38 protein-coding genes are annotated in these 57,599 nt (G+C 46.4%); 10 read left to right on the plus strand and 28 right to left on the minus strand.

Annotated elements, in window-relative coordinates; translation table 11 throughout:
- Positions 1-146 precede the first annotated feature (146 nt).
- The 14 genes from QUA47_RS18405 to QUA47_RS18470 all read right to left on the minus strand — a co-directional run bounded on the left by QUA47_RS18405 (position 147) and on the right by QUA47_RS18470 (position 21,571).
- On the minus strand, positions 147-2,567 hold the full coding sequence (locus tag QUA47_RS18405; RefSeq protein WP_333431772.1) for a sucrose synthase: 2,421 nt from the start codon (positions 2,565-2,567) through the stop codon (positions 147-149).
- Positions 2,568-2,696: 129 nt separating this feature from the next.
- On the minus strand, positions 2,697-4,220 hold the full coding sequence (locus QUA47_RS18410; RefSeq protein WP_333287054.1) for a carboxypeptidase M32: 1,524 nt from the start codon (positions 4,218-4,220) through the stop codon (positions 2,697-2,699).
- A gap of 79 nt (positions 4,221-4,299) precedes the next feature.
- Positions 4,300-5,502, minus strand: a complete 1,203-nt coding sequence (locus QUA47_RS18415; protein WP_333431773.1) for a tetratricopeptide repeat protein — start codon at positions 5,500-5,502, stop codon at positions 4,300-4,302.
- Positions 5,503-5,857: 355 nt separating this feature from the next.
- Positions 5,858-6,253: a type II toxin-antitoxin system Phd/YefM family antitoxin gene (locus tag QUA47_RS18420; RefSeq protein WP_333431774.1), complete on the minus strand. Its 396-nt coding sequence runs from the start codon at positions 6,251-6,253 to the stop codon at positions 5,858-5,860.
- Positions 6,254-6,398: 145 nt separating this feature from the next.
- Complete coding sequence (locus QUA47_RS18425; protein WP_333431775.1) at positions 6,399-8,183, minus strand: tetratricopeptide repeat protein; 1,785 nt, start codon at positions 8,181-8,183, stop codon at positions 6,399-6,401.
- The gene (locus tag QUA47_RS18430; RefSeq protein WP_333431776.1) at positions 8,183-9,517 is read right to left on the minus strand and encodes an ATP-binding protein; all 1,335 of its coding nucleotides are present in this window, start codon (positions 9,515-9,517) and stop codon (positions 8,183-8,185) included. The genes QUA47_RS18425 and QUA47_RS18430 overlap by 1 nt, the downstream gene beginning before the upstream one ends.
- 146 nt (positions 9,518-9,663) lie before the next feature.
- Entirely contained in the window at positions 9,664-10,182 is a 519-nt protein-coding gene (locus QUA47_RS18435; RefSeq protein ID WP_333431777.1) for a Ycf51 family protein, read from the minus strand.
- Positions 10,183-10,268: 86 nt separating this feature from the next.
- The gene (locus QUA47_RS18440) at positions 10,269-11,327 is read right to left on the minus strand and encodes an adenylate/guanylate cyclase domain-containing protein (RefSeq protein WP_333220776.1); all 1,059 of its coding nucleotides are present in this window, start codon (positions 11,325-11,327) and stop codon (positions 10,269-10,271) included.
- Positions 11,324-11,698: a response regulator gene (locus QUA47_RS18445; RefSeq protein WP_006631823.1), complete on the minus strand. Its 375-nt coding sequence runs from the start codon at positions 11,696-11,698 to the stop codon at positions 11,324-11,326. The genes QUA47_RS18440 and QUA47_RS18445 overlap by 4 nt, the downstream gene beginning before the upstream one ends.
- Positions 11,691-15,401, minus strand: coding sequence for a response regulator (locus tag QUA47_RS18450; protein WP_333431778.1), 3,711 nt, complete (start codon positions 15,399-15,401; stop codon positions 11,691-11,693). Before QUA47_RS18450 ends, QUA47_RS18445 begins: the two co-directional genes overlap by 8 nt.
- A 746-nt stretch (positions 15,402-16,147) precedes the next feature.
- Positions 16,148-18,661 (minus strand): MASE1 domain-containing protein, encoded by a 2,514-nt coding sequence (locus QUA47_RS18455; RefSeq protein ID WP_333431779.1) that lies wholly within the window; start codon positions 18,659-18,661, stop codon positions 16,148-16,150.
- A gap of 563 nt (positions 18,662-19,224) precedes the next feature.
- Positions 19,225-20,565, minus strand: coding sequence for an ABC transporter substrate-binding protein (locus QUA47_RS18460; protein ID WP_333431780.1), 1,341 nt, complete (start codon positions 20,563-20,565; stop codon positions 19,225-19,227).
- Positions 20,566-20,758: 193 nt separating this feature from the next.
- Positions 20,759-21,397, minus strand: a complete 639-nt coding sequence (locus tag QUA47_RS18465) for an RsmB/NOP family class I SAM-dependent RNA methyltransferase (protein WP_333431781.1) — start codon at positions 21,395-21,397, stop codon at positions 20,759-20,761.
- 30 nt (positions 21,398-21,427) lie between these two features.
- Complete coding sequence (locus QUA47_RS18470) at positions 21,428-21,571, minus strand: hypothetical protein (protein ID WP_333431782.1); 144 nt, start codon at positions 21,569-21,571, stop codon at positions 21,428-21,430.
- A gap of 95 nt (positions 21,572-21,666) precedes the next feature.
- On the opposite strand from QUA47_RS18470, the gene QUA47_RS18475 reads away from it, so the two are divergent.
- The gene (locus QUA47_RS18475; protein ID WP_333431783.1) at positions 21,667-21,843 is read left to right on the plus strand and encodes a hypothetical protein; all 177 of its coding nucleotides are present in this window, start codon (positions 21,667-21,669) and stop codon (positions 21,841-21,843) included.
- A gap of 149 nt (positions 21,844-21,992) precedes the next feature.
- Positions 21,993-22,991 carry a methionyl-tRNA formyltransferase gene (gene fmt / locus QUA47_RS18480; RefSeq protein WP_333431784.1) on the plus strand — a complete coding sequence of 333 codons (999 nt, stop codon included), beginning with the start codon at positions 21,993-21,995 and terminating at the stop codon, positions 22,989-22,991.
- 84 nt (positions 22,992-23,075) lie between these two features.
- Here the strand turns inward: fmt and QUA47_RS18485 are convergent, their stop codons facing one another.
- The 4 genes from QUA47_RS18485 to QUA47_RS18500 all read right to left on the minus strand — a co-directional run bounded on the left by QUA47_RS18485 (position 23,076) and on the right by QUA47_RS18500 (position 27,718).
- Positions 23,076-24,317, minus strand: a complete 1,242-nt coding sequence (locus tag QUA47_RS18485) for an exonuclease SbcCD subunit D (protein ID WP_333431785.1) — start codon at positions 24,315-24,317, stop codon at positions 23,076-23,078.
- Between the two features lie 109 nt (positions 24,318-24,426).
- Entirely contained in the window at positions 24,427-25,002 is a 576-nt protein-coding gene (locus QUA47_RS18490) for a Uma2 family endonuclease (protein WP_333431786.1), read from the minus strand.
- Between the two features lie 88 nt (positions 25,003-25,090).
- A complete protein-coding gene (locus tag QUA47_RS18495; protein WP_333431787.1) occupies positions 25,091-26,368 on the minus strand; it encodes an ATP-dependent DNA ligase in 1,278 nt (425 codons plus the stop codon).
- A 294-nt stretch (positions 26,369-26,662) separates the two neighbouring features.
- Positions 26,663-27,718: an acyltransferase gene (locus QUA47_RS18500; protein WP_333431788.1), complete on the minus strand. Its 1,056-nt coding sequence runs from the start codon at positions 27,716-27,718 to the stop codon at positions 26,663-26,665.
- Between the two features lie 206 nt (positions 27,719-27,924).
- On the opposite strand from QUA47_RS18500, the gene QUA47_RS18505 reads away from it, so the two are divergent.
- The 3 genes from QUA47_RS18505 to QUA47_RS18515 all read left to right on the plus strand — a co-directional run bounded on the left by QUA47_RS18505 (position 27,925) and on the right by QUA47_RS18515 (position 35,542).
- Positions 27,925-28,230 (plus strand): glutaredoxin family protein, encoded by a 306-nt coding sequence (locus tag QUA47_RS18505; RefSeq protein ID WP_333407772.1) that lies wholly within the window; start codon positions 27,925-27,927, stop codon positions 28,228-28,230.
- Between the two features lie 200 nt (positions 28,231-28,430).
- Complete coding sequence (locus QUA47_RS18510; RefSeq protein ID WP_333431789.1) at positions 28,431-29,990, plus strand: UDP-N-acetylmuramoyl-L-alanyl-D-glutamate--2,6-diaminopimelate ligase; 1,560 nt, start codon at positions 28,431-28,433, stop codon at positions 29,988-29,990.
- 167 nt (positions 29,991-30,157) lie between these two features.
- Positions 30,158-35,542 carry an AAA family ATPase gene (locus QUA47_RS18515; RefSeq protein ID WP_333431790.1) on the plus strand — a complete coding sequence of 1,795 codons (5,385 nt, stop codon included), beginning with the start codon at positions 30,158-30,160 and terminating at the stop codon, positions 35,540-35,542.
- Positions 35,543-35,565: 23 nt separating this feature from the next.
- On the opposite strand, the gene QUA47_RS18520 is transcribed toward QUA47_RS18515, so the two are convergent.
- On the minus strand, positions 35,566-37,182 hold the full coding sequence (locus QUA47_RS18520; RefSeq protein ID WP_333431791.1) for a HAMP domain-containing sensor histidine kinase: 1,617 nt from the start codon (positions 37,180-37,182) through the stop codon (positions 35,566-35,568).
- Between the two features lie 268 nt (positions 37,183-37,450).
- Between QUA47_RS18520 and QUA47_RS18525 the strand changes: the two genes are divergently transcribed.
- Positions 37,451-38,857, plus strand: coding sequence for a TldD/PmbA family protein (locus QUA47_RS18525; RefSeq protein WP_333431793.1), 1,407 nt, complete (start codon positions 37,451-37,453; stop codon positions 38,855-38,857).
- 307 nt (positions 38,858-39,164) lie between these two features.
- On the opposite strand, the gene patX is transcribed toward QUA47_RS18525, so the two are convergent.
- Together patX and coaE are read right to left on the minus strand one after the other, a co-directional pair.
- On the minus strand, positions 39,165-39,374 hold the full coding sequence (gene patX / locus QUA47_RS18530; RefSeq protein WP_333407759.1) for a heterocyst-inhibiting protein PatX: 210 nt from the start codon (positions 39,372-39,374) through the stop codon (positions 39,165-39,167).
- Positions 39,375-40,193: 819 nt separating this feature from the next.
- On the minus strand, positions 40,194-40,931 hold the full coding sequence (gene coaE / locus QUA47_RS18535; RefSeq protein ID WP_333431794.1) for a dephospho-CoA kinase: 738 nt from the start codon (positions 40,929-40,931) through the stop codon (positions 40,194-40,196).
- A gap of 205 nt (positions 40,932-41,136) precedes the next feature.
- Here coaE and QUA47_RS18540 point away from each other — a divergent pair, with 205 nt between their 5' ends.
- From QUA47_RS18540 to QUA47_RS18550, 3 genes are all read left to right on the plus strand, one after another.
- The gene (locus QUA47_RS18540; protein WP_333431795.1) at positions 41,137-46,287 is read left to right on the plus strand and encodes a CHAT domain-containing protein; all 5,151 of its coding nucleotides are present in this window, start codon (positions 41,137-41,139) and stop codon (positions 46,285-46,287) included.
- Between the two features lie 432 nt (positions 46,288-46,719).
- Positions 46,720-47,100, plus strand: coding sequence for a hypothetical protein (locus QUA47_RS18545; RefSeq protein ID WP_333431796.1), 381 nt, complete (start codon positions 46,720-46,722; stop codon positions 47,098-47,100).
- Between the two features lie 316 nt (positions 47,101-47,416).
- Entirely contained in the window at positions 47,417-47,683 is a 267-nt protein-coding gene (locus QUA47_RS18550; RefSeq protein WP_333431797.1) for a hypothetical protein, read from the plus strand.
- On the opposite strand, the gene QUA47_RS18555 is transcribed toward QUA47_RS18550, so the two are convergent.
- From QUA47_RS18555 to cobA, 7 genes are all read right to left on the minus strand, one after another.
- On the minus strand, positions 47,673-47,909 hold the full coding sequence (locus QUA47_RS18555; protein WP_333431798.1) for a hypothetical protein: 237 nt from the start codon (positions 47,907-47,909) through the stop codon (positions 47,673-47,675). The two genes, QUA47_RS18550 and QUA47_RS18555, sit on opposite strands and share 11 nt — an antisense overlap.
- A 63-nt stretch (positions 47,910-47,972) precedes the next feature.
- On the minus strand, positions 47,973-48,167 hold the full coding sequence (locus QUA47_RS18560) for a hypothetical protein (protein WP_333431799.1): 195 nt from the start codon (positions 48,165-48,167) through the stop codon (positions 47,973-47,975).
- Between the two features lie 315 nt (positions 48,168-48,482).
- The gene (locus QUA47_RS18565) at positions 48,483-49,061 is read right to left on the minus strand and encodes a Uma2 family endonuclease (RefSeq protein ID WP_333431800.1); all 579 of its coding nucleotides are present in this window, start codon (positions 49,059-49,061) and stop codon (positions 48,483-48,485) included.
- An 87-nt stretch (positions 49,062-49,148) separates the two neighbouring features.
- Complete coding sequence (locus tag QUA47_RS18570; RefSeq protein WP_333431801.1) at positions 49,149-50,339, minus strand: tetratricopeptide repeat-containing serine protease family protein; 1,191 nt, start codon at positions 50,337-50,339, stop codon at positions 49,149-49,151.
- Positions 50,340-50,420: 81 nt separating this feature from the next.
- Positions 50,421-51,620: a tetratricopeptide repeat-containing serine protease family protein gene (locus QUA47_RS18575; RefSeq protein WP_333431802.1), complete on the minus strand. Its 1,200-nt coding sequence runs from the start codon at positions 51,618-51,620 to the stop codon at positions 50,421-50,423.
- A 317-nt stretch (positions 51,621-51,937) separates the two neighbouring features.
- Positions 51,938-52,267, minus strand: a complete 330-nt coding sequence (locus tag QUA47_RS18580) for a type II toxin-antitoxin system death-on-curing family toxin (protein WP_333431803.1) — start codon at positions 52,265-52,267, stop codon at positions 51,938-51,940.
- Between the two features lie 315 nt (positions 52,268-52,582).
- Complete coding sequence (gene cobA / locus QUA47_RS18585; protein WP_333431804.1) at positions 52,583-54,163, minus strand: uroporphyrinogen-III C-methyltransferase; 1,581 nt, start codon at positions 54,161-54,163, stop codon at positions 52,583-52,585.
- Positions 54,164-54,304: 141 nt separating this feature from the next.
- Between cobA and QUA47_RS18590 the strand changes: the two genes are divergently transcribed.
- A complete protein-coding gene (locus QUA47_RS18590; protein ID WP_333431805.1) occupies positions 54,305-57,520 on the plus strand; it encodes a glycosyltransferase in 3,216 nt (1,071 codons plus the stop codon).
- Positions 57,521-57,599: the final 79 nt, after the last annotated feature.

Raw genomic sequence — 57,599 nt, forward strand, 5'->3', positions numbered from 1 at the left:
TCCGGTTACACCGGAATGATGTTGACGGTTGACTGTTGACTGTTGACTGTTGACGCCGTGAACAGTCAACAGTGAACCGTCAACAGTCAACTCGAATTTACTATTCCGATGCTAACGGATTTGATATAAAAAGCAAAAAGTGTCACTTATCGGTTCGCGTGTTCTGCCAATAAAGCCTTCGCTTTCGGCTTGTAAATCAGATAAAACAGCGATTCTATGTAGCGGAGCATATCTTCGCGTTCTTCCTTGGACGAGTAGTTCCAGAAACCGTAAGTCCGCGCCAGAGTCAGCAGCTTGGTAGTGTGAATTTTCCAGGTATACGTGCTGTAAACTCGGTCAATTCCTCGCGTTGAAATTTCATACCAATAGTTGGGATTGTGTTCGCACTTCGATAAAAAATCTAGAATTTTTTGGGCAGTATCCTCGTGGTTGGTCGGGTTGATATAAAACCCATTTACGCCATCTTGAATAATTTCCAGGGGCCCACCAAACTGCGTCCCGAAAGTGGGAATACCGGTAATCATTGCTTCGAGAATTGTCAAGCCGAAAGCTTCAAATAATGCTGGCTGAACAAATATACCTTGGGCGTCGGCGATTACCCGGTAGATTTCGCCGGACAGGCTTTTGGAAAGCCTCACTCCCAACCAGCGAATTTTACCGTGAAGGTTGTATTGGTCGATAATTGCGTAGAGCTTTTTAATTTCTTCTGCTTCTTCGTAGTCTTCGGTTTCTTCGACCCGCAGCTTCCCAGCTACTAGAATTAAGTTGCATTTTTCTTGCAATTCCGGGCTTTTGCCAAACAATTCTGCTAAGCCTGTCAGGTTTTTAATGCGATCGAGCCTGGCCATGGAAAATAAAGGGCGCTTGTGCGGGTCGTCGAGTTTTCCAAAGACTTGTTCCGGATCTTCTAGAGTAAACAGCAGTTCGTTGAGCCGATCGCGATCGCCTTGCACCCGGTCTTCGCTCCGCGTGTAGGGAAAGTACACACTTTCATTAACTCCCGGCGGCACGACATTGAATTTAGGGCTGAACAGTTCAATCCCCTTCACAACGTGGTACAAATCCGGCATGGTAAAACAATGGTAAGATTCGTACTGACCGACACTATCGGGTTGGCCCACAATCTCTTGATAGGTGCTGCTGACAATACAATTAGCTGCATTCATGGCAATTATATCAGCAGTAAATTGCAACGAAAAATGGTATTTGTCCTCTGATTCTTGCCAGTAGAGATTGCTGAACAAATATTTAGATTTTTCCAGCGCATGGGCAATATTGCACTGAGTAACTTTGAGTTTGCGAGACAGCAAAAACGCTACCAAGTTCCCGTCGGAATAGTTGCCTACAATTAAATCTGGCTTGCCCTGAAACTCAGCCAGAAGTTCTTTTTCTGAATCGATCGCATAAGTTTCTAAATAAGGCCAAATCTCGAATCTAGAAATCCAATTTTGAGTCAGTTTGGGATTGAACTCCCGGAATGGAACGCGCAAAATCCAAGCATTTTCTGTGCCGTGAACTTTTTCCAAACGTTCGTTGCAGCGCGTACCGTCGCTGTTAGGAATTAACCTGGTGAGAATAATTACTTTAGGTTTGACTCCTAAGCTATCGAGACCTGCAAGATGAATATCTTCTTGCAGTTGTTTCTCTAAACTCTTGGCTTGATCGAGGACATAAACTACCTGCCCTCCCGTATCCGGCCGCCCCAAAACTCCTTCTTGGCCGAACCAGCCGTGAGGAGAAACTAGGACGATTTTGAAAATCATCGGGATGCGAGAAATAAATGCTTCTAGGGTTTGGGGATCGGGCGAATCAATTAATTCGTCAAGAATTCCTAGGGTTTCATGTACGCGGGCTGCGGTATTTCCCCAACCTGCCTCGAAACCCATCAATTGCAGCACGAGTCGAAATCTTTCATAGGCTTCTTCTTCAGAAAGATCGCTGACAAAGGTGAGGGCTTTTTTGACTTGTTCTGAAAGTTGTTGTTGGGATTTTATGCGATCGTTAATTAGCAATTGTACGCCGTTGTAGCGGTGAAGGCGCAAGAAATTAAATAGAGTTTCCTGCCACTGTCTGGCATCTTGAAACAGTTTGCTGGAGAGATATCGGTTGAGGAATTGTACTCCTTTGCCGATGTTTTTGGGGTCGCGAATTGTGGGGGAGTAGTCGTAAAACGGGCCGAAATCTAGTTCGAGAATGTCGCCTTCTTGGGGGTGAAAATGGTTGACGAAGCGATCGCGCACGTCGAGCAATTCTTGCACTGTCATCTGCTCAACAGTCAAGTCGTCTGCAACTCGCACTATTTCCATACTAGCAATTTTTGGCCGCAGCAGGACGCAAAGGCTGCCATCTTCAAGAATAATTTCCTGAACGTAGTAAATCAGTTTGCTTAAAAGAGAAGATTGATGGAACTTTTCGGGCTTTTCGTATTTAGTGCAGTAGGCGGCAAAAGCGTTAACTATGTCGTTTCGCAGTAAATATTTCTTTCCCAAAGCGCGTAAATCGCTGACAAACTGACGCAACTCGGTTTTTTCGTCGCTGGCGATCACAGCCTGAAAGAGTTCAGACATACATACTCCCTTATTTAAGACTTTTGATTTCCGCTGTAAAATTAGGCGATACTCAAACCGTATCGCCTTTTTTTTTAAGCGGCTACTTTTTTTGTAATTTTAAAGTCTGCAATCTGAACTTGCTATCCCTCAAATGACATAAAACTCCCCGTATTTGTGGCGAATATAGCGGATAAATGGATCGATAGTTAAAGGTGAACCTGTAACGCGATCGATCAATTCGACAGCGGTGTATTTACGGCCGTGCTGGTAGATGTTTTGTTTGAGCCAGTCGTGGAGTACGGTAAAATTGCCTCGTTCTATTTCTACAGGAATTTCAGGATTGATTTTTACTGCTGTTTCGTAGAATTGAGCGCTCATCAAGTTGCCGAGGGTGTAACCTTGGAACATTCCGCCGATCGTACCAACATACCAGTGAACATCTTGCATCGCGCCTTCGCTGTCGGTGGAGGGGACAACGCCGAGGTCGGTTTTATAGCGTTCGTTCCAGGCTTCGGGGAGGTCTCGCACTGCTAGTTTTCCCTCTACCATTGCCAATTCTAGGTCAAAGCGGATGGCGACGTGGAGGTTGTAGGTTACTTCGTCGGCGTCGGTGCGGATGAGCGATCGCGAGACTTTGTTAATTGCCCGGTAAAATGCGTCAGTGGATACGTGTCCCAACTGTCGCAAAAATACGCCTTGGAGTTGGGGGTAGAAACATTCCCAAAAACCGCGGCTGCGCCCGACCATATTTTCCCAAAGTCGCGACTGACTTTCGTGCAGGCCGGAGGAAATGCCGCCTGCAAGCAGCGTGCCCTCAAATTCCGGGGAATTTCCGAGTTCGTAGAGGGCGTGTCCGGCTTCGTGGATGCTGCTGAACAGTGCTTGATCCAAGTGGTCTTCATAGACGCGGGTGGTAATTCGCACGTCGTCTATGGAGAAGTTGGTCATGAACGGGTGCAGGGTGGTGTCTTGCCGTCCCCGTTGGAAGTCGAACCCCATGCGTTCTACAACTTTGCGAGTGAATTCTAGTTGCTGGGATTCGGGGAAGTCTTGGTGCAAGCAGGAGTCGTCGGCGGGAGGTTGGGAGGTGATGGCTTCGACTATCGGCACTAATTCTTCACGCAGTTTGGCGAAAAGCGGGCGCAGCAGGGATACTTTCATGCCGTAGTCGCTACGATCGATCAAAGGATCGGCGATGTGTTCGTATCCGGGGAAAAACTCGGCGTACTGCCTGCTTAATTCTAGGGTTTTTTCGAGATACGGCTCAACGGCTGCGAAGTTGTTGGCTGCTCTAGCCGCGGCCCAAACTTCGTAGCAGTCGGCTTGGTGGCGGCAGAGTGCGGACATGAAGGTTGCGGGGACTCTGGCGGCGCGATCGTAGTCTCTGCGGGCGATGCGGATCAGGCTGGCTGCGGTGGAGTCGTAGGGGAGGGTTTGTTCGTAGAAACGCAAGTCTTCTAGGAGTTCACCTATTTTTGGATCTGTAAATTTTTCGTGGGATATTTGTTTGAGAGTAGCCAACTGGCGGCCTCTGGCATTTGCACCTTTGGCGGGCATATAAGTTGATTGATCCCAATGCAGCAGCGACGAGGCTGATTCGATGTCGTTAACTTCTCTGAGGTGGGCTGCCAGTTGAGCGAATTTTGCTTGAGTTTTGTCTAGGGTTTGCATGATTGGGGTTTATGGTGCTGTTTTGCCTACAAAGGTTGCAGTGCGGCATCCGTCTCCATCAATCATAGCTACCCTGAAATCAAGCTAAAAACCGCACTTCTTCCCGTATTGTACGCAATTTAGAGTCATTTTTGCACAATTTCCGGTATTTCTGCGGATTAAGTTCGATCGCCTTGGATAAGTTTTCGATCGCCAGTCGGATGCTGGTGGCTACTATTTCCTGGCTGTTTGTGAGCTCGCCTGCTTGTTTTTCTAGGGCGTAAATGCAAGCTTTTTGATAGTACAGGTTGGGATCGTCGGGGTTGAGTGCGATGATTTTATCGTAGGAGGCGATGGCTTCGGTAAATCGTTGAATTTTTTTGAGGGCTATGCCGCGGTTGTACCAGGCTTCGATGTTATCTGGCTGCAACTCTAGGGTTTTGTCCCAAGAGGCAATTGCTTCTTCAAAGCGTTGTAAGTTGGCGAAGGCTAAGCCGCGGTTGTAAAAGGTTTCGCTGTCGTTTGGGTTGAGTGCGAGGGCTTTGTCCCAGGATGCGATCGCTTCTTCAAATTGTCCCATTTGTGCGATCGCGGTGCCGCGTTTGTTCCAGGCTTCGGCGGAATTCGGCCGCAGTTGCAGGGTTTTGTCGTAGGAAGCGACGGCTTCCGGGTATAGTTTTTCATCGGCTAGGGCTAAGCCGCGGTTGTACCAGGCTTGATGCAAGTCTGGCTTGAGTTCGATCGCTTTGTCGTAAGAGGCGATCGCCGCTGTATTTTGGTCTGATTTTCTCAGGGCAAATGCTTTGTTGTACCAAGCTTCGCAGTAGTCTGGTTTGATGGCTATGGCTTTGTCGTAGGAGTTGATCGCTTCTGAAAATTTTTCTAAGTTGACGAGGGTATTGCCTCGGTTCGTCCAAGCTTCGGGGTAGCTGGGGTTGAGTGCGATCGCTTTTTCGTAGGATGCGATCGCTTCTGAGAGTCTGTTGAGCTTCCGCAAAACGTTGGCGCGATTATACCACGCTTCGGGATTGTTGGGTTTGATTTTTAGGGAGTTGTTGTAGGCTGCGATCGCTTCTTCTAGCTGGCCCAATTTTTTGAGGGCTACGCCTTGGTTGTACCAGGCTTCATAAAATGTTGGTTCAAGTTCGATCGCTTCTTCCCAAGATTCGATCGCAGCTTGGAATCGTCCCATTGCTTCTAGGGCGTTGCCGCGATCGTACAATGTTTGAGCCTTTTGGGTGTTGACTGCTATGGATTTTTCCCCTGAGTCGATCGGCTTTTCTATGCTGGCTAATTTTTGCAAGGGGTTTCACCTCATTATTTTCTGTCTAATTGATTCTTTTCTTTTTTATATGCGATCTTTTTCGCGTTTGAGTGCTTTTGATCGATCCTATTGGGTTATTTAGGGCAATTTTACAGGAAGTTGGGAGCTTTTTCAATTTTTTTCATTATAATTCTAGAGCTTGGATTTCTAGGTATAGATTAATACTATTTTTTTTATGTGACTGCGTAGAAAAGAGTAAAGGGCGATCGTACTGAGGTGTGACAAACCTCACCCAAGATATAATTTTCACGTAACCCTTTTGAGCGATCGGGGGTTGAAACCACGTCTTGTCAAGCGAAGCCCGCCTTTGCAGAGTAAGAAATAAGAGGGATATTTAAGGTAGATATGGTTTACCGTCAGCTATGGTATAAATGTCTTCTTCAGGGTCGAGAATCGAACCAAAATTAGGCTCGATTGCTACTGTTTTAATCCATTCAGGGTCGTGGAATGGCACGCCATCAGCTAAAGTGTAGATATCTTCTGCTGAGTCTCTCAGAGAATCAAAAGCTGGATTGCGGATTGCAGCTTTTAGCCATTCATATTCTTCTACTTTTGCTTTGTTAATTAGGGCAGCTTCTAGGGCTTCCAGTCGCTTCAAGTCGGCATAAGTAATGATAGCAGCGATCGCTCTTCCTTCCTGTTCTATGACAATTCGTTCTCCAGTATCCTCGACATGGGCGATGAGTTCGGGAAATTTGTCATTGGTTAGATTGACATTTAGTTGAGTCATCTTTTACCTCGCTATTAATTCTCCTATTATATCGTGTCCATTAGCTTCGTTGAAAAGTGTTTTTGATGCTGTAGGGGCGGGTTTTACCAACAATAATTGCCTCAAACCGACAATCTCATAAACCCGCCCCGCCCAAGGGCAATCCCTATTCTTGAATCAAGGCTTGAAACCGATTATGCGATCGAATGCTGTCAAAATCCGAGTCAGTTTTTGCCATTTCTCGGTACTTGTCAGGATTCAGATTGATGGCTTGCTGCAAATTCTGAATCGCTTGGTCAATTTGACTGTGTAACGCATAGCACCAAGCTTTATTATAATATGTTGCGTCATTATCTGGTTTGAATTCTAAGGCTTTATCGTAGGAGGCGAGCGCTTCTTCCCATCTTCCTAAATTAGCCAGTGCCAGGCCCCTATTATACCAGGATTCGTGATAATCTGGTTGGATTTCTAATGCTTTGTCGTAGGAGGCGAGCGCTTCTTCAAACAACCCTAAATTACCCAGCGCATTGCCCCGATTGTTCCAGGCTGCGTGTAAATCTGGTTTGATTTCTAAAGCTTTTTCGGAGGAGGCGAGCGCTTCTTCCCATCTTCCTAAATTATCCAGTGCCAGGCCGCGATTATACCAGGCTGCGTGTAAATCTGGTTTGATTTCTAAGGCTTTTTCGTAGGAGGCGAGCGCTTCTTCCCATCTTCCTAAATTACCCAGTGTAATGCCCCGATTGTACCAGGCTTCGTGATAATCTGGTTTGAATTCTAAGGCTTTGTCGAAGTAGGCTATCGCTTCTTCCAATCTTCTTAAGTTACCCAGTGCAATGCCCCGATTGTTCCAGGCTTCGTGAGCATCGGGTTTCAATTCTAAGGCTTTGTCGTAGGAGGCTATCGCTTCTTCCAATCTTCCTAAATTACCCAGTGCAATGCCCCGATTGTACCAGGCGTCGTGATAATCATGTTGGAATTCTAAGGCTTTGTCGTAGGAGGCTATCGCTTCTTCCAATCTTCCTAAATTACCCAGTGTAATGCCCCGATTGTACCAGGCTTCGTGAGCGTCGGGTTTGGTTTCTAAGGCTTTGTCGTAGGAGGCTATCGCTTCTTCAAGCCTTCCTAAACGATACAGTGCATTGCCCCGATTGTTCCAGGCTGCCTGAGAATCTGGTTTGATTTCTAAGGCTTTGTCGTAGGAGGCTATCGCCTTTGCATATTCTTCAGCAGAGTTATGCAATAAACCTTGTTCAAAAAACAATTCAGCTTTTTGTTTGGATGTTTGCCCATCCTCATCAATTAAAGCTTGAATCCTCACCAATTCCCATTTTTTTTCTTGGGAATTTAAAGCTAGATAATCTTCTCGATTCATTCTTTCGGAACAAGCTTGCATTGATTCTAGTTGCAGCAGTTCTTTATCCATTGACAACTTAAATAAACTCGATCGCCAATCAAAGAAATCAGGTGCCCGCTGAATAAAATAATCAATCGCAAACTTAGGCAACAGAAAAACAAAACAGATTTTAAAATTATCTCGAAATCGTTCTCGCTGCTGGTTTAAATTAATTAAAACAGGTGGCACACCCCGCCAACTGTAAGAGTAAATATCCTTGCTTTCCCAGCCGAGTTCCTTTTTCTCTTGTTCGTATTCATAAAGTGAATATTCTAAACCCTGGACGAATAGGACATTGATGCGATCGCGATTTGGCAACTCTTCAATTAGATTGTAGAAATCATAAACCGATTCCTTCAGCCGCAAAACCTCAATTTTTTGCTGCGGAATATCTGTTTTAACTCTAGCAATCCAGCGTTCTCCCTCCGCCGGCGAACACTCCACAAATAACAAGCTAAAGCCTTTTGTCCGCTTGATAGTGCGTACCAGATCTCGATATTCTTCCTCCGGTTCTGCTGGTGGTAAATCTTCGTCCCAATCAATTGCTTCTGGTTTCATCACTGAAGTATAGCGACTGCTTCCTTAAATTCCGGAATGCCTTTAATTAGCGGGTGAACATCATACCAAGACTGGATTTCTTCTTCTTCATCCAAGTATCTGTATTCCAAAATACAGCGACTAAATAGCAAATTGCGGTGTTGTTCGTCATTCAGTATCCGACGAGAAAGAGATACTTGTGCTAAAATAGACCATTCATTGTGTCCGGCAGTTTTGCGGTAGACATCCCGCAGGTTCGTAATTGCCCTTTTCGCTGCTTTCGCAGTAATGGGCAAATTATCCGTCTTCTTGATAGCTTCTTGCATCATCAACATCAAATTCCTGACGTGACCTCCACTCATCAAACACAGCCCTTCTAGAGTTTCTGCGGTGTCAAAAAAATCTGTTTCTAAAGATAAATGCGGATCAACTTGTTTTACCCGCTTCTCAATCAACTCTTTCATTTTAGCAAGTCCCGGCGGGTGAACTTCACCGCTGGGCTTGCGTACCATAATCATCGGTAGCACTTGGGGAGGATTGCTATAATTATTGCTTAAATCGGCAGCGCGGTTAGAATGCACCATCGAAATCGGTACGGTGTAAACTACGTGACATTTTAAAGCTTTGAGTTGTTCGCTGCGGTCTAAGAAAATTTCATCGAGATTGCTACGTCCCCCTGGGTCTTTGGAAAACGGCACAATCCGATCTAAATTATCGGCTATCACAACCAGTTTTGAATATTTGGTGGGCAATTTATTTTTAGCATTGACAATAAACTCATTCAACGCATCAATCAGGGTTAATGTGTAGGGATTAACTTTTTCTCGAATTTTTTGGCGCAAACTCGGTTCGTTTCTCACATTCGCCGTCAGCTTGGCAAACTGAGAAATTTGCATCTCTAAGCTCAATGTTTCAAAAGATACTTCTGACAGGGCTAAATCTTTTAAATCGTTCCAGCGACTTTCCATCCAATCCCGCAAAGGTTTTGGGTCAGCATCTTTAATTGCTTCTAAAAAGTGCCTGGTGCAAGCGAGCAAAATATCTGTGTATTCCGTATCTTCGGGATTGATATCTTGTTCGTCAGCAGCGAAATAAACGACAAAATAACCTTGTTTTTTTAAATGATCCTCTAGGCGCAGCAATTCGGTTGACTTTCCTGCCCCCCGATGTCCAGCGTATAACTGATAAGTCATCTGTTTGGAACGCTGAATGTTGCGGCCCAAGTCTAGGGTAATATTGTCATCTCCTCGCACTTCTTGACAGTCAACATATTGCGGGTCGCCTGCTGGTAATGGATGAAATGGGTTAAAGGCATCGGTGAGGTCTGTTAGTAATTGTTCTGTATTTGGATTCATAATTTTTTTTAGTATTTTTGGTTTTTTATAGGCTCAACCGCAGATTTAAGGCAGATGAACACGGATAAACCCAGATAATTTTAAGAAGAGCGATCGAATCTATGCAAAAGGCTGGGTGCACATGGCGCACCCAACAATCACTACTTTTAGGCTTGGTATTGTTTCAAAATTGCGACTTTTTCGGGGAAGATTTCGATCGCCATTTTGTCGTCATATCGAGTCGCGAGCGATCGCCTCACCTCGCCCAAAAACAGTGGCTGCGACAGCCCTGGTTCAGGATGTACAACTGTACGAACCCGGATTGTCATGTAGTCTCTGCCCCGCCCAGAGCGCCCTGGAGAGTACAAATCCGCAGCCGCTTGCTGCATCGTTGCTTCTAATTCCGATTCCGTGATCGTAGGTGGCACAGTAACTACTGTTTGAGCGCCGCCTGTATCGTAAACTAAAGAATAGCGAACTGCACCGGGAATTTCTGTGCGGGAAAACAGTCCCAAACCCAGACCAAATATACTCGCAGCAATTACTCCCATAAAGCTTGTCACTCCTACCAATCGGAAGCGAAAACCCCATTTGAAGATAAATGCTATAACAGTTAGAATAGCCAAGGCTACTGTTAGAATTCCCGCCCATTGGGCGTACATTAAAAGGTTAGAATTTACGTTCATTTGTTGACTGTTGACTGTTGACTGTTGATATTAGTTACCGCTACCCGATGTTCTGCGCGGGCCAATGCCCAATGCCCAATGATTAATTAAGCGTTTCGGCCCATAAGCAGATAAGTCATCATATCGCCTTTCCCCTTCACTGGAATCACGCCGCGCTCCTCAAAAACGTACTTATCCCGCAGGCGCTCGTAGGTAGCAACTGTCACCTGAATGCTGCCGGCGACGCCTTGAGATTCCATCCGGGAAGCTGTATTTACCGTATCTCCCCACAAATCGTAAGTAAATTTTTTAGTACCGATTACCCCAGCTTCTACCGGGCCTGTGTGGATGCCGATGCGGATGCTGAGCGGCTGACCTCCCTTGGTATGTATCTTAGTCATTGCTGCTTGAATTTCCAGCGCCATTTCGGCGATCGACTCGGCGTGGTCGTCGCTGGGCGTCGGCAAACCGCCAACCACCATATAAGCATCGCCGATCGTCTTAATTTTCTCAAGTCCGTAGCGCTCGGCCAACTCGTCAAAAGCCGAAAAAATCTCGTTGAGCAACTCCACCAATTGGGCCGGCGATAAATGAGACGAAAGCTTAGTAAAACCGACCAAATCGGCAAACATCACTGTTACCTCAGCGAAACTGTCTGCGATCGTAATTTCCCCGTGTTTCAGGCGCTGCGCGATCGCCTTGGGTAAAATATTTAACAGCAAACGCTCGGACTTTTCCTTTTCCTGGGCCAACTCGTGTAAATACGCCTGTTCCTTATCCCGCAGCCGCTTCTTTTCCAGACAAGCGCTAATCCGAGCCTTGAGCAATACCGGATTGAACGGTTTAGAAAGATAATCCTCCGCCCCCAACTCTATACACCGGACGATACTGTCGATATCGTCCACCGCCGAAATCATAATCACCGGGATGTAGCGCAAATTCTCGTCCGCCTTCAGACTTTCGAGCACCTGATAGCCGTTCATTTGCGGCATCATAATGTCTAAGAGAACCAAATCAAAAGGATCGCTTCGCAACATTTCCAGAGCTTGGAGACCATCTTCAGCAACAGTCACCACATGGCCTTGACGCTGAAGTCGGCGGGCCAGCAAATCGCGGTTTACCTCATTGTCGTCAACAACCAGCACGCTGCCCTCATCACCTTTCATGTCATGGCCTCTTTGAGAAGCGTTTCAATTTTACCCAAAAGTCGGGGAAACTCGACCGGTTTAGTGTCGTAGTCATTGCAGCCGGCCGCAAGACACTTTTCACGATCGCCCGCCATTGCGTGAGCCGTCAGCGCAATCACCGGAATCCTGCTAGTTTCAGGAGCCGCCTTAATTTGCTGCGTTGCTTGCCAGCCGTCGAGAACCGGCAGGCTCATATCCATCAGAATCAAATCGGGTACTTTGGCGAGCGCCATCGACACTCCCTCAGCACCGTCAACAGCAATAAAGACCTCGTGTCCCTTGCGGGCCAGACGCCTGGAAAGCATATCCCTGTTCATTTCGTTATCTTCGACCAACAGGATTTTAGCCATTGGTGTTCTCCTTGCCTTTCGAGTCGTACCTGCGATCGAACCTGTCATTGACTATAGAGCGAACATCGCGCAACAAAGTATCGCAACTGTAGACTCCCTTTTGTAGCACCCGCTCGACGTAGCCGTTTAGTTGCTGGCTTTCGGCCGGTGTCAGGTCTTTCCCCGTGATTACCACAATCGGTATAGGATCTCCCGAATGGGATTTGCGAAGTTCCCCGATCAACTCAAAACCATCCATTTCTGGCAGTGTCAAATCCAGTAATATCAGGTGCGGGCGAGCAACTTTTAGCCGATCGAGAGCAGCGCGTCCGCTGTCAGCTTCCGTTACTGCCCAGCCTTGTGTTTCTAGTACGCATCGCAGTATTTCGCGCGTGGCAACGTCGTCTTCCACAATTAGAATCTGACAGGTCAAATTGTTACTTGCAACGCCGTCTTGGTCGCGTCGGTACTTGTTCAACAAGGCAGCCAGCCGTTTGCCGTCCACTGGTTTGGTGAGGTAGTCCGAGGCACCCAATGCAAAGCCGAGGCTTTTGTTGCCCACAAAGGATAGCAGGATTACGGGAATTTCGGCAAGGTCTGGATCGGCCTTCAGTGCTGAGAGTACCGCCCAGCCGTCCATTCCGGGCATTATCACGTCCAGGGTAATGGCGTCTGGCCGTAGTTGCTTAGCGAGCCGGAGAGCTTGCTCGCCACTGCCGGCGACTTCTATGTGCAGTCCTTGGCGACTGAGGGCGCGCTGGATTAAATCCCGCGAGATCGGGTCGTCGTCCACTACCAGCACCGTGCCGACAGCGGGGGCGTCCGGAGGGCTCGTGCTGTCGTGGACTTTGTTGGGGATTTCCGGCTGTTTGATGGCTTTGGGCAAGAGCACGGTGAAAGTGGTGCCTGCGCCCAAGGTGCTGCTGACCTCAATGCTGCCACCCATCATCTGACAGAAGCGCTGGCTGATTGCTAGTCCCAAACCGGTGCCACCGTACTCGCGGGTAGTCGAGGCATCAGCTTGGGTGAAAGGTTGGAAAACTCGCTCCAATTGCTCTTGTGTCATGCCGATGCCGGTGTCGGCGACGCGGAAACTTAAAAATTCGGAGTTGGAAATTAAAATTTGGGAAGATTCCTCTTGATTTTTCCTTTTTAATTGTTCATTTTTAATTCTTTCCACTCCGATCGCAATTCTCCCGTTTTGTGTGAACTTGGCAGCGTTGCTGAGCAAATTAAGCAGCACTTGCCGCACTTTGGTCATGTCCGCGTGCATGGTATCGAGGTTGTCTGGACAGTACACTTCTAGGGTATTACCGTTTTTATCTACCAGCGGCCTCGCCGTGGCAACAGCACTTTCAATTAAGGTATGGATCTCGAAGGTTTCTAAGTAGAGATCCATTCGGCCTGCTTCAATTTTAGAAATATCTAGGATGTCGTCAATCAGCGACAGCAGGTGTTTGCCGGCGCTGCAGATTTTTTCGAGGTCGGGAACCGATTCGCAACTGCCCAATTCTTCGGCTTCTTCTTGAAGCATTTCGCTGTAGCCGATGATGGCGTTGAGGGGTGTGCGAAGTTCGTGGCTCATGTTGGCGAGAAATGTGCTTTTTGCCCGGTTGGCTGATTCTGCTGCTTCTAGGGCCAACTGCATGGCGGATTCTGCCTGTTTGCGATCGGTGATGTCTTGGACTGTGCCTTCGTAGTACAAAACGCTGCCGTTTTCGTCGCAGATGCAGCGCGCGTTTTCGGAAATCCAGATCTTGCTACCGTCTCGGCGGTATATTTGGGACTCAAATTTTGACACTTGTCGGCGCGCGCGCAATTGGGCCATAAACTCGGCGCGCCGATGGGGGTCAATGTAAAATTGACGGTTGATATCGGTGAGTTCGGCGAGCATTTGGGTACAGGATTCGTAGCCGTAAATTCTGGCTAGTGCGCGATTGCCGCTGAGGTAGTGTCCTGAAGGCGTTGTCTGGAATATGCCTTCGACTGCGTTTTCAAAGATGCTGCGGTATTTTGTTTCGGATTGTCTCAAGGCTGCTTCTGTTCGCTTGCGCTCTAGGACATTGGCGAGCATTTCTCCTACCATTTTTAGCTGTGTGGATATTTCGGTTGCTCGACCTGCTGTTTGCTTTAAGCCATCGAATCCGAGAAATCCTACTAGGTTTTTACTACAAATTAGGGGAATAATTATCAGCGATTGAATATTTTGTAGCTGTTTTTTTAATTCTAAATTATTTAGGGAAGCGCCAATCCAAGGTATTGAGGCGGTTGCTGTTTCATTGACTGTTTGGGATGGGGAGTTTGTCGGGAATTCGCCTGGATTTTGACCGATAAAATAGCCAATTTCGGCTTTGGCTGGAGGCGGGAGTTCGCCGATTTCTGGAATATAGAGGCATTCCGCGCGATCGAGTTTTTCTGCGATCCAAGGGATTTGTGCGATGTCTATTTGGTTGTAGGTGCTGTCTTTGACTGCCGGAATGCTTTCGCCGCACCACTCGTAGCTTTTGTCGGCGCGGGTTTTGTCTTCTGATAACAGGTAGATGTAACTGCGGTCAAACCCGCTCAAGGTGGCTATCGCTTCCAGGGTTTGATCGATGCCTTTGTCTATTTCTGATAAGGGCTGGCTGATGAAATGGGTTGACAAACGGGCAATCAACTGAGGGAATTCTATTCGATACTGCAAAGATTCTTCTACTTTTTTGAGTTCGGTAACGTCTCGAAAGCTCCAGACTCTACCGACTGTTTTCGCTCCGACTTTTGATGGCAACGAATTTAATTCCAGAATTTTTCCGTCTTTAAATTCTAATAATTCGCTGATTTGAGTATCTGAATCTGCCGACACTTTGATCACGTTTTGGAGAAATCTTGGCGGGTATTTTAATTGTTCCCTGTCGAAGGGGAATCCTGTTTTGATTGTGTTTTTGAGTGTGGCGAAGGTCGATCGGCTCAACTTTCCTTGGCTGCCGGACAAACCCCACATCTCTAGAAATTTCTGATTATAATTACATATATTGCCGTTTCTGTCAACCGCCAGAATTCCTGCATCTGTAGATTTTAGAACTGCTTGCAGTATCGAGAGCGATTGCTTGTGTTCTCTAGTGTCAAAAAACACCAAGACTGATATTTCGCCGCGCTCAACTGCGGGATGGAAAAAATAGGAAACTGGTAACATCTTGCCGTCGCGACACAAAAACTCGTCGTCCCAATTGTTGCAAGGTTGACTGGAAGCGATCGCCTCTTGTAAATCTAGTGTAGGTGCGATCGTCGCATCTTCACTCTTGCTTGGCGACTGTTTCGGAGCCGTCAAAACTTGGGATTTGTTGCCTTTCTTTTGCTTCCCGATGCGCTCTAGCAGGGAAACGCCTGCAAGTTCCGACTCTCGCCACCCCAGCAACCGTTCGGCCTCTGGATTCACTGAAATTACACAGCCCTTCGCGTCAAGGATACACAATCCCGCCCCCAAACTGTTGACACTCGCCCGCAGTCGATCGAATTCTGAAGCTGTTGGAGAGTCTTGAGGGGACTGGGGCGACTCAGTTACATCCTTGAGCGCCACCGTCTGCAAGTTAAAACAATCTTCCTGCTGAAGTTCTTGCTGACTCTGAACTCGGTCATAGGTACAACTTACCTGCTCTAATAAAAGTTGCCACTGCTCAGCAGTGGGAGGGGGAGACTCGCCGACTAAACCGAGCTGTTCGAGTTGGCGCTGGAGGTGGGGGTGCATATTTTCTGGCGCTTTGTAGGCAACTTTCTACAGTATATCTTTATTAATTAATAGTATATATACGTAGGTATACCGTTAGGGGACAAGTACGCGATCGAAGTCTATAACAGGTTTTATTGAGAAGCCGAGGGATCGTGTCTCCTCTCCAAAATCTTTCAAACTGCGCTCATTATATTAATTCTCAGAACTTTTAAGGGTTGTCAACTAACTAATCCTCTGAATGTCGGCAGCACGCTCAATAATATCATCTTATCAAGTCAATACTCCGAAAACTTTTGGTCACGATACTACAAGTTTTACAGGACAAGGACAATAAAAAAGTAAAATTAAATGCAAGTCACGGGTGGAGAGGGCATTGATTTAATTATCCAAAGTCGCTCAAAGTCAAGCGAGAATAAGCCATTGGATCGGAGAAAAACTGTCCGGAGTATTGAGCGAGTGAACTTACCCTCAAAAAATAGGTGGCTTCCAAAAAACGATCGCTTACGCTTGTACTGGAATGGAAAAATTATTCTTCCCATGCCAGCGGAAACGATTTAAGGGTTTTTCGTACTTACTCATAAATTAATTATGGTTATCTAACCCGGCCTAATCTTCTACCTCTATATTAGAAAAAAACAGGAAAAAGACTGAGTTGATCGTGTGATAAATTATCTGCAAAATCTCCCTAACTGCTAGCGAAATAATCAGCAACTGGCGGAGGCAAATAAAATTTGCAGGCATGGAAAATAACTGTCAAAAAAATATTATTCGTCAGACTTTTCGGTTGAGATCGAAAGGTCGGTGAAAATAGCTGGCAGCCGAATGGTAAAAGTAGAACCTTTGCCCACCTCGCTGAATGCAGTAATGTCTCCGCCCATCATTTCGCAGAATTTCTTAGTAATCGTCAGCCCCAAACCAGTGCCGCCATACTTCTTAGTAGTTGAGGAATCGGCTTGGGTGAAAGGCTCAAAGATTCTGGCTAACTGTTCGGGACTCATGCCAATGCCGGTATCTTTGACCGTAAAAAAGATCCAATCTTGACCGGAAGATAACAGAGACAAGCTATTTTCAGCTTGGCCACCTCCTCTATACGCTCCAAGTCTTTTGGCTTTCTTTGCAGCGTCGGCGGGGGTTTCGACGCATCGGGTAACGGCGAAGGTAATCGCGCCGGAGCAAGTAAATTTCGCGGCATTGCTGAGGAGGTTGAGCAGAGACTGCCGGAGTTTAGTCAAGTCGGTCTGCATCGAGCCAATATCCTCGGGGCATTGTATTTCTAGGATATTGCTATTTTTGTCTGCCATCGGCGCGATCGTGCTTACTACTTGCTCAACCAGAGTTGAAATGGTGAAGGTTTCGAGGTGGAGGTCGATGTGGCCGGCTTCAATTTTGGTCAAGTCGAGAATATTTTTAATCAGGTCTAGTAGGTGCTGGCCGGCCGTGTTAATTCTCTGGAGGTCGTCAATGAATTCTTCGGCACCGAGGTCTCGGGCGTCTTCTTGCAGGAGCTCGCTGTAGCCGATGATGGCGTTGAGGGGGGTTCGGAGTTCGTGACTCATGTTGGCCAGAAAAATGCTTTTCGAGCGATTGGCAGCTTCGGCGGCTACTGCGGCCCGGCGGAATTCTTCGGAACGCAAGCGTTCGGTGATGTCGCTGGTCATGATTAAAATGCACTGAGTGCTGCCGAGGTCGATGAGTTCCATTGACAGCAGCCAGTCGCGCACTTCGCCGACTTTGGTGCGAATTTTGATTTCTTGATTGCTGATCGAATTTTGTGATTCCAAAATCTGGGCGAGCCGCCCCCCGTCTTCTGAATTGACAAACATTCTTAAGTCGCTGGGAGTGCGGCCGATAAATTCGTGCCGCAGCCAGCCTAATGAGCGCAAAAAGCTTTCGTTGGCATCGAGGAAGCATCGGTCTGTGAGGGTGCAGATGCTGATGCCGACTGGGGAGGCGTGAAAAGCCTTGGAAAATCTTTCTTCTGAAGAACGCAGGGCGGCTTCGGCTTGCTTTCTGTCTGTGATGTCTTGGACGGTGCTGCTGATGTAGAGGGAGTTGACGGCGGCTTGTTCGTAGACTGTGCGGTTGCTACCGTCGGGGAGTATGAGCCTGTAGTCGATGCTGTAAGGCTGTTGCTGAAATAAAGCGGCTTCGATCGAGGTTTTGACTAATTCTTTGTCTTCAGGGTGTACGTATCCCAAGAAGGCTTCCAGGCTGGGTTCAAAAGTTCCCGGCCGCTGTCCCAGGATGCGATAAATTTCCTCTGACCACCGCAATTGCTGGGTGTTGCGGTCTAAGTCCCAGTTGCCTAGTTGGGCGATGCGCTGGGCGTTGGCAAGGCTGGCTTCGCTGGCGCGCAGGGAAGCTTCTGCTTGGTGGCGTTCGGCGACGGTGGCGGCTAAGACTAAGCCGGTGACGGCGATGACGGCGATGAAGGCTTGCAGGGATAACAGTGCTTGGGGCATACTGCTGGCGTGTTTGAGGAAGGGGCCGCTGCGTCGGGCTATGCCCCAGATGGCGAAGCCGCAGAGGATGAAGTTGGAGAGGGCCGTGTAGCGCTGGCCGAATCGAAAGGCAGCCCAAACTACTAGGGGAAATGGTAAGTATTCGAGGGGATAGCGGGCGTAGGCGGCGCGGGTGCGGGAGCAGAAGACGAGCCAGCCGACTGCTAGTAGCAGCAGCAGCCAAATCGCTCGTTCAGCTATCTTTTTACGATGGTTGGGGACTCTGGGCAATTGTTGCCACGTCAGCAGCAGCGGGGCGACGAGCAAAATGCCCATAGCGTCTCCCACCCACCAAGTCCCCCAAATCGTGCCCAAATCGCTCCAGCTAGATAAACCGGTCAGGCATACGAGGATGCTGCCGATGGTGGAGTTGATCAGGGTAGATCCCAAGGCTGCTAGTCCGACTATTCCTAAAACGTCTTTGAGCCGATCGAGCCCGGCGCTAAAGTTAATGCGCTGGAGTAGATAAGTTCCCGTCCACGCTTGCAGGGTTCTGGCCGCTGCCGAGATCAATGCCGTGCCTATGTTGGCCGACGGTACGCTCATGCTGAACAGGAAGCCTCCGAGCGCGATTCCCGGCCACAGTTGCCGCCCAAACAGCAGCAGGGCGACTTGGGCAATTCCTGCTGCTGGCCACATCGGGTAAATTTCTGAACTGAGGGTGAGGGTGGAAATTGCGAATTGCGACGCCCAATAGTAGACCAGGGCGATCGCGCCTACTGCGAGGAAGTACCGCCAGGAATGTCCTTTGATTGCGTTAAGGAACTTTGTCTGCATTGTCGTTTGGGGAAAAGGTGGACGGTTGTTGGGATCTCAGTAGATGGTACGGGACAGGCACAGGGTAGAGAAAATGTTTCTATTAGGTGATGGTAGGTCATGGGTGGTAGGTAGTGGGAGAAGCTTTTGAGCTAACTTTTTGTGGTGCCGTTGAGGGAGCGGTTTTTTTTGTTCGATCAAATCTGCCCATGAATTTCGGGAGTATTGCTTTTTTGTAAATATATCTCTAATGGCTAAGCAATTGGTTTATAAATTTGGGGTTTTTATTAAAGATTTATTACCTAGCGACAGCGGGTGTCTTTTTGTGTCGGGCGAGCGCAACCCAATTCACCCTAACATTTTGCACCGGACTCAATAATACTTAAAATACCTAAAATACCAATAACAGCGACGTAAAATTTCTGCTTTTATGTAAGTCGGGAACCAGAAACACGGTTTCTGATTATAAGTGGAGGCGGGAGTGATTTTCACTAGATTTTTCATCAATCAATCGAGGTTTCAAGTCTTTCGGGAGAATACAGTGAAAGCTGATAACTAACAGCCAAAAAAATATTTTTTATTGTCTATTCCTCTTTGGCTGTTGCAATATCTAAGGTTAGTGTCAAACGCTCTTGAGATTCTTTAAGGGCGTCTTGGGGGTTGCGGCCCAGAAGGGTTGCCTCTATGGCGCGACCGAGGTTTTCTGACAGGCGGGAGTAACCTGATATAATGGGTCGCGCTCTGGCTGAGTTCATTTGTTCTAAAAATACTCGCAAAACAGGGTTTTTTTCCACAAAGCTTTGATAAGCTTGGCTCTGTCTCGATTTTAAGTTAATGGGCAAGTAACCGGTTCCCAATGCCCATGCTGTTTGGAATTCTTCACCTATAACGTATTCTAAGAATACTAGGGCTGCTCGCTCTCGTTCTGGCGAGGTTTTCATTAAAAATAGGTTTTCACCCCCTACGACGGCTGCGGGGCGTTTGAGGAGCGGTAAAGGCATTGCTGCGTAGTCGATCGCGCTTTGCTGCAACTGTGCTAGCGTCCACGGCCCGGTGATTTGCATGGCGACTTTCCCGGCGATGAAGTTGTCGAGTTCGTAACCGCGTTCGGGTGCTGACAATATTGCTGAACCTTCTTTTAACAAGTCGCTCCACAATTCTAAGGCGGCGTGAGAACCGGGATTATCTATTTGGGGTACAGGACTTTGAGGTATTTCGCCTTTGAGTTCGCCGCCTGCGCTGAACATGAATGGCAGCCAGGTAAATACTGTCCATTCTCCCTTGCCTAGGGGGAGCACTATGCCGTGTTGGTCTGTGCGGCCGTCTCCGTTGGTGTCTCGCGTGAGCGATCGGGCTGTTTGCTTTAATTGCGCCCAATTCTGCGGCACTTTTTTGATTCCTGCTGCTGCAAATAAGCTGGGACGGTAAAAGATGGCGACGTTGTTTGTCGCTAGGGGAACTGACCAAGTGTGTCCGCCGAGTTCCATTGACTCGAAGAGTGCCGGGTAGATTTCCGCTTTCCGGGGCGATTTGTCGAGCCAGTTTTCTAAGGGTTCAATTGCGTTTAGTTCTGCTAGTTTTCCTGAAATTGTGGCAGAATTCCAAAGCAAATCCGGCGGTGCATTTCCAACTATTGCTGTTAGTATTTTTGGGAGTTGTTGGTCGGGCTGGCCGATATAAACTGGTTTGATCTGGATGTTGGGATGAGTTTTGTTGAATTTGTCTGTTAGGGTTTGAAATACGTCGCGATTTGGCGGCGGATTGATGCCGTGCCACAGTGTGAGTTCGATCGGTTCGCCGTTTTTTGATGCTGGGGTTGTGCTGTTTTGACAGCCGCTTAATATTAGCAGATTTAAGGTAATTAAAATGCCTATCGCTAGTTTGAGTGGTCTTTTAATTGCTTTGGATAATTGGGAGAAAATCATTTGTGAGTGGGATTAAGGGAAGAATATTTTTTTAACCGCAGATGAACGCGGATAGTTAGAGGTTGGTAAAATGAGCTAAATCTCGAAAATCTGCTGGTAGCTGATTTCTCTCTCCATCCGAGGTGTTTTGAAACAAAACGGTGAAAGCTCCTGCTCCTAGTTTATCTTGGGGTCACATCCGATAGCAAGGAATTTATGTCCGGTGCGAGCGATATTTTTCTAAATGAGGAACAGTGACTGCCTGAAATTCGGGGAATTTGCTTAACAGCCATTCCCTGACTTGTTCATTTTCTGCGGTTGAATAAGTGCAGGTCATGTATGCAAGATAACCTTGCGGCGCTACAATTTTAGCAGAATTGGCTAAAATTATTTTTTGGCGGTTGGCATTGCTGTTGATGGTGACATGATGAAAGCAGCCGGGTGCTTTGTCTCCTTTTGCTAAGAGTGATTGACCTGTACAAGGAGCGTCTACTATTACTAAATTAGCCGTTGGTGGCATCTTTTCGGCAAGTATTTTTGAATCGACGTTGGCGGCGGCGGATGGGTTAATTTGGCAGCGTCTTAAATTAGAGATCAGCATTCCCATCCGTTTGCCTATGACTTCGTTGCACAACAGCAATTCTGGGTTTAATGTTTTCCAGGCAAATATACTTTTTCCTCCGGGGGCGGCGCACAGATCTAAGATTAGTTTGATTGGCTGGCGTATTGTTAACAATGTGGAGGCGGCGAAGATTGAGGAAAAGTCCAGACAGTAGTAATGTCCTGCTTGATGTAAGGAATGTTTTCCCGGCTGGGATTCTAAGGCTAGTCTATCTACAAATTCTGGTTGCAAAGCAACTGGAATTTCGATCTCAAATGGGTTTTATGTAGGTTTTGGTTGCACCCACAAGATAGCAGGATTAAAAGCTTGGGGATTGGTGACGGCATGAATAAACTTTTCTTGTGCGGCGGTGTCGGCAAATAAGCTGCGGCTGAGTTTAAGCAGGAGATTCGACGGTTTTTCCATGTTCGAGGAGATATGATAAGATTGAGATTAGCAGTGACAATTGTAGATTAGATGATAATTCTTAGTGTAGAACAGTTATAGTTAACTTGGGAAGAATGGATGCAAATGTTGTTGCGTCTATCCAACCCATTACTTTTGAGCGTTCGAGTCGGGCTGCACCTGAGTATCAATCGAGATACTTTTTGCCGATCGCACAACTCGGAACTATTCTCGAAGTGTATAATCTAGGAGCAAACTACTATTATTTTATCGGCAAAATGAAAATCACATGAGTCCGGCGACTGAAACCACTCCTAAACTCGCTTGTATGATAGCTCCTACACGTTTAAGAGTGTCTACAATATACTATGTTTTTTTGCCATCACCTACTTGATGGCTAATGAGTAATGACTGAGGACTACTTACTAATAACGAACAATCTATGAAAATTGTCTTTTTTGGCACTCCCGATTTTGCTGTTCCTACTTTATCGAGTTTGCTAAGTCACCCAGAATTTGAGGTGGTGGGTGTGGTGACTCAGCCGGACAAACGCCGGGGAAGAGGGAATCAATTGATGCCTTCACCTGTAAAAGATGTGGCTTTAAATCACTGTCTCCCGGTTTGGCAGCCGCGCCGAATTAAGAAAGATGCTGAAACAATTGCCACATTGCGGGAAGCGGAGGCGGATGTTTTTGTGGTGGTGGCTTACGGCCAAATTCTTTCTCAAGAAATTCTGGATATTCCGAGTTTGGCTTGCGTTAACGTTCACGGTTCAATTTTGCCGAAGTATCGCGGTGCCGCACCGATTCAGCGCTGTCTTTTTGAGGGGGAAAAGACAACAGGAATCACTACTATGCTGATGGATGCTGGCATGGATACTGGGGCGATGCTATTGAAGGCTTTTGCTGGTATTTCGCTGTTGGATAATGCTGATTCTTTGGCGGATAGGTTGGCGGAAGTTGGGGCGGATTTGTTGATAGAAACTTTGGTGAAATTGAGGGACGACAAAATTGAAGCTGTTCTTCAAGATGATGCTGAGGCGACTTATGCGCCGATGATTAAGAGTGCAGATTATGTGCTGGATTGGTCGAAAAGTGCGATCGACCTTCACAATCAAGTTAGGGGCTTTTTCCCGGATTGCACGACGACTTTTCGCGCCAATTCTCTGAAGGTGATAGCTACTGTGCCCGTCGGGCCGGAATATTGGCTGCAATTACCGCCAGATTTGAGAGTTTTGGAACGCGAATGGCCTGTTTTGGATCAGTTATCGGGCGCAAATGGGGAAGTTGTGAAGGTTGTGAAGGGCTTGGGGGCGATCGTCCAAACCGGTGATGGTTTATTATTGTTGCGGGAGGTGCAGTTAGCGGGGAAAAAGGTGCAGTCTGGGGTGGATTTTGCTAACGGAACTCGGTTGGCCGTGGGCGAAATTTTTGGGAGTTAAATAGTATATTTAGGGCGGGTAAGATACCCACCCTACAATATTTTGCAGCCAAATCATCCTGTAATTAGATGCGCGATTCTTGACTTAAAATTCCACCAAAACTTCTTCCGTATTGCCCAACAAACCTTGTGCCGCCTCTAACATACTCTCAGCAACATCTTTCAAATCTTCGCGACTTGCCAGATAAGTTTTCAAAGCTTCTAACGGTTCTATACTATTATTAGCATTCAATTCGGGCAACCGCGGCCGTGCTAACTGACTGACTAATTCCGGTTGAATGGTGTAGCTGTGCGCTGCGCCCAGAAGTGTGTGCAATTCTCCGTTGTCGATTAAATCTAATTGTTCCGATCGCAATTGGTAAATTAATCTCACAACCGCGTCTTGTATATCTTTCTTGCCAATAGCTTTAACTAACTCGGCTTGCGGGTTTTCCGATTCGGAAACATTTACTTTAATAGTCTGAAATACCCGCACTGGCAAAGTGCAAAATTCCCACTCAGCTTTTCCCCGTTCCAAATTAACTAACACAAAACCTTTATCTTCTTTCTCTTCACTAAAATCAACTCGTTCGATACTTCCCGGATAAATTACGGGCGGATTGTTGGAAGCGTTGAGATTTTGGTGTTTGTGAACGTGTCCGAGAGCAACGTAATCAAAACAAGGGCGAGTTAGCATGGAAACGGGAATGTTAAAACCTTTTCCAACTGCTAAAAAACGTTCGGCGCCCAGACTTGCTTTATCTGCCATTAAGTGCGCTAAAAGTACGGTTGGTATGTCGGGGTTGAGGCGGCGGATTTCGCCTTCCATTGCGATCGTCAGTTTTTCGGTTAATAATTGGTTAACATCGCCCATAGACAGGCTTTCAGTCTCGGATCGTGTCATTAAGGTCGATCGAGTCAACCAAGGCAAAGTTACCACCTGTACGGGCCCGCTGCGGGTTTGAATCAGGTGAGTGTCCAGGCGATCGCCTACAATAAACTTAGGTATCCCCAAAGTCCGGTAAATCCCCAAACTCGCGCCACCTTGTCCCTGAGAATGTTGGTCGTGATTTCCTACTAGCAAAACCGTCGGAATTTGTGCGTCAACCAAGCGGCTGAATTGGCGAGCAAAAGCCTCTTTCACAAACGGTGGAGGCGTCGAATCCGGGAAAGCATCGCCGCCGAATATAACTAAATCTACGGGCTCAGAAATTGCTCTATCCATACATTTGCTCAGCGTCGCCGCGAAGTCTTCCAAGCGCGTATTTAAACCGGTTTCTGGATTAATCCGACCGTGAGAAAAGCCGCTGCCCATGTGAATGTCTGAAAGGTGTAAGATTTTAATCATTGTTTTTTCTATTTGTTAGTTATCGTTTCGGTTCCTAGTGAGGACTTCAGTCCTCAGAAGAAGGATTTGCATTCCTGACTGCGAACCAAAGAAAGTTTTTTTTCATACATCACAATATGATGCCAGGAACTTTTTGATAAACTTGTGCGATCGGGCAGCGAAAATCTATACTCATTAACTCTAACTCATCTCCTTGTCGGTAAGTCTGAGAAACCCAATTTCCCTCAGCATTGAGTCTAAAACATTCAATTTTGATTTCGGATTGAGTGATTAACACGTATTCTTGCAAACTCGATGCAGTTTGGTAATCGACAAATTTATCGCCTCTGTCGAAAGCTGCTGTTGAGGGCGACAATACCTCAACTACCAAAGATGGATATAAAATGAAATCTTCAGTAGTTGAGGTATCTCTTTCGTCGCAAGTCACCGCTACGTCAGGATAGTAATAGCAATTTGCCTCTTCCAGTCGGACTTTTATATCTGATGAAAGAACTAAGCAGGAACTCTCGCGGAGATGATTGTTAAGCAAACTTGCTAAATTTACTGAAATAACAATATGAGGTTTTTTGGCCCCTGTCATTGCATAAACGTGTCCGCGTCTGTATTCGTGTTTTATCGGGCTTACTCGCTCGCCTTCTAGGTACTCTTCTGGAGAAATGTAGAAATTATTTTTGCTAACAAACATTGAGGTTTCCTCCGATATTTTTATGTGACACTATTGGTTAATAATCGCATACCCGGCTGGGAAACGGCACTGCCGTTTCCCTACAAATTTAACAAAACTCCAGAAATCGTGCGTGCCACAGTTTGCCGCTTTCTGTCAAACCCTGCGATCGCACTTTAATTTTGACACTTTTGGGGTTAGCCTCGTAGAGTCGGGCAATTTCCTGCATTTCCTCCCCGCTAAACCCGGTTCCCACGGTTCCTACGGGGACTAATTTGCCATCAATTTCTTGCGCTACTTTGACGGCACTAAACGGCCGCCCTGCAACTTTTGTCGCCGTCAAGCCCACAATAAACAAATCGTGTTCTTGACAGTATTTAGTCCTCACCATCGGATATTTCTTAACATCTTTTCCGCCGACATAGTGACAGTGGTGCAACACCCAAACTTCGCCTTCTTTATTTTCAGATTCCTGCTGATTTGCCAGTACGAGTTTTTCGGTGGTGGTGCGAAATGTCGGTACAACTTCAAAGGCTGGGGATAAATTTGCCAGCATTTCGCCAACTTCAACTCCCGCTGCAATCCGTTCGGATTCTGCCACGGTAGTTAAGTCATTGCCTTTGAAAAACAAACTTTTAAAAATGGCATAAATTGCGCTGGGCTGGATTGTGGGAAAACCGCTTTCAATATTAACAGTAGCAGCTTGCGCGCCCGTGCGGTGTTCGCTACCCGTACAGCTTTTGTAATACAGTTCGCCGTCTAAAACAAAGGTGCCAATTTTAGCGGCTGTGTCGATTAATGTGCGATCGATCTCAATCGATGCTTGTTGCCGCAGGTTAGTCGATCGCGATTGGTAGTAGACTATATCTGGCGTCGCAATGACCACTACTCGATTGCCGTCGCGTTTTGGCTGTCCCCAATAATCGGGATTTTCGATGTAATAAGAACGATCGCTCGGCGCGTCCACCGGCTGCATCGTGACAATTTTTCCCGGCTGTAAGTGCGGCGGCAATTCGGGAACAGTCGGATGGTAGACAGTTTCTATTTTTGGGTCGGAAGTTGATTGTTTAGCAGGATCGATATCGGCGGTAGAATTGTTTCGAGTATTGAGGGCGATCGGCTTTTCTCCGGTTTCCAATTCAAACGCTCTTTTCCAAAAGCCGATTGCCATTTCCGGGTATCCTTCCGACTCCGCGCACAGTGCAAAACCAATAACTTTTGCCGTACCAATTCCGCGCCCATAATCAGCCAAATACTGCACTGCCCCCGCTTCTCCCATCAAGGGCAATCCTCGCGTCACGATGCGATTGTTCCAGCGTTCTCGAATGTCGGCGCTAATTTTTTTAGCTGCTTTTCGTTTGGCTTCTGCGTATTCGGTGCAGTCCATACTGCCTCCTTTATGTAGGGCTATTTATATACTATACTAAAAATTGATTTATTAGTCAAGTTTGATTTAACAATTAGGTGGTATGAAGAAATTTAACTCTTTCATTTGTGAACTAGATTTATTTTTTAACCGCAGAGGCGCAGAGGGCACAGAGGAAGAGAAGAAAGAGAGTAATCTAAAATCTCCAATCCCCAAGCTCAAATTGATACCAGTTCGCCAAAAAAAATGCTATTGTAGGCAAGATCCAAACCATGATACTCATCCCTTCCCAATCTAACATCTAAAATGGTATGATTATCCCCTGGCACCTGTTATCACTTGGAAAAATTTAGGCGTATACCTTTGTAAAAGACTACCCGCAGCCAGCGTTACTAAAGTGGCAATTGTCACTATCAACAAATAGTGTACCATGACAGTTACCGAATTTGGATTTTTTGACAATCTCTGAAAAACTTCCTTTAAAACTGTTACCGTCGGTTCGTGAGCAGCATAAACAAAAAATGCCAACCCCGAAAGATTTAAACACACCTTTTGCAGCTTTCCAGCTATCAAATCGGAAGCGCACCAAATCGCCATCGTACCTACTACTCTCGTGCAGCATTCAAACAGGTGTTGGAAAGTTTCTATTTCGGATGTTTTCATTATTGCCAGCACAACAGCCATCGCTAAGTATATGCCTATTATCAAAGTTTTTCGTCGATTGAGCCAAGTTAAATCCAATTTTTGAACAGCAATCAGACATCCCAAATAAAAGAACAGTGGCCCCAACCACTGGATTTTAATAAAACCAAGTTGTAATTTCAGCAACCAAGGGGCGGCAAACAAAGCCAAACCTAGATAGGGTATCTTTCTAGCTACCAGTAAAAATACCGGAGATAGAATCACCATCGCGATTAAGTCGCGGACATACCAGAAATGAAATGTGATCGGATAACCGCTTCTGTACCCCGTCAAACAATCTATAAAATTGGCGAAGCTGTAGTCTTCAACGTATTTTTTGTAATGACCTTGAATAATAGAACTTGTTGCCGGTATGTTCAAGACAATTAAGACCATTGCCAATAAAGCTAAGTTCCAAAATAAATAGGGAACCAGGAGAGTCCAAAACCGAGACTTGAGCTTTTCTAGGTAAGAATTTAGCGATAAGTTAAAATTTCTAAAAAAAAGAAAGCCTGAAAGAATAAACAAAAAAGCCACGCAGGAACCACCCCAAGTGCTCCAAATAAAAGTCTGGAAAAATTTATCAGCATATCCCACAGGATTTATAGACGAGTGAATAGTAACAATCCCAATAATTAGGGGGAGACGTAAGAATTTAATTTTCCCAGAAAATTCCGGCGTAATTTGCATTTTTTACTGACAGAGTGTATGGATAGATGGACTTGTATTTACATTGAGATGGCAAATTACCGTAATCGGTTCACCGTCAATGCTAAGATAACCTCGATCGCGCGTTGAGGTCAATGATGCCACGGCTTGCTTCTTGCGAAGTCTGGTTCGCCCACTGGCGATCGCAGGTTTGAGAATTTAAGATCGAGTTTAATCTTACTGTTATGATGCGATTGATTTTGTACAGCAAACCCGGATGCCACTTGTGCGAAGGGTTGCAAGAAAAACTCGAACAGATTGAAAGCCTCAAGTTTCAACTCGAGGTCAGAGATATTACCGAACGCGATGACTGGTTTCAAGCTTATCAGTACGAAGTTCCAGTTTTGTTTAAAGTGCAGCCCCAGCCCCAAAATTTTGTTGGCGAGTCTGCATTCTCCGCTGAAGAACTGTTACCCCGCCCTTCTCCCCGCTGTAGCGTCGCCCAATTGGAGCAAATGTTACAGAAATATTTGCAAATGGATCGGTCACAATAATACGATTTACCCAAAAACTCAGGTTTTAATCCTGACCTCGGGGTGCTCGGTGTGCAGCTTACTCTAGGTAGAGAGATTTTACGGCGCGCATATAAAAATCCCTAGGGTTTGCACCGCGCACAGCAAAAACCTGTAGATAGTGGCTCAAACAATGTGTTCCGCCAGTCATATTCAAGACATTCAAGCGAGGAGTTTTTCAGATGAAATTGAGAGAATTATTAGCAGCAGTTCCCAGCATTTCCTTTGACGCGCAACATCCCGCCCTCGATGCCGAAGTCAAGGGTTTATCCACTAATTCCCACGCTTGTCAGGCGGGCGATTTATTTTTGGGAATGCCGGGAACTCGGGTAGATGGGGGAGATTTTTGGCAAAGTGCGATCGAATCTGGTGCACTTGCTGCCATAATTTCCACCCAAGCAGCCGAGAAAACACCCCCCCAACCCCCCCTTAGCAAGGGGGGGCTAGAAGAGGTTCCTTCCCCCCTTAGCAAGGGGCTAGAAGAGGTTCCCTGCGTCATCGCAGCAGCGGATATGGCTCAAGTTTGCGGTCAAATCGCAACTGCTTTTTACGGCAATCCAGCGAGCAAATTAAAACTTGTCGGCGTTACCGGGACTAACGGCAAAACTACAACAACTCATTTAATCGAATTTTTGCTCAATGAAATGCAGTTGCCGACGGCGATTTTCGGCACGCTTTACACTCGCTGGCCGGGCTTCCAACAAACTGCACTTTACACTACACCTTTTGCAGTTGACCTGCAAAAGCAATTATCAGAAGCTGTAGCAGCCGGATGTAAACATGGGGTGATGGAAGTCAGTTCCCACGCTTTAGCACAGCAGCGAGTTTTAGGCTGTAGTTTTGAAGTTGCTGTATTTACAAACTTGACTCAAGATCATCTAGATTATCACCGTGATATGGAAGATTATTTTGAGGCTAAATCGCTTTTATTTGGTTCGGATTACCTCGCAAATCGCGCTGTAATTAATATTGATGACCCTTACGGGCAGCGGATTGTTGAGACTTTAAAATCCGACAGAGTTTGGAGTTACAGCACTGTTCTAAAAACGGCCGATTTGTATGCTTTTGATTTGCAATATCAGCCCAATGGAGTTAAGGGAATGCTGCATACTCCTAAGGGCGAAACTGCTTTTTCTTTGCCTTTAGTTGGTCAGTTCAATTTATCAAATATGTTGGCTGCTGTCGGTGCTGTTTTAGAATTGGGTTTAGATTTGTCCGCAATTGTGGAGAAATTATCTCAGTTTTCCGGAGTTCCGGGACGGATGGAACGGGTGCAGATTAGTCCCGACCAAGATATTAGCGTTATTGTCGATTACGCGCACACTCCCGACAGTTTGGAGAACTTGCTGAAAGCGTCGCGGCCGTTTATTCCGGGTCAGATGATTTGCGTGTTTGGCTGCGGTGGCGATCGCGATCGCACTAAGCGGCCAATTATGGGTAAAATCGTTGCAGAATTAGCCGATTTAACGGTTGTTACTTCCGACAATCCGCGCACGGAAAATCCCGATCGCATTTTGGAGGATATTTTAGCAGGAATTCCCGCCGCAGTAAAGCCGATGGTTTTGTCCGATCGAGCCGCTGCAATTCGCACTGCTATTATGGAGGCTAAACCGGGAGATGGCGTGCTGATTGCAGGGAAAGGACACGAAGATTATCAAATATTGGGCACCGAAAAAGTCCATTTTGACGATCGAGAACAAGCGCGAGATGCCTTGAAAGCCAGAATGAATTCCGTTAACTGAATTCGGTTAACTGTTAAGGGTTAAGCGAAGTCGGTTAACCCTTAACAGTTAGGTGTTCGCAGGCTGAGAAATTTGTTATGTTTTTAAGTATTAATACGAAAGAAGAATCTGAGTTGCACTAGATTATAATAGTAATATCCAATATTTTTATAAAAAAAATTCTTGCTATGATAGAACTAACTGGGTATCAAATTCTCGATAGAATTTACTCAGGCACTCGCACCCTAGTTTATCGCGGCTCTCGCCTCTGCGACCAAAAATCTGTCATCATCAAAGTATTGCGGAACGAGTATCCCAAATTTAGCGAACTCTTGCAATTTCGCAATCAATACACGATCGCCAAAAACCTGAATTTGCCCGGACTCATTCAAACCTACAGCTTGGAAGCCTACCGGAACGGCTATGCGCTGATTATGGAAGACTTCGGGGGCATTTCTCTCAACCAATGGACTGGGAAAGGAAAAACGGTGCAATCTCTGGTTGAGTTTTTCCAAATAGCGATCGACCTAAGCAATACATTAGATATACTTTACCGCCACCGCATCATTCACAAAGATATTAAACCAGCCAATATTTTAATTAATCCTGAGACTAAACAAGTCAAACTTATTGACTTTAGTATTGCATCTTTGCTACCGCGAGAAACTCAAAGGGTGATGAGTCCCAACGTGCTAGAAGGGACACTAAGCTATTTGTCTCCTGAACAAACAGGAAGGATGAATCGCGGCATTGACTACCGCACAGATTTTTATTCTTTGGGTGTCAGTTTTTATGAATTGCTGACGGGAGAGTTGCCGTTTCAATCTAACGATCCGATGGAATTGGTACACTCTCATATTGCCAAACAACCGCCGCCCCTTAACGAAAACACAAGGGAAGGAATTCCCCAAGTTCTGTGGGACATCGTGATGAAATTGATGGCGAAGAATGCCGAAGACCGTTATCAGAGTGCTTTGGGGCTGAAATTTGATTTAGAATTTTGTTTGCGTCAATTAGAAGAAAGTGGTAAGATAGAAAGCTTTGCGATCGCGCAACGGGATGTTTGCGAGCGGTTCATCATACCAGAGAAACTCTACGGCAGAGAAAGCGAAGTTGCCCAATTATTGGCAGCGTTCGATCGCATCTCTGGTTGCGAGACTCTTTTTGGGAACCAGGGAAGGCGCGAGTTAATGCTGGTGGCGGGTTTTTCTGGCATTGGCAAAACTGCCATTGTGAACGAAATTCACAAACCAATTGTCCGCCAGCGCGGCTACTTCATCAAAGGCAAGTTTGACCAATTTAATCGCAATATTCCCTTCTCAGCTTTTGTCCAAGCATTTCGAGAATTAATGGGTCAATTGCTGAGTGAAAGCGAGGCTCAATTAGCAGCTTGGAAAACCCAAATTTTAGCTGCGCTGGGTGACAGCGCGCAAGTAATTATTGAAGTAATTCCTGAACTAGAGCAAATTATCTCCCAACAGGAAACCGCAACAGAACTGTCTGAGACGGCGGCACAGAACCGCTTTAATTTACTCTTTCAAAAATTCCTGCAAGTATTCACCACAAAAGAACATCCCTTAGTAATTTTCCTCGATGATTTGCAGTGGGCTGATGCGGAATCTTTGAAATTGATGCAGTTGTTGATGAGCGAGTCACACGGCAGATATCTATTATTAATAGGAGCTTATCGCGACAAGGAAGTTTCTGCCGCTCATCCTTTGATGTTGGCGTTAGAGGAGATTGGGAAATCACAAGCTGCCATCAAAACGATTACATTAGCCCCTCTGACTGAAACGAGTTTAAATCAACTCGTTGCCGATACGCTTAGCTGTTCGCCCGAAATCGCACAACCATTAACTCAACTAATTTATCCAAAAACCAAAGGCAATCCATTTTTTAGCGTGCAATTCCTGAAAATGCTGCACGATGAGGGGCTGATTCAGTTTGACTTTGATGAGGGCAATTGGCAATGCGACATTGCCAAAGTAAAAGCATTAGCAGTGACGGATGATATCGTTGAGTTTATGGCGTTGCAGTTGCAAAAATTGCCGCCAGCGACTCAGAATGTGTTAAAGTTGGCGGCTTGTATTGGCAATCAATTTGATTTGGGTACTTTGGCCGTTGTTTCTGAGCAATTAGCAACAGAAACGGCGGCGGATTTGTGGAAGGCATTGCAAGAGGAGTTAATCCTTCCTGAAAGTAAAGTCTACAAGTTTTATATGGGGCAGGAAAAACAGGAACAGGTACAAAATTCCCAGGTGGTGAATTACAAGTTTCTTCACGATCGCGTCCAGCAAGCCGCCTATTCCCTGATTCCTGAAGACCAAAAACAATCCGTCCATTTGCACATTGGGCAATTGCTATTGGCTGGAACCTCAGCAGAGCAACTAGACGAGAAAATTTTTGCGATTGTCAGTCAATTTAATCTGGGCATCGATCGCATCGCAATTCAGGCTCAGCGAGACCATGTAGCCAATCTCAATTTGATGGCTGCACGTAAAGCGCGGCTGTCGGCTGCTTACCCAGCATCGGCTCAATACTGTGAGATAGGGCTGCAACTTTTAGCCACTGACAGTTCCGATCAATGGATCAGACAGCCCCTTGTTACTTCAGAACTGCACATTGAAGGGGCTAATTCAGCCTGTCTGATTGGCGCATTTGAGCGGGTAGATGCTTGCGTCGAGGCAGTTCTCCAGCATACGTCAAACCCCCTAGAACAAGTTAAAGCCTTAGAAATAAAGATTCAATCCTTGATTGCCCGCAATCAATTATCAGAGGCGATTCAGGTGGCACGGGCAATCCTTCAAGAGTTGGATGTGGAGTTGCCAGAACATCCCACCCAAGAAATGGTAGCCCCTGCTCTCAATGCTATTGGCGATCGACTGATGAGTGTGGATGTGATGAATTCACCAAAGATGAGCGATCCGCAGAAGCTGGCTGCAATGAATATTCTCAGCAGTATGGCTTCAGCAGCCTATATCGGTTCGCCCGCCCTCTATCCCTTGATTGTGCTCAAACAAATTGAATTGTCACTTCAGTTTGGAAATGCGATCCAAACACCCTATGCTTATTCAACCTATGGACTAATTCTTTGTGCATATGGTGGGCAAATTGTAGCCGGAAATCATGCTGCTGATATCGCGATCGCCTTGATGGAAATGTTTAAAGCATCGAGTTTTAAAGCGAAAATTTTCAATTTAGTTTATCCATTTGTTCGCATTTGGCAGGAGCCGATGCACACTGTACTGATGCCTCTGCTGGAAGGCTATCAAGGGGGTTTGGAAACGGGAGATTTGGAGTTCGCTGCTTACTGTGCCTATAACCGCTGTCAACTCGCTTATGCTGCGGGAAATGAACTTCTACAACTGGGAGAAGAGATGCAAACCTATGCAGAGGCGATCGCCCAGCTCAAACAAACAACTGCTCTAAACTTTCAGCAAATTGTGCAACAGGCCGTCTTAAATTGGACAGGGGAAGCCGACTATCCCCAGAAATTGGTTGGAGAAGCTTACGATGAAACGACACGATTACCTCAGCATAAATTAGCAGGAGATACTTACTCGATCGGGAGCGTCTCTGCTCATAAATTGATTCTGGCTTACCATTTTGGGCAACCCCAGGAAGCTCTGGAGATAGCTCAAATTGCCGAGAAAACTGTTGGTGGCATTATCGGAACTGTGTTCTATGGAGTCTTTTATTTCTATCATGCACTGACGTTACTCGCAAACACAAACACCTTGCCAATCAGTGAAGCGGTTACGAAGGATCTTGAGCAACTTACTAACTGGGCAACTCATGCACCCATGAACTTTGGCCACAAATGCGATTTAATTCGAGCCGAACAGCAGCGAATTTTAGGAAACAAAGCAGAGGCGATCGACCTCTACGATGGCGCGATCTTCCTCGCTAAAGAAAACCAATTCCTCAACGAAGAAGCCTTAGCCAACGAACTCGCCGCTAAATTCTACCTCAATTGGGGCAAAGAAAAAGTTGCCGCAGGCTATATGCAGGAAGCCTACTATTGTTACGCCCGCTGGGGAGCAAAAGCCAAAACCGATGACCTAGAAAAACGTTATCCCGATCTGCTGCGCCCCATCTTACAACAGGCAGCCCAACCCCTCTCTATTTTAGAAACCCTATCCACACTCACCAATTCAACCTACTCCTTTCATTCGAGCGCCCACCACACTACCTCCAGTACCTCCATCAACCAGGCTCTAGATTTTTCTACCCTGCTGCAAATCTCCCAAGTCATCTCCAGCACGATCGACCTGGATGAGTTGCTGCAAATTGTGACCCAAACCATGTTACAAAACTCGGGAGCCGATCGCTGTGTACTGATGCTCTGCCAAGATCAACAATGGCAGGTGCGGGCGATGGCTACCGGGGAATACATTAGCCTGCAAACGGAACCCCTAGAGAACAATCCTACCGTTCCGGTTAAATTAATCCACTATGTAAAAAACACCCTAGCAACAGTTGTCATCGATCAGCTCAAAACCGATGTGCCTGTGATTGACGATTATTTAGAGTACCACCAACCAGAGAGTTTGCTGGGTTTGCCAATTCTAAATCAGGGGAATTTGGTCGGCATTTTGTATCTAGAAAATCGGATCACAAGTGGAGTGTTTAGTCGCGATCGCGTCCTACTGCTGAATTTTCTCTCTAGTCAAGCGGCGATCGCTCTGGAGAATGCCCGCCTCTATCACCAAGTGCAGCAGACTTTGAATGAACTTCAGCAAACTCAGATGCAAATGATCCAAAGTGAAAAGATGTCAGCATTAGGTAATCTCGTGGCAGGGGTTGCCCATGAAATCAACAACCCCGTTGGTTTTATTTCCGGGAACATTAATGAAGCTCATGCTGGAGTCCAAGACTTAATTGATTATTTGCGCCTCTATCAAGAAAAGTTTCCTCAAGCGGAAGCAGAATTGATTGAGAAAGCAGAGCAAATAGATTTAGATTATCTCGTAGAAGATTTACCCAAAATGTTGAGTTCCATGAAAATAGGATGCGAGCGCATCAAAAACATCAGCACTTCCCTCCGCACTTTCTCTCGCGCCGATACGGTACATAAAGTTGAGGCTAATATCCACGAAGGACTCAATAGCACTTTGATGATTTTACGCCATCGCCTGAAAGCGAACGACAAGCATCCTGAAATTAAAATCATTAAAGACTACGGCAATGTTCCCAAAGTAAAATGTTATTTAGGACAATTAAACCAGGTATTTATGAATCTGTTGGCCAATGCGATAGATGCCTTAGAAGAATCCAATCAAGGACGGACTTTTGCCGAGATTCAAGCCCACCCCAATCAAATCACTATTCGGACACAAGTAGAAAGGAAAAATGTAAAAATTTCCATCGCCGATAACGGAAATGGAATGTCCGAAGAGGTCAAAAATCGGATTTTTGACCATCTATTTACCACTAAGGACGTGGGCAAAGGAACTGGGTTAGGACTGGCGATCGCGCGTCAAATTGTAGAAGAAAAACACGGCGGTAAACTGAGTTGTATTTCTTCACTGGGAGAAGGAACAGAGTTTGTCATTGAGATTTTAATTGATTAAAACTCATGACTAAAGACTCAGGACTATTGCAGCGGCAAAAATACCGTCATCACCTCACCCTTTTGGGGCCGCTGGCGAATTACTAGCTTCCCGCCAGCAGCCCGAAATAAATTCTTAGTCACGCTCAAATTTAAACTCAAACTTCCCGTCTCTGGCTGCACCATCAACAAAGGCCCGATCGATCGCAAAGGACCATTTGCCTTAGCTGCAAAAGTCGATGCGCCATTATCTTCAGGTAGGTGTTCCGATTCCAACTGCAACTTTAATTGATCGCCCGCCAATGTCACCTCCACCTGAATGCGACTCCCCGAGGGCAAAGTTCGAGTAAAATTCTCAATCAAATTAGTTAAAACCTGATCCAACATCGTCGGGTCGCTGACTACCGCCGGCAACTTTTTCGGCACAATAACTTCCAAAGTGTGGTTTCGCACAGTCGCCTGTTTTTGCCAGCGGGGAATGCTATTTTGCAGAACTTCACCTAGGGACATTGCTGTTAGCTGCACGCCCGAATTTTTAGCTTGCGACATTTCCAATTCCACGGCGCGGAAAATTAAACCGAAGCGATCGATCTGAGCGGTACACTCAGCATCAATCATTTCCAAACGCTTGACCACCACCGGATCGAGTTTGGGACGTTTCAGCAACAATCGAGTCAGCGTGCGAATAGTAGCCAAAGGAGTGCGGACTTCGTGGGCGATCGCCTGTAGCAATTCCACCTCTTTAGTAGCGAGAGGAATTGCAGATTTGCAGTTGATATCTGTAGCCGATAACTTTTTATGCCTAGAGTTCAAACCATCATCAATTCTTTCATCCTTTACCCTGCCTGCTTCCTCTTTCCCAACTGGCAAATTATGCAATAGCAAGCGGCTGAACTGCATCACTGTTTGATAATTTGGAGCAACAGGCAAAAACTGCTGGAACAGCGCGTCTAATTTAGTAGAATTATTAGTTAATTGGCTAACTGGTAAATTGAAGCTGCCGTCAGAATTGGCAAGCAAACTGTCGCTTTCAGTCACCCGGCGCCGCAAAACCTCCCAAGCTTTGGCGACTACTTGCGGGTCGAAAGAAAATAGAAAAGCCGGAATTCCCGCAGAATTTTCACCCAAAACCATCACCAAGCTAAAACTAGCAGTTAAAACCAAACAAAACTGCTCGTTGGCTAAGGGATCGCCACTTGCCAAAGCCAAAGCCGGGGCCGCCGCAGGCACAGATATTTGCACCTCAGCCGCCGGCAGTAAAGCTAAAGTTTGTCTCGCCCGAAAAGACCACAAAGCTGCATCGTTGTCGGGCATACTGGTAAAAATCCAATTGGCAAAGCCCGCAGCCAAAGCGGGGTCAGTCAAAACGGAAGACGGGCCCGACAAAACCAATCCCTGACAGGAATTGGGGATTGTCGATCGACAATTTGCTCGATCGGCATCTGTTTTTTGTCCTGATTTTTGCCGATCGAGCATTTGATTCAAAGCTGCGATCGCCCCGTACCATTCCTGTTCAGCTTTCAGCCGAGAAGCCCCACGGCTTGCAGGACACCGATGGCGGTTGTTTTCTCCCGCCAACTTAGCATCAAAGAGACTCAGGTCATTTTCTTGGCCTTCGGAGGCTAAAATTTCGCTTATTGTCGGTAAAAAGTAAGTATTCACAGTTATAAACCCACCTTCGGAGGCATGAAGGGTGAAGTATTTATGTATAGGAAAGTTCAGGAGTTAGGAGTCAAGCACTAGCACGATCGAAAAATCCCGCATAATTTCTTGCACCTTCCTCCTAACTCACAGGATATCCACATTTGTCAACTAACGATATTGGCAGAACCGTACCAATAAGCCGCAATCTCCGCGCTTGGGGCGATATTTTGCACGATCGCCCTGACAAAAGTGCAAAATGAAGTAAGTTAAACACCGTGCTTTCCTTATGCCCACCTCGATCGCCGACTCGAAAAATCTGCTGTCAGACTTAATGGCACGCTACCGTCACCAAGTCGATTATCTGGCAATTCGACTGGAAGAAGCCGAAGGCACCGACATCCTGCTGCGGGGCGAAAAAATTGAAACCCTCAGCGAAGGAGTCTCAATTGGCGGCCAAGTCAGAGCTTGTCACAAAGGTGGCTGGGGCTTTGCCAGTTTTAACCGACTTTCCACCCTCGCCGAAAGAATCGAAGAAGCCATCGCCGCAGCCAAACTGATCGGGGAAGAAGAAACGATTCTGGCGCCAGTTACCCCAATACAAGACATTTGCTTGCTGCCGCTGACAGGAACAGACCCCCGTCTGGTTCCCCTAATTGACAAAAAGCAATTGTGCGATCGCTACGCGGCGATTCTCCGCAGCATTGACCCCCGCATCGCCACAATCTCCGTGCGCTACGGCGACAGCACCCAGCGGATGATCCTCGCCACCTCCGAAGGCACCATGCTCGAACAAGGTTGGGCAGACATGGAAATGCGCTTTGCCGCCACAGCCCGCAGCGGGGAAACCGTACAAACCGGCCGCGAAACCACTGGTTCCCGCAAAGCTTACGAAGATTTAACCGATCTCGATGTTCAAGTTCGCAGCGCCGCCCAGAGAGCCGTAGATTCCCTAGCCTTACCCCCCGTCCAAGGCAACACCTACACCGTCGTCATTGACCCAATTTTGACCGGATTGTTCGTCCACGAAGCCTTCGGACACCTTTCCGAAGCCGACATGGCCTACGAAAATCCCGACATCTTGGAAATTATGACCCTGGGTCGCCAGTTCGGTCCCAAAAACTTGCAAATTTTCGACGGTGCAGCGCCAGAGGGACACCGGGGCAGCTATTTCTACGACGATGAAGGCACTCCGGCGACTACTACTCAGTTAATTAAAGACGGTGCTTTAGTCGGACGGCTGCACTCGCGGGAAACTGCGGGCAAATTGGGAGAAACGCCTACTGGCAATGCTCGCTGTTTGAATTATCACTATCCGCCGATCGTCCGCATGACGAATACTTGGATCGAACGGGGTGACACGCCAGTTGCTGACTTATTTTCTGGTATCAAAGAAGGAGTTTATGCGCGCAATTGGCAAGGCGGCATGACTAACGGCGAGATGTTTACTTTCAGTGCCGGCGAAGCTTGGATGATCCGCGACGGAAAACTAGACAATCCGGTGCGGGATGTTACCCTTTCGGGTAATGTTTTCAGCACTTTAGCCGATATTGAGGCGATCGGCGACGATTTCTACTGGGATGAATCCGGCGGCTGCGGCAAAGCAGGACAAAGCGGTTTGCCCGTGGGCTGCGGCGGCCCGAGTTTGCGGATTCGCGATGTCGTTGTTGGTGGCGAAGCTGCGGAAGAAGATTAAAGCTTCAAAAGTTTAAAAAATAAAGGTAAAGCGCCAGATTCCTACTCGCGCTTTACCTTTATTTTTTGAGTGCAACATTTCGCGCCCGTTTGTGGTGTCTGATGTTGTGACGAGATTGGGCAAAAAAACCCCAATAGCGAACAATTATGCCTTGAGTCGTCAAATACCGCTAAAAAATCGGTTTTTTGCTACGCAGTACGTAAGTCCCCAATTAATAAATCGAAATCTTCAATTTTTCTCTTCTTATCCCAATTTTTAATTCTCCCATTCTCCCCCTAATTCCCTGCAATTATTGCTTTTTTCTGCTTTATCTCCCCTTGCCTCGGTCTGGCGCCTCATTTTTATCGTTATCTGCATCTGCGTCAAAGGTCGGAGTGTCGGCTAGAGTGGTTAAAATTTCGGGAGCAGAGTTGTCTTGAGCAAAAAAGGTCGATCGAGTTTCTAAGCTTTGAGCATTAACTGCGCCAGCAGTCAGTAACAGGCTTGACATCAGGATGGAAGAGTAAACGCGCATCATAAATTTTGGTGTTTGTATTTTCCCCTTCTTGATACGCAGTCTGCACTCTGCTATCAGGATAAAAAAAATAATTGTGACGAAATCCTCAATTAGTAAGTGACCGCACCTACAATTTTTTTGAGTTTTGGTTAAAAGCTGGTGAAATCCATCATCTAGCTCGCTGGTTCGCTGGTAATTTCTAGTTCTCTGCTACTTGCGGGCAACCAGCAGAATTCAAGACCCTGTTCAAAAAAATAATGCTACTCTTCTATGCCCGTCTTCCCAACCCTGGTAGTTATAAATCATTCCCAAATCTAAAATCTAAAATCTAAAATGATATGACCCCTGGAATCCTCTTGAAAGGGGCTTCCAACAAGGAAACGAAAACCGCCAATTGTAAAGTTTTACTACTTTTATGATTGACTTCATAATTTATTTAGTTGAAGCGGCAACCCGGGGATTAAAGACACAACAGGAAAGTACCCAGGCGCGCCATCAGCAGCTTACATATAAATATCTTGGTGAATGAGATTCCTTAAAGCGGGCACTGCCTCATTTTTCACATTAACTTCATAAATGATTGCTATTGTATTTTTAAATAAATTGTGAACCTTTGATTTTTTCTGATTTTTGCCGATCTTTTCCGATCTTTTCTTCTCTGGCTTTGTGACAAGAGCGGTTACGCGCCACTCCGAAGGAGGAGTCGAAAGCGGTTGGGGAAAAAAAACCCGTTCACAAAATCGTGGAGTCAATCTCAAATCTCAACTCTCAAATCGAACTGGCGCGCAGGGAGTAAAAAAACTGGTTTTAAAACTGATATCGCGGAGTCAATCTCAAATATCAAATCTCACAGCGACTGACTTGCACATCTACCTGCAGGAATAGCGACTCAAGGGTTGACGAGTTGTCCAAAATAACATCAGCTTGTTGACATTTTTGAGCTAGCGGCAACTGAGTGTTAATGCGGGCCTGAGCTCGATCGTAACTCAAGCCGTCTCGCTGCATTAGTCGTTCTAACTGCACTTCGGGTGAACAGTACACGACCCAAATTTCGGTACACAAGTCAGTCATATTAGCTTCAAACAACAGTGGCACTACTAAAACCAAAGTCAACGTGTCAGTGGGGGCGCAGAAAGCGGAGTTTGTTTCAACAATACTTCGTTCTAGCTTTTGATCGCGGTGAAAAAACTTGGTTTCTTGAGTTTTTGTACCTAAATTCTGTGTGTCCTGAGATACCGGAGTCAATGCAGCAATGCAGCTTTGAGTTTCCTCAACAAATCGGCGGCGCACGTAAGGGTGAATCTGTTGTTCCAACCACTGCCGCTCCGCTGCGTTACAAAAAATAATACTTCCCAACTCCGGCCGATTTAAAGTGCCGTCCGGGAGCAAAATACCGGCGCCGTATCGTTCTACAATAGAGTCAAGTATTGGCGAACCGGGGTTCACAGCTTCGCGGGCGTAAATATCGGCATCTAAAATCGGAAATCCACAGGCATCTGCCAGATAATTAGATATAGCGGTTTTACCGGTGGCGATGCCCCCAGTTAAACCGATCAGACGGACAATTCGATCGCTCATAATTTTCTCTGTTTAAACTTCCTGTGTTTCGACACTTACTGTCAGTCTTTGCTATGTTGGTGACACAATCAAATTTAGACTTAAAATTTAAGATTTGCGATCGAGAGTTCGCGTTAGTAAGTGTCAGGATTGGGGTGCGATCGACTCTTTTTTACCTAAAATCTCAATTTTAAACTCGAATGAAGGTCTAGACCGAGGCAAACTTATGAATGCTCAACGTGCTGTGCGGTCGATTCTGGCAGCAATTCCCCTTGCTGGATTTTTGATATTAGATTTTTTCCCCAACCTGGTTTTGCTCAAAGAAAACAGCAGGGGATGGATACTCGTGGCAATTTATCCCCAATCTCAAATTGCTGCGGCACAATCTATTATTTCAGCCCCAGACGGCACCGGAACCGCTGTCACCGCCCCAGGTACAGGGTCGCCCCCCCGCTACGACATTAAGGGCGGCACTCCCTCCAGAGACGGAGCAAATCTGTTCCACAGTTTTACTCGGTTCGGTCTGAATTCTGGCGAAACTGCCAATTTCATCTCCAACCCAACCGTTAAAAATATCCTCGGCCGCGTTGTCGGCGGGGACGCTTCCTTAATTAACGGTCTCATTCAAGTTACTGGCGGCAATTCTAACTTGTTGCTGATGAATCCCGCAGGGATTATTTTTGGAACGAATGCCCGACTCGACGTGTCCGGGTCTTTTTTGGCTACCACCGCTAGCGGTATCGGTTTTGACGACCGTTGGTTCAACGGTACAGGCGCGAACGACTACCCAGCCCTAGTCGGAGCGCCGAATGCTTTTGTTTTTGGCTCACAGCCCGCGAGTATTGTCAATGCCGGTAACTTGGCTGTCGGAACCGGGCAAAATTTGACTTTGCTGGGCGGCACGGTCATCAGTACAGGGCAACTTTCAGCCCCGGGCGGTCAAATTACTGTGGCGGCTGTCCCGGGCAAAAATCTCGTGCGGTTCAGTCAAAACGGACTTTTGCTGAGTTTAGAAGTTTCTCCAGCAGCCGGAATGTCGGGTTCGGAAGCTGTTCCCTTCTCTCCCCAGAGTTTACCAGGGCTGCTGTCGGGTCCCGGCGTGGCTAACGCTACGGGTATAACTACGAACGCTCAAGGTGAAGTTGTGCTCACAGGCGGCCAAACAGTGCCAGGAGGTGCTGGAACTGCGCTGGTAGCGGGATCTGCGGACGTGTCTGCTACGGGGGGCGCGGGAGGAAGCGTCAACGTGTTGGGCGACAAGGTAGGGCTGTTGGGAGCGAAGATTGAGGCTTCTGGACCCGACGGCGGCGGAACGGTGCGGATCGGGGGAGATTACCGAGGCGAGGGAACTGTGCCGAATGCCAGGATGACTTACGTGGATGGCAAAAGTTCGATCGCTGCCAACGCCACTCAATCAGGCAATGGCGGCAGAGTTGTTGTCTGGGCTGACAACACAACAGCATTTTTGGGCAGCATCAGCGCAAATGGCGTTTCTGCAACGGGAACCGCAGGTGTTGGGGGGTTTGTGGAAGTTTCGGGCAAGCAAAGATTGATTTTTAACGGTACTGTTGATACCTCTGGGACCAACGGTTTGGGGACTTTGCTGTTAGATCCATACAATATTTTAATTACAGATTCCCTACAACGTGGGGGCGATGCCGAAATAATTGCCGACAATAATATTTTGGCAACAGAAACGCTACCAGGACAGCAAAACAATTCTGAGCCTTCGCTGACAATTTCGGCTAGAGCTTTGGAAAGTATGTCGGCTACGTCAAATGTGGTTCTCGAAGCGCTCAATGATATTACAATTGCTGATTTGGCGGACAATCAGTTGAGCTTTCAAGCAACTACTGGTTCGGTAACATTGAGGGCAGATGCCGATCGCAATGGTGCGGGTGCTTTTTCGATGAATGCGGCCGATACAATTAGCACGGCTGGCGGTGCGATCGCGATTTCGGGAAATCAAATTACTGCGGGCAATTTGTCGAGTAACGGCGGAAATATTAGTTTGATTAGTCAGGGTTCGACAGTTGCAAACGATATTTCTTCATCCAATCCTAGCACCGGAACCAGCGGGAATATTTTACTCGAAGGCCTGAACGTAACAGCCCAAAAAATTGATGCCAGCGGCCGGGAAGCGGCGGGAAATGTAACTGTGACGGCTCGGAATGTTCTGGGAGTGAGCTTCGTCGCAGGGGGCTCGGGAAACATTACTTTGACTGGTAATGAAATTAATTTCAAAGGCGAAAAAAATTCGGTCAGCGGTACTGGCTTTTTGGTACTGCAACCTTGGAGTCCCGGTCAAAATATTGCGATCGGCGGTTCTGGAGATGTCGGTACTAATATTTATTTGAATCTGACGGCAAGCGACCTCGGAAGTTTGGAAAATGGGTTTGCTGGAATTACGATCGGCCGCAGCAACGGTATCGGTTCAATTCTCATTGCCAACGATTTCACATTTTACGATCCGCTAATTATTCAATCGCCAGCGGGTTTGGGAACAATCACTACCACAAATTCCTTGACGGCGGCCGACAATGCCTCAATTACTCTCAAAGCTGACGGCAATATCAGAACCGGAAATATCACTACCAACAATCAGGAAATTCGCATCGTCAGCACCGCAGGCAATGTCACAACCGGTCGGCTACTTACTGGAACTTCCCGCACCATCAACACTTCTGTCAATTCTTCCGAAGATTCAGGCAATTCGGCGGGAGATGTTAGTGTTACCGCACAGGGCACGGTGACTGCGGGGGCGATTGACACAAGGGGCGATCGCGCGGGGAATGTGACGCTGACGGGGCGCAATGGAGTCACTGCAGGGGCGATCGAAGCTGGCGACTCGCAAACAGGGGGAGATATTACCCTGACGGGCAACGAAATTGATTTGAGGGGTGACAAAAATTCGATCGCCAGCAACGGCAATCTGGTGTTGCAACCGGCCGATCCAAGCCAAAACATTATAATTCAAGGTTCTGACGATACAGAAGCTCTGAACTTGACTGCTGCTGAATTGAACACTTTTCGGAATGGGTTTGCTTCGATCGCGATCGGCCGCGCTGACGGTAGCGGTCTGATTTCGATTCCTTCTGGAACGCCAAATTCAACGCCGAATTCAACGCCAGTGGCGGTGACATTTCAAGATCCGACGACGATTCGATCGCCCAATGGCGCAGGCGCGATCGTGGGAACGAGTGCGATCGTCGGCACTGATAACGCCACGATCTCTCTGATGGGCGGTACTGTAGCCGTCGGAGACCTTACCTCGACTGCGGGGATTAACATCACTACCAGTCAAGGCAAGTTGACTGCTGGTACGGTTTCATCTCGCTCAACTTCCGGGGTGGCGGGCCCTATCACTATTCGCAGCGCCGGTGCGGTAGAAACCGGCAACATCGATGCTTTTGGTGCCAGAAGCGGGGGAGATATTTCGATTGCGGCGCCGGGCCGGATCGTTACAGGGGTGATCAACTCGAGTTCGCAATCGGGAAGTGCCGGTTCGAGCCAAATTACCGGGAACAAAGATATTGAAGTTGTTTCGATCAAAGCTCGTGGCAATACCGGCGGCGATGTGGCAATCGAAGCTGGGGGAGCATTTCGGGCTGCGGGAACAGGAACGGCTGCTGAGCGCGCCCAGGTCAGCATTTCTACAGACGGGCTGGCTCAATCGGGTTCACAGACGCTGCTGCAAAGCACTTGCCCGTCGGGAACCTGCACGGCGGCGACTGTTGGGACGGGAAACTCGAAGTCGAACACTGCCACCTCCTCAACTGCGATCGGGCCGCTGGCGATCGTGTCGAGTCCGGCACCAACTAGCAGCGTGGAACTGAAAACTACAGACAATTCTCAACAAATTGTGACTCAGGTGAGTCTCCCTCCCGCAGCGTCGGTGCCAAAGGGCAGTACCACAAATGTCTCGCCAGAACCTGCTGCTGCGTCTGTTGATGCGCGGCCCAACGAGACTGCGGCCGGCTCCTCGGTAGTGCTGGCGCCGTCGGTGTTAACAGACAATTTGGGCGCGCCTGCGACGACAGAAAACGGCAGCGTGGCAACAACTCCACAGAAGCCTGCGAGTGCGGTGAGTGCAGAAAGTATCGGGAATGTGAGGGTTCCTGAGATTTCTCGATCGAGTTCGATCGCGCAAATAAGTCCGATCGACGCAGTGCAGCAAAGGGATAGAACTCAGGGCCGGGAATTTGAACGTTACTTTGGGGGTAATCTCACTGAAAAGTCAGTCACGCAGCAAAGTATTCGAGATACTCTCAGCAGCGTCAATCGGTTGACTGGGGTTAAACCCGCGATCCTTTACGTATGGGCGAAAGAAAAACATTTAGAACTTGTGTTGTTATTGCCAGACGGCAAAAATGTTTTTAAAAGCGTGCCTGCAAGCCGCGAGACAGTGCTGCAAGTTGCTAAAAAATTCACTAATGCTATCAGAACTCCTAGGAGATTGAATGCTGCTAATTACAAGGAACCTGCCGAGCAACTTTACCAGTGGTTAATTGCACCGCTGCAACCGGAATTGGAGGCTAACAAGATTGACACTTTGGTGTTTTCGATGGACGCCGGTTTGCGAACTTTGCCTTTGGCTGCTCTTTACGACGGCAAGCAGTTTTTGGTAGAAAAGTACAGTTTGGGGCTGATTCCGAGTTTGAGTTTAACTGATACTCGCTATGCCGATGTTAAGGGTTCTGAAGTGTTAGCGATGGGTGCGTCGAATTTTCCTGCCAAATACGATCAAAATCCTTTGCCTGCGGTGCCGCTGGAAATATCGACAATTGTCGGCAAGATTTGGCCGGGTTCGTCTTTTCTCAATGAAGCTTTTACTTTGGCAAATTTGAAGAACAAGCGCAATCAACCGCAATACAAAATTATTCATTTAGCTACTCACGGGGATTTTCAGCCTGGGGGGGCGGAAAATTCTTACATTCAGTTTTGGGATACTAAGTTGCAGTTGAATCAGTTGGAGCAGTTGAAGCTATCTAACCCGCAGGTGGAGTTGTTGGTTTTGAGTGCGTGTACTACGGCGGTGGGAGACGAACAAGCTGAGTTGGGGTTTGCAGGGTTGGCGGTACACGCGGGGGTAAAATCTGCTTTGGCGAGTTTGTGGTATGTCAGCGATGTCGCTACTTTGGGGCTGATGACTGAGTTTTACCAGGAGTTGCGTACAGCGCCGATTAAGGCTGAGGCTTTGCGGCAAGCGCAGTTGGCGATGCTGCGGGGAGAAGTGCGGTTGCAAGATGGTTATTTGGTGCGATCGGGCAACTATGAAGCTCTGCCTTTGCCGTCGGAGTTGACCACCAGGGGCGATCGAAATTTCTCGCATCCTTATTATTGGGCTGCTTTTACCATGATCGGTTCGCCTTGGTAATTCTGAAGCAGGAAGGAATCAGGGTGCGATGTTCAAACTCACTAATAACTAATGACTTATGACTCATGATTAATTGCTAGCTGCGATTTGACTCAAGCCTTTGAGGATTCGGAGTACATCATGTAAATTATTCGTGCGATCTGGGGGGGTGACAACCCGCCTGAAACCCAGAGGGGGTAAAGGGTGGGCTGATTTGTGGTAAAAAAAGATAGGCAGCCTGTGTTGTTACACGCTAGCCTATCTCAAAAAATATGTTACCAACATTTTATCAGACCCACTTACAAAAACAACTGACCCAGACCCAATTTATTCTACTCACAATCTTGCTCTCTTTGATACAATCCGAGAAACAAGTGAGATTAGAACGGCTCGCACTCCTTATTTCCCTATCCAATTACAACTGAAAGTCGGCGTCGCAAATTGCAGAGATTTTTGGAAATACCTCAATTAACGATCGCACTAATTTGGTTTCCCTTAATCACTTATTGGTTAACAACTTATTGCTCTGTGGGACAAACCATATCAGTTGCCATAGATCGGACTCAATGGGGCTGTATCAATCTTTTTACGATCGCCCTGATCTGGCAGAAAAGAGCCATCCCCTTATACTGGTGTTTGTTACCCAAATTAGGAAGCAGTAACTTACAAGAACAAACTCTTGCTCTACAACAAGTTTTACCATTATTTAAAGAATATAAACTTATTGTTTTAGGCGAGCGTGAATTTTGTTCAGTAGACTGGGGAAACTGTCTCAAGGCAATGGGTGTATCTTTTTGTTTAAGGCTAAAAAAGAATCATTGTCTGGAAACATAAAACTTAATCTGGCAACGTTTAGACCAATTGGGAGTAGTACCAGGAACTTCGTTATATTTTCAAGGAGTAAGGGTCAGAAAAACTCTGCCACTAGCAGGATTTGATATTGCTTGTAAATGGAAACGCAAATATCGGGGAAAGAAAGTAAAAGACGCCTGGTTTATTTTGACAGATTTAGGCTCGTTACCAGTAGCGGTCGCAGCTTATAAACAGCGAATGGGAATTGAAGAAATGTTCCCTTGACTGTAAGACAGGAGGTTATAATCTAGAAGGGAGTGGTTTAAGGGGAGATAGACTAATTAAGATGATTCTGCTAATGGTGCTCGTCTACACTTCGGCGATATTTCAAGGCACTGAAATTCCTAAAAAGCAGGTCCAAAAATATGTATCTCGCCTTAAACACAAGCGCAAAAAATACCGAAGGCGGAGCACATTTGGCGTTGGTAAGGATGGAGAGCAGTGGGTAAATTATCTCGATCGGCATTCCTTAGAAATCCAAGAATTAATGAAGTTAACTCGAAATAAACGTCGCTTTTATCAACAGGGGATACGGGCTGCAACCCTGATTGCGTCTATCTCCTAAACCTCTTTGTCACCCCCCCAGTCGTGCGATTGCTAATTCCAAATAAATCAGATGTGCTATATCGAGGTAATTCTCCTTTGACTAATTTAACAAATATGAAACTGCAACCTGTAGCAATCATGCCGTAATTAGGTTTCTCCGGGCTGGGATTTGCCAGCCTATAAGCTAAGATTTGCGCCAAGCCTGCTTCGATCGAAAATGAAACTCGCTTCGATTCTATTACCATCAGCCACAACTGCTCTTTTAAAACTAAAGTATCGAGGCTGCCTTTGATGATAAGGCCTTCATTTTATTCGCAAATTTCGACGGATTTTTCTGGCTTAATGTAGAAAGGATGCAGATAAAACTCGCCTGCAAATAACAGCGGAGAGACGCTCGACAAACTAATAGTTTTTTCCCGCATCGGCGGATACTCCAACAAGTTGAAGTAACCCGCTTTAATCTGATCTAGCTGTCGTTTTTGAAAAGCGCTAATTTCTGGCAACTCGTCTTGCCATTATCGGAAAAATTGGTCGTCTGTGACAAGTGGCAGGCCAAAAAGTGTTTTTAATTCTTCTAATGTGACATTTTTAGCTTGAATTGTTTGAACCCTAATTCGAGCCTGTTAATTTTATGGGGAATTACAATTTTATCAAATTTTCAGCTAATATTATGTCTACTCGAAAGAGTAGAACAAAATTGGTTCGTAGTGAGAACCCAGAGTCCTAATCCAACTCGCTCGGACTTGCATTCCTCACTACGAAATGGTAACGGTTATTTTATGGAAGATGATATAATAATAAGTCAAAATTGAATTCTGCTAATTCCAAATTTTTTGCAAATTGAGAACAAATCCCGGCAAAACATTTTCCCCAGAAAGGGTGAGAGGAGATTGTAAAACTTCCACATCTTGACCGGGGCGATAAATTTCAACTTCCCGTTTTTTGCGGTTAATCAGCCAACCCAAACGGCAGCCATTTTCCATATATTCTTGCATTTTTTCCTGAGTCTTTGTCAATCTGTCACTCGGAGAAAGAAACTCGATTACAAAATCAGGACACAAGGGGATAAATTTGTCTTTTTGTTCGGGTGTCAAAGCTTCCCAGCGGGCTTTTTCTACCCACGAGACATCAGGAGAGCGATCTGCTTTATTGGGCAGAGTAAACCCTGTGGAGGAATCAAACACTTCTCCGAGTTCAGTTCGATCGTTCCACGTCCAGATTTGAGCATTCGCTGTTGAGTTGCTTTTTCCCGTTTCTCCTCCGGTTGGTGGCATGACAATTAATTCTCCGTTGGCGTTCCGTTCAAGTTTCAACTCCGGGTTTTCTTCACACAGTTGATAAAACTGTTCCGAAGTTAGTTTGATAATGGAATTGAGGTTTAAGGTGATAGCAGTCATTGTTATTTACCTGCTGTTTGTATAAAGTTGATTAAGAATTAAAAATGAATAATCCCATTTTTAATTCTTAATTGTTAACTTCTAATTCTACTGCAATTGTTTGATTCTGTTGAGCGCGTCTTGATAGGCGCTGGTTCTTCCGCCTTGTTTGTAAAGTTCTGCTGCTTTTTGAAAGTCGGCAATTGCTTTCGGTTGGTTTTTGTTCTCCAGGTAAGCTAAAGCTCGGTTGTAGTAGGCGTCGGCAAAACCGGAATTAGCTTCGATCGCCCGCGTGTATGCTTGAATAGCAGTAGAACCGCGTGTGGGTTCGAGTTCGGGCAAGCCGGCGGTGAGGAAAGTGCTGGCATTACCGATATTAAAATACAATTCAGGGGTATATTTGGGCTTGAAAGCGAGTGCTCTGTTGAAATCCGCGATCGCCTCCCAAGCATCTCCTTGATCTAACAGCGAAAGTCCTCGAAAATAATAAGCTTGGGCATCTTGCGGATTGGCGGTGGATACCGGGCCGCTGGTTGGGGGAGTATTGTCTACTTTCAACTCGGATTTGTTGATTCCCGCCGCCACAAGCTTCCCGATAAATGTATTGATGGGAACTGCTGCGTTAAATCCGGTTTTAATCGGGGCGACTTCGCCGGAACTCGTTTGCGCGAAACCGAATTCCCCTTGTCCGTGTAAACCGATGACTCGACCTTCGGAGTCAAAAACTGGGCCGCCACTCATGCCACTCCAAGTTACTGCCTGATACCGCAAAGTGTAACCTTCCGGGCGGTTGCCGGGGCGGCTGGTAACGAGTCCGGGAGAGAGTTCTGGTTCTCGTTCAGCGCCGAAAAGTCCGCCCGTAGCGGGATAGCCGTAAACGAAGATTTGAGTGCCGATGACGGCTTGATCGGAATCTGCGATCGTCGCGACTGGATATTCTTCGGGGCTTTCAAATTTGACTACGGCTAAATCCGGGTCAGTTTCGGCGGTTTGCAAACGGGTGACGGAGGTTGCTTGATAGTTTTTGCCTTTAGACGTGCGAACGGTGTATTTCACGTCTGCTTTCTCTACAACGTGGTTGACTGTTAAAACTGTGTAAGTTTTACCTGTTTTGGCAATAATTACGCCAGAACCGTCTCCGAGGGAACTGTTAATTTGTACTGTCAGCGGCCCGGCAATGCTGGCGACTTCTTGGGGCGTTTTGGCGATCGCGGGTTGGCTGATGACTATGGTTAAGGCTGCCGTAGTTCCTGCTAGCAGGGTGGTTAAGGTGTCATAACGAGAAAAGTTTATATTCATGGCTGTTGGTAATTTGTAGTTGGGTAGGGAGAATTTGCGGATTTAGGGCGATCGATCGTTTTAATTCTTAATTCTTAAATTCTAATTCTCCTGCAATTGTTTGATTCGGTTGAGCGCGTCTTGATAGGCACTTGTTCTGCCGCCTTGCTTGTAAAGTTCTGCGGCTTTTTGAAAGTCGGCAATTGCTTTGGGTTTGTCTTGTTTTACAAGGTAAGCTAAAGCTCTGTTGTAGTAGGCGTCGGCAAAACCGGGATTGGCTGCGATCGCCAGCGTGTATGCTTCAATAGGGTTTGGATGGCGGCCGTTGTCCAATGCGGGATCGAGTAGGGCGACGTATAAAGTGCGGGCATTACCGATATTAAAATACAATTCAGGGGTGTATTTGGGCTTGAAAGCGAGTGCTCTGTTGAAATCCGCGATCGCGTCCAAAGCATCTCCTTGATCTAACAGCGAAAGTCCTCGAAAATAATAGGCTTGGGCGTCTTGCGGATTGGCGGTGGATACCGGGCCCGTCGTTGGGGGAGTATTGTCTACTTTCAACTCGGATTTGTTGATTCCCGCCGCCACTAGCTTGGCGATAAATGTATTGATTGGAACTGCTGCATTAAATCCGGTTTTAATCGGGGCGACTTCGCCGGAACTCGTTTGCGCGAAACCGAATTCCCCTTGTCCGTGTAAACCGATGACTCGACCTTCGGAGTCAAAAACTGGGCCGCCACTCATGCCACTCCAAGTTACTGCCTGATACCGCAAAGTGTAACCTTCCGGGCGGTTGCCGGGGCGGCTGGTAACGAGTCCGGGAGAGAGTTCTGGTTCTCGTTCAGCGCCGAAAAGTCCGCCCGTAGCGGGATAGCCGTAAACGAAGATTTGAGTGCCGATGACGGCTTGATCGGAATCTGCGATCGTCGCGACTGGATATTCTTCGGGGCTTTCAAATTTGACTACGGCTAAATCCGGGTCAGTTTCGGCGGTTTGCAAACGGGTGACGGAGGTTGCTTGATAGTTTTTGCCTTTAGACGTGCGAACGGTGTATTTCACGTCTGCTTTCTCTACAACGTGGTTGACTGTTAAAACTGTGTAAGTTTTACCTGTTTTGGCAATAATTACGCCAGAACCGTCTCCGAGGGAACTGTTAATTTGTACTGTCAGCGGCCCGGCAATGCTGGCGACTTCTTGGGGCGTTTTGGCGATCGCGGGTTGGCTGATGACTATGGTTAAGGCTGCCGTAGTTCCTGCTAGCAGGGTGGTTAAGGTGTCATAACGAGAAAAGTTTATATTCATGGCTATTGCTAATTAGTAGTTGGGTAGCGGGATTTCGGGAAGAAAGGGCGATCGGGGTTGGTTTGTGCTTTTTTGTGTTTAGTTTTATTACTGATTTGACGCAAAGGATCTCGGCTTTGTTCTTTAGTGATAATTTTACTCGCTTTTTTGTTCCTCGATTCCCTTTTTCACTGTAGGGTGCTTATGGGCGCACCTTACTTAATCTCAATGTAGCCCCCTGCCAAACTTACTTATTAAAACTAAATAATACATAACTCAAACTCGGTGCTTAATTCTTCCTTAGTCATGGTTCCCCGTGCGACTCGTCTGACTAAATCCTATGCTCGATCGTCCGTCAAATTCCGAGTGCAAGCATTTAAACGCAAAAAGGTATCTGTCACCGCAAAAGCCGTTCGTTTATTTCCGTCAATAAAGGGATGATTCATCGCTATCTGATAGAGATAGGCGGCAGCTTGTTCGCTAATTGTTGGATGCAAAAATTGACCGCCAAAAGTTGCTTGCGGTTGAGCCAAAGCCGAGTATAACAAACCTTCGTCTCTGACGCCTAGAGTGCCGCCAAACCTCTCGCTCTGTCTGGCGTGAATACTTAAAAACATACTTGTGCTGATGAGAAAATGAGGAGTTGGCAAAGCGACGGTAAACGTCATTTATTTCCCGTGATAAATCTAGATCTGCTTGGCCTGCTTTGGATTCTAGTTTTTGCTGTTCCTCAGTCTTTAAGGAACGAACAAATTCAAGCACTTTCAGCAGCACGGGTTCTGGTACTTCGTCTAGTTATTGAAGAAGTTGGTCTTTTGCAGTCATATTTTTTCTAAATATCTTACCACCAATTTACAACTTATTGTAGCTTGGTTGATTTAGATACCCGACTTCTTGAAGAAGTCGGGTATCTCGCCTTCAGGAATTATACCAAATATTTATTAGTCCCCCTCTGCCCGGACTTTTTTTGTAGAGTAGCGGTTTCAATCGCCTATCAATCTTTGATATTCTGCCACCCATTCCACGATCGCCTCAGTCAATCCATCTAAGGTATATTCTTTGGCTTCCACATCTAACTTACCCAATAAATTTTGGCAGCTTTTGGAAGTTTCCGGGCCGATGGATGCGATGCAAACGCTTTCCAACCAATCCTTAGACAGGGACAATTTTGGGCTTTGTTGTATGAGATTGCAAAAGTTATGTACGGTTTTGGAACTGGCAAATGTTATGATATTTACTGCTTGATTTTGGAGTGCGGAGAGGGCGCTCGGATCGATTGTTTCGGGACAGCAAGATTGGTAAGCTGGCACTTCTATTACTTGCGCTCCTTTGGCAGTGAATTCTTTAACTAAAACTTCTCTGCCGCCGCTTTCTACTCTGGGAAAGAGAATCTTGCAGTTTTGCAAGTTATCGGGGAAGTTTTCGACTAGGGAATCGGCGACAAAGTTCGGGGGAATAAAGTCTGGTTGTAGAGAGTGCGATCGCAAACTTTCTGCTGTTTTTTTACCGACAACTGCTATTTTAATGCCAAACAAGCTGCGGGCGTCTTTGCCTTTTGCTTGTAATCGTTGAAAAAAGCAGTCTACAGCGTTGTGGGAAGTGAGAATTAACCAGTGAAAGCTTGACAATTGTGCGATCGCGCTGTCTAATGGTTCCCAACTCGAAGGCGGCCCAATTACTAAGGCGGGCATTTCGATAACGCGGGCTCCTTGTTGCTGGAGTCGATCGCTAAATTCAGCAGACTGAGAAACCGATCGCGTGACTAAAATGGTTTTTCCGGCTAGCGGCAATTTGCTGTTGTTAGCGGTGACTGGTGTATCGATCATATTTGTGCTTTCTGGCTGAATTAGATATTCGCGCAATCTGACTACTTCCCCAATTACGATCACGCAAGGCGATAGAGATTGACCTGCTGTTTGCTGTACAATGTTGGAGAGAGTGCCCAGCCAAATTTGCTGTTCGGGGCGGCCGCAATCTCGGATAATGGCGATCGGAGTTTCGGTCGATCGTCCGTGCTTTTGCAATTGCCAGACGATCTCGCTTAAATTGCGTCCTCCCATCAATATTACCAAAGTTTCTATCTGCACTAATGCTTCCCATTCCAAAGCGTCCGGTTCATGGGCGCTCATCACTGCAAAACAGCGACTCATTACCGGATCTGTGAGGGGAATTCCTGCTAGTAAAGGTGCGGATAGGGCGGAGGAAATTCCGGGTATTACTTCAAAGTTGCAGCCCGCTGTGATTAATGCTTGAATTTCGGAACTGCAACGACCAAAAATAAACGGATCGCCGCTTTTTAGGCGCACGATTTGCTTTCCGAGTTGGCAATGTTCTACCAGCAAGCGGTTGATTTCTTGCTGCTGCGTGGAAGGTTTGCCGCCGCGTTTACCGACTTCGATTTTCCGACAAGTTGCTGGGATTAATTCGAGTTGCGGGATGTCGATGAGAGCATCGTAGATTAAGACTTCGGCTTGGGATAGCAGTTTGTGCGATCGCACTGTCATCAAGTTACAATCTCCGGGTCCCGCACCGACTAGATAAACTTTCCCTTTTTGGTTTTTCACAATTCCTCCTCGATAGTATAGTTTTATGAATATTGCTAGCCTATAGTAAGACGCGCCGAGGCGCACCCTACACTATAGTAAGACGCGCCGAGGCACACCCTACGGTATAGTCAGCAGTTTATTGTATAAGAAAAGCTATTTATGCAGATTATCATCATCACGGCCGCCGATGCAAATTACTTTGAATTGGTGCGAGGCACTATTTTATCGGTGCGGGAAAAACCCGAGGGTGAAAATGTGGCGCTCGGCTTTTTCGATCTCGGCTGTACTCCCGAACAGTTGCAGTGGCTCAAAACAAAAGTTAATATCATTCAAAAGCCCGATTGGGACTTTGACTTTCCGGGCAAAAATGAAGCTCCCCAACATTTAAAAGGATTATTAGTTAGACCTTGTTTGCGAAAATACTTTCCTAATTTTGATATATACCTTTGGATTGATGCGGATGCTTGGGTTCAAGACTGGAGAGCAATTAATTTGTTGGTTGAAGGAGCATCGCGCCGGGGGCTGGCAATTATTCCCGAAGTTCACAGGGCTAGCTTGCAGCAGTACGGGCAACTTCCTCAATTTTGGCACTGGGTTTATCAACAGTACGAAGCTAACTTTGGTGAAGAAATTGCTAATAAATTCTACAGTTATCCGATATTAAATGCCGGAGTTTTCGCACTCCGAAAAGATGCTTTACACTGGGAAATTTGGGCTGAAAAACTCAATCAAGGATTGCAAAGATCCGGCTGTGTCATGACAGACCAATTTGCCCTCAACCTCGCTGTTTACAGTGGCGAATTGTTCAATCTGACTGAAATGCTCCCAGCTTGGTGCAATTGGATATTCAACGGTTTTCCGGTTTGGGACAAGCAGCGAGGCTGTTTTGTGGAGCCGTACTTGCCGCAGGAGGCGATCGGCATTTTGCATTTAGCTGGCCGCCAGCAGTTGGATCGAGTACAATTGATGGCAACTGACGGCGATATACTGGAAATGAGCGTCCGTTATCAACCTAACAAACAGGCAGCAATAACAATATTTCAAGAACCAAAAATGACTGAGCCAGCACCTAAAATTAACAAAAATAATTTATTACAACCAGGCGATTATGTTTCCCCAGGGTTCCAAATAATTATACCTGACTCCTATTTCCCCAATATGATTATTGCCGATCCAAATGCGAGTAACTGGCCTTACTTGCGCCGGGAAATTCCGCATAATTGGTATGCAGATAAGCGCTATCCATTTATCGGGTTTTTGAATCGCGACGAAGCACACATCCTTTACAATACAGCTCTGCAATTCAAAGGTAAAAAAGCATTAGAAATCGGCTGCTGGCTAGGGTGGTCGGCCTGTCACTTAGCCCTCGCAGGAGTTGAGTTAGATGTCGTAGATCCGCTGTTAGAAAGAGAGGACATTAGACAAAGCGTAATCGACTCAATTCAAGGTGCTCTAAATGCGTCGGGCGTTCAAACATCAGTCGAGCTAATACCCGGCTATAGCCCCCAAAGAGTAGAAGAATTTTCCGCTCAATTCAACCGCGAATGGTCGTTAATTTTTATTGACGGAGAACACGGAGGTGATGGGCCATTAAATGATGCCATTGCGTGTGAAAAATTGGCTGAGGAAGATGCAATAATTTTATTTCACGATTTAACCGCTCCAGATGTTGGTAAAGGTTTAGATTACTTGAAGCAAAGGGGATGGCAAACGGTAGTATATCAAACAATGCAAATTATGGGGGCTGCTTGGCGGGGCAATGTCGAGCCAGTAAAACATCAACCCGATCCCAATATTTCCTGGCAGTTGCCAGCACATTTGCACGGTTACAATATTAGCAGTTTAGAGACAATAAATTCTCAAACAGCCAGCCAAATTAATCAAGACCAAGAGTCCTCTTATACAAGAGATTTTCACCAATTAATCGGAGAAGGAACTGGCAGTTCTGCTATAGAAATTATTCCCCTGCTGTTAGACTTCCTGCAACCCATTTTACCTAAAAGTGTGGTAGATGTGGGCTGCCGTACGGGAAGTTGGTTAGCTGCGTTCCACAAGTTGGGAATTGCTGATTGTTTGGGAATAGATGGTGATTATGTCGATCGCACTATTTTACAAATTCCTTTAAATCAGTTCCAATCCGCCGATTTAAAGCAACCGCTGCAAATAAACAGAAAATTTGACTTAGCAATTTCTCTGGAAGTTGCCGAACATTTGCCGGCTACCTGTGCCGAAAACTTTGTTAATTCTCTCACTCAACTAGCACCGGTGATTCTGTTTTCTGCTGCGATACCATTTCAAGGAGGCGTCGAACACGTTAACGAACAATGGCCACAATATTGGGTTTATTACTTTCAGAAAAACGGCTATGCAGTTATTGACTGCTTGAGAAAAAAGATATGGAACAATGACAAAGTAGAGCCTTGGTACGCTCAGAATATCTTGATTTTTGTTCAAAAAGAATACTTGTCGGGATATCCGAGGTTAGTAAATGAATATCAAAATACCGATCTGAATCAATTAGCCATCGTCCATCCCCAGATTTATTTTTACAGCTTGCAAGCTGCTAGAAATTCGGCACCTAATTTACAATCAGAAAGTGTCAAACAAGTTACAGCATCGCCACAATTGGCAGATCGACCTTTGGTATCTGTGATTATTCCCTGCTACAATCAATCTCATTATTTGGTGGAAGCAGTAACTAGCGTGATTAACCAAACTTACAAAAATTGGGAAATTATCATTGTCAATGACGGCAGCTTAGATACTACCAGCATAGTTGCCCAAAATTTAATAGTAGCAAATTCCCAATATCAAATTAGGCTTGTAGAACAAACAAATCAAGGGCTTTCAAGTGCGAGAAATGCGGGCATAGCAGCCGCAAACGGTGAATACATCATGCCTTTAGATGCAGATGATATCCTAGCTAAAAACGCCTTGACGGACCTTTTAGAAATATGTTTAAAATCAAATGTACCTTGCGTAGCATTTGGTTCTTATCAACTGTTTGGCACTGAAAATGGCATGGTACCCAGTTACGAGTTGTATTCTCCCGAAAATATCAAGCAATCTAACATGATTCACCCGTCTTCACTCTATCACAAATCTCTTTTGGATTTGGTCAGCGGGTACAAAGTTGGGATGAAGGAAGGTTACGAAGATTGGGAGTTTTGGGTTAACTGCCACAAGCACAATATTCCCTTTTTGGGAACGAGAGAAGTAGTTGTCAATTATAGGCGTTACCAGGGTTCTATGTTGGCAAGAGCTCAGCAATATCATCAAAAGTTGGTAGCACAAATTGTTTTTTACAACCGGGAACTTTACGATATGGAAAGCGTGAAGAGTGCTGAAAAGCTATTGGAACAAATCGCAAGTTAATCTCAATACGGTTCAGTTAAGGGCTAGGCAGTGCTTAAAACAATAAATACAGGAGGATTCATTATTATTCCAGTACCTC

The sequence above is a fragment of the Microcoleus sp. MON2_D5 genome (assembly GCF_036701905.1).
GTDB lineage: Bacteria > Cyanobacteriota > Cyanobacteriia > Cyanobacteriales > Microcoleaceae > Microcoleus.

Excerpts from the sequence above, each read along its gene's own strand:
- QUA47_RS18435 (WP_333431777.1), bottom strand. The coding sequence starts at position 10,182 with ATGAACGTAAATTCTAACCTTTTAATGTACGCCCAATGGGCGGGAATT.
- QUA47_RS18475 (WP_333431783.1), top strand. The coding sequence starts at position 21,667 with ATGGATGCAAATGTTGTTGCGTCTATCCAACCCATTACTTTTGAGCGT.
- QUA47_RS18500 (WP_333431788.1), bottom strand. The coding sequence starts at position 27,718 with ATGCAAATTACGCCGGAATTTTCTGGGAAAATTAAATTCTTACGTCTC.
- fmt (WP_333431784.1), top strand. The coding sequence starts at position 21,993 with ATGAAAATTGTCTTTTTTGGCACTCCCGATTTTGCTGTTCCTACTTTA.
- QUA47_RS18450 (WP_333431778.1), bottom strand. The coding sequence starts at position 15,401 with ATGCACCCCCACCTCCAGCGCCAACTCGAACAGCTCGGTTTAGTCGGC.
- QUA47_RS18525 (WP_333431793.1), top strand. The coding sequence starts at position 37,451 with ATGCCCACCTCGATCGCCGACTCGAAAAATCTGCTGTCAGACTTAATG.
- QUA47_RS18485 (WP_333431785.1), bottom strand. The coding sequence starts at position 24,317 with ATGATTAAAATCTTACACCTTTCAGACATTCACATGGGCAGCGGCTTT.
- QUA47_RS18470 (WP_333431782.1), bottom strand. The coding sequence starts at position 21,571 with ATGGAAAAACCGTCGAATCTCCTGCTTAAACTCAGCCGCAGCTTATTT.
- QUA47_RS18550 (WP_333431797.1), top strand. The coding sequence starts at position 47,417 with ATGGTGCTCGTCTACACTTCGGCGATATTTCAAGGCACTGAAATTCCT.
- QUA47_RS18425 (WP_333431775.1), bottom strand. The coding sequence starts at position 8,183 with ATGAAACCAGAAGCAATTGATTGGGACGAAGATTTACCACCAGCAGAA.
- QUA47_RS18515 (WP_333431790.1), top strand. The coding sequence starts at position 30,158 with ATGATAGAACTAACTGGGTATCAAATTCTCGATAGAATTTACTCAGGC.
- QUA47_RS18570 (WP_333431801.1), bottom strand. The coding sequence starts at position 50,339 with ATGAATATAAACTTTTCTCGTTATGACACCTTAACCACCCTGCTAGCA.
- QUA47_RS18565 (WP_333431800.1), bottom strand. The coding sequence starts at position 49,061 with ATGACTGCTATCACCTTAAACCTCAATTCCATTATCAAACTAACTTCG.
- QUA47_RS18440 (WP_333220776.1), bottom strand. The coding sequence starts at position 11,327 with ATGAAAGGTGATGAGGGCAGCGTGCTGGTTGTTGACGACAATGAGGTA.
- QUA47_RS18410 (WP_333287054.1), bottom strand. The coding sequence starts at position 4,220 with ATGCAAACCCTAGACAAAACTCAAGCAAAATTCGCTCAACTGGCAGCC.
- coaE (WP_333431794.1), bottom strand. The coding sequence starts at position 40,931 with ATGAGCGATCGAATTGTCCGTCTGATCGGTTTAACTGGGGGCATCGCC.
- QUA47_RS18540 (WP_333431795.1), top strand. The coding sequence starts at position 41,137 with ATGAATGCTCAACGTGCTGTGCGGTCGATTCTGGCAGCAATTCCCCTT.
- QUA47_RS18575 (WP_333431802.1), bottom strand. The coding sequence starts at position 51,620 with ATGAATATAAACTTTTCTCGTTATGACACCTTAACCACCCTGCTAGCA.
- QUA47_RS18590 (WP_333431805.1), top strand. The coding sequence starts at position 54,305 with ATGCAGATTATCATCATCACGGCCGCCGATGCAAATTACTTTGAATTG.
- QUA47_RS18455 (WP_333431779.1), bottom strand. The coding sequence starts at position 18,661 with ATGCAGACAAAGTTCCTTAACGCAATCAAAGGACATTCCTGGCGGTAC.
- QUA47_RS18405 (WP_333431772.1), bottom strand. The coding sequence starts at position 2,567 with ATGTCTGAACTCTTTCAGGCTGTGATCGCCAGCGACGAAAAAACCGAG.
- QUA47_RS18580 (WP_333431803.1), bottom strand. The coding sequence starts at position 52,267 with ATGACGTTTACCGTCGCTTTGCCAACTCCTCATTTTCTCATCAGCACA.
- QUA47_RS18555 (WP_333431798.1), bottom strand. The coding sequence starts at position 47,909 with ATGGTAATAGAATCGAAGCGAGTTTCATTTTCGATCGAAGCAGGCTTG.
- QUA47_RS18445 (WP_006631823.1), bottom strand. The coding sequence starts at position 11,698 with ATGGCTAAAATCCTGTTGGTCGAAGATAACGAAATGAACAGGGATATG.
- QUA47_RS18505 (WP_333407772.1), top strand. The coding sequence starts at position 27,925 with ATGCGATTGATTTTGTACAGCAAACCCGGATGCCACTTGTGCGAAGGG.
- QUA47_RS18495 (WP_333431787.1), bottom strand. The coding sequence starts at position 26,368 with ATGGACTGCACCGAATACGCAGAAGCCAAACGAAAAGCAGCTAAAAAA.
- QUA47_RS18490 (WP_333431786.1), bottom strand. The coding sequence starts at position 25,002 with ATGTTTGTTAGCAAAAATAATTTCTACATTTCTCCAGAAGAGTACCTA.
- QUA47_RS18430 (WP_333431776.1), bottom strand. The coding sequence starts at position 9,517 with ATGAATCCAAATACAGAACAATTACTAACAGACCTCACCGATGCCTTT.
- QUA47_RS18420 (WP_333431774.1), bottom strand. The coding sequence starts at position 6,253 with ATGACTCAACTAAATGTCAATCTAACCAATGACAAATTTCCCGAACTC.
- patX (WP_333407759.1), bottom strand. The coding sequence starts at position 39,374 with ATGATGCGCGTTTACTCTTCCATCCTGATGTCAAGCCTGTTACTGACT.
- QUA47_RS18460 (WP_333431780.1), bottom strand. The coding sequence starts at position 20,565 with ATGATTTTCTCCCAATTATCCAAAGCAATTAAAAGACCACTCAAACTA.
- QUA47_RS18510 (WP_333431789.1), top strand. The coding sequence starts at position 28,431 with ATGAAATTGAGAGAATTATTAGCAGCAGTTCCCAGCATTTCCTTTGAC.